We start from the raw sequence: 57,671 nt of genomic DNA on the forward strand, positions 1-57,671 counted from the left end.
TTATTACTGCCGGGCTGCCGGGCTAAGGCAACGAACTCTTTTTTCAGGCTCATGGCGTCTCTCGTGTTCCAGGGCATGATGGCTTTCCGGCGAAGTTGGCTCGCCGAAAAGTGTCCACCATGTCCCCGTACACCCGTCAACCATGTGTCCGGTCCATACAAAAAGCGGCAAAGTAACCAAAACGCTCTGCCCCGCCTGTCGGCGCCTCGCTTAGGCTCGGCGTGCCCTCACTCCGGCATTGCTCCGCGGGCCGCCGCGACGGCCCGTCCCTGGCCCGTCGCGGCTAAACCGGCGTCCTGCCGGTTTACCCGCTCCTCAATACCTACGTTCGGCCTCGGGCTGAATGGGGCAGTCAGATCAAGATCAACAGCAGATCAAGAACACAGCGGCCTACCGGCCGGCTTGAGTGTTAGAAGCAAGAGCCAGATCCAGAGCGAAAGCAGAACTGCTTTTATGTGGGAGCGGGCTTGCTCGCGAAAAACCTGAGGGCGCCGCGTTGAATCAGGATGCCAACGTCATCGTTAACGACCTTCGCGAGCAAGCCCCCACATTTTGACCGTGCCCGCTTTAGCTTTTGCTGTTGCTCTACAACACTCAAGCCGGCCGGTAGGCCGCTGTGCTGTTGCTTTTGGTCTTGATTTTGATCTTAGGCGCCCCGTTAAACCACGCTGGCCGAACGCAGGTAGTACGGGGCAGGGACGTCCCGTCGCGGCGGCCCGCTTCGTGCTACCGGAGCGAGGTGCCGAGTGGTGGGGCAAGAGCCTTTTGGTTACTTTTGGCTGGGCCGGCATTCCGGCTCCTTTCAAAAGTGACCGGCCGTAAGGGCGGAACCCATATCAAAAACACCCGAAAAAACGGATATACACCCACCCCCAGCATCCCCCTAGAATGCACCTCCTCCACCTCAGGCATTCGGGGCACACATGCACATCTCATCGGGCCGCTGGGTCTACGGTTTATCCCTGGCCCTGCTGACCGCGTTTCTCTGGGGCATCCTGCCGATCAAACTCAAGCAGGTCTTGCAGGTGATGGACCCAATTACCGTCACCTGGTTTCGCCTGGTCGTCTCCGGCAGTTGCCTGTTCGTCTACCTCGCCGCAGTCAGGCGCCTGCCCAGCTGGCAACAACTGGGCCCCCGAGGCGGCTGGCTGGTGGCAATCGCCGTGTGCGGCCTGATGGGCAACTACGTGCTCTACCTGGTCGGCCTGAACCTGCTAAGCCCCGGCACCGCGCAACTGGTGGTGCAGATGGGCCCGATCTTCCTGATGATCGCCAGTGTCTTCGTGTTCAAGGAACGCTTCAGCCTGGGCCAGGGCATGGGCCTGCTGGTGCTGATCGCCGGCTTCGGCCTGTTCTTCAACCAGCGCCTGACCGAACTCCTGACCTCCATGGGCACCTACACCGCCGGCGTACTGACGATTCTCCTGGCCACCACCATCTGGACCTTCTACGCCCTGGGCCAGAAGCAGTTATTGACCGTATGGAATTCGCTGCAGGTAATGATGGTGATCTACCTGTGCTGCGCCCTATTGCTCACACCGTGGGCGCACCCGATGCAAGCGCTGCAACTGAGCCCGCTGCAAGGCTGGCTGCTTCTGGCCTGCTGCTTCAACACCCTGATTGCCTACGGCGCATTCGCCGAAGCCCTGGCCCACTGGGAAGCCTCGCGCGTCAGCGCCACGCTGGCAATGACGCCATTGGTGACCTTTGTCGCAGTGGCGGTGGCCGCGTGGATGTGGCCCGACTACGTGCACGCCGAAGACATCAACGCCCTCGGCTACGGCGGGGCCGTGTTGGTGGTCTTGGGTTCCGCAACCGTGGCGTTGGCCCCATCGTTGTTCGCCGGGCTCAGGGCGCGGCGTGCGCGGTTGGATGCTGTTCAATAAGGCGCCGGGTCAATCCATCGAAGTCGCCGTTGAAATAGTGCCTGCCATTGCTTTCGGTCGTTGATATCCACGATGGAAATAACGGCTGGCTACACAGGCCATGGATATTTTCGGTGGTGTGGAAACAGGTGACGGGTAACCGCCCCTTCAGTTGGTCAAGCGCCGGGAATGGATCGTGATGGGTGACCGGCTGGCGCACATGGCGATAAGCCTGGGTGATCCGGTTGAGCCAACCCACGGTCATGTAGTTTTCCAGTTCAACCTCGAAAAACACATCCTGGGTAGGTTCCAGCAAGGTCAGTTGCGAGATACGCGCACGGTTTTCGGGCCTGAGCTGGTTGATGAGGGAGGGCAGCACATTGGCACCCAAGGAAAAGCCGATCAGCCAGACTCGGGGTGTGTTCCATTCCTTGCGGTAAACCGTGATCAGGTCGTCCAGTTGGGCGGCCGAGTCGGCCACAGGCTGCTCACGCCAGAAGTAGGCCAGGGTGCTGATACCCAGTACGCTGTAGCCACGCTGATTAAGGTTGCGGCTGACGTTCTGTTCCAGTGGGGCCCAGCCGCCATCCCCTGAATAGAAGATCACGAACTCGTCCATGGAGGCGGTGGCTGAGGGGGGCGGCAGAATGATCGGGAAGGGTTGCAATGCAGGGCTGTCAGCCGGATATCGCAACGCAAGCCCGATAAGGCAGGCCGCCAGCAGCAGGAAGTAGAAGAACAGGTAGCCGCGTTTCATGGATGTGTCGCCAGCACCGAGGTTTATTCATTAAACCTCGGGTTGGCAGGCCCATGTAACTGTGACAATTGACAGTAGACATGGGCCACAGAACACCTGTCGACTAACCTTTAGTGACCCGCTTCAAGCATGTTTTCCGGACGCACCCACTGGTCGAATTCTTCGTCCGTGAGGTAACCCAGCTTGAGCGCCGCTTCCCGTAGCGTCAGCCCTTCGGCATAGGCCTTCTTGGCAATCTCTGCCGACTTGTCGTAGCCGATGTGCGGGTTCAGCGCGGTCACCAGCATCAAGCCACGCTCAAGGTGTGCAGCCATTTGCTCGGCGTCGGGTTCAAGCCCTGCGATGCAATGCTCCTGGAAGTTGCGGCAACCATCGGCCAGCAGTCGGATCGACTCCAGCAGGTTGTGGATGATCACCGGCTTGTACACGTTCAACTGCAAATGCCCCTGGCTTGCCGCGAAACCGATGGTCACGTCGTTGCCCAGCACCTGGCAGGCCAGCATCGACAGGGCTTCGCATTGGGTCGGGTTGACCTTGCCAGGCATGATCGAGCTGCCCGGCTCATTCGCCGGCAGCTTGACCTCGGCCAGCCCGGCGCGGGGGCCGGAGCCCAGCAGGCGCAGGTCGTTGGCGATTTTCATCAGGGCCACGGCGAGGGTTTTCAGCGCGCCGTGCAAGGTGGTCAACGGCTCATGGCCGGACAGTGCGGCGAATTTGTTCGGCGCGGTCACAAACGGCAGGCCCGACAGCGCCGCCAACTCCGAGGCAATCGCCTCGCCAAAGCCGTGGGGCGAATTGAGCCCGGTGCCCACGGCGGTGCCGCCCTGGGCCAGTTCGCACACGGCGGGCAGGGCGCTGCGGATCGCGCGTTCGGCGTAATCCAGTTGCGCTATAAACGCTGACACTTCCTGGCCGAAGGTGATCGGCGTGGCGTCCATCATGTGGGTGCGGCCGGTTTTCACCAGCTTCATGTGCCGCGCCGACAATTCCGCCAGGCCTCCGGACAGTTCACGGACCGCCGGCAACAGCTTCTCGCTCACGGCCTGCACGGCGGCGATGCTCATGGCCGTGGGGAAGCAGTCGTTGGAACTTTGGGAGCGGTTCACGTGATCGTTGGGGTGCACCGGGCTCTTGCCACCACGGGGCTTGCCCGACAGTTCGTTGGCGCGGCCGGCGATCACTTCGTTGGCGTTCATGTTGCTCTGGGTGCCGCTGCCGGTCTGCCAGACAACGAGGGGAAATTGGTCGTCGTGTTCGCCTGCGAGCACTTCGTCGGCGGCCTGCTCGATCAGCCGGGCGATGTCGGCGGGCAGGTCGCCATTGCGGTCGTTGACCCGGGCCGCGGCCTTCTTGATCAGGGCCAGGGCGTGCAACACGGCGAGGGGCATGCGCTGGTCGCCAATGGCGAAGTTCACCAGCGAGCGTTGGGTCTGCGCACCCCAGTAAGCGTCATCCGGGACTTGCACTTCTCCCAGGCTGTCGGTTTCGATACGGCTCATCGGGCACACTCCTTCAGGTTCGTTTGCGCAGTTTAGGCCGTGATCGTCCGGTGGGGTTCCCTTAAAAGACTTTTCATCGGATTCAGCCCCGCAAAACCAGGCCCCATAAGGCGTGGGGTTGAGCCGCGGCGTTTTTTAGGCGCAGAATGGGCGCCCTTGGGGTCTTACCTCGCCTGCTAGAAAAGGAAACTCGATGACTCGTCTTCGTGCCATCTGTACCGCGGTTGCTCTGGTATGTGCCAGCGGCCAGGTTTTTGCCGATACCGCCAGCCACAACGCCAGTGCCGAAGCCTTCCTTACCCTGGCCCATGCCGACAAGCTGGGTACCCCGGTGTACATGCAAGTGCAGCAAATGTTCGCCCAGCGTTTCGAACAAACCAAGGCGCCTGCTTCCAAGCAAACCGTTCTGGACACCTACCAGGCCAAGGCCAACACCGCCCTGGACCAGGCCATTGGCTGGAACAAGCTCAAGCCGGACATGATCAAGCTCTACACCGACAACTTCAGCGAATCCGAGCTCAAGGACCTGGTTGCGTTCTACCAGTCGCCGCTGGGCAAGAAAGTCCTGGAAAAAATGCCTCAGCTGACCCAACAATCGGCCCAGATGACCCAGGCCAAGCTGGAAAGCGCGGTACCTGTGGTGAACAAGCTGCTTGAAGACATGACCAACGAGCTGACGCCAAAAGCCCCGGCCCCGGCCAAGAAGAAGTAAACAGGAATGACCATGCAACAGCGTATCGAATCGGCACTCGTCGCCCTGAGCCCGGAACACTTGAGCGTGCTGGATGAAAGCCATATGCACAGCCGTGGGTTGCAGACCCACTTCAAGGCCGTGCTGGTCAGCCAGCAGTTCGAGGGGCTCAATCGCGTCAAGCGCCACCAGAAGGTCTACGCCACGCTGGGTGACCTGATGAGCGAATTCCATGCGTTGGCGCTGCATACCTACACGCCTGAAGAATGGGCGAAAATCGACGCAGCCCCGGCCTCGCCGACCTGCGCCGGCGGTCACTAGCACTGTGGCACATTGGCTTGATGTGGCGAGGGAGCTTGCTCCCGCTGGGCTGCGCAGCAGCCCTGATGCCAATCACCGCGATTTTTCTGAAAGATTGCAACTGCCTTGTTGGGGCCGCTTCGCAGCCCAGCGGGAGCAAGCTCCCTCGCCACAGTAAAGAGGCGGTCCATAAACGTCGCCAATTTTGCTAGAATCCGCAACGCGCCGCTTAGCCGGCGCGTTTTTTTTGCATCCGGTTCACCCTTTACGAGGGTAGCCACCTGGAGAGAACACCCATGACTCAACTGATTGTCGTGGCGGCACTGTATAAGTTCGTCACCCTCGAAGATTACGTCGCCCTGCGCGAGCCCCTGCTGCAGGCGATGGTCGACAACGGCATCAAAGGCACCTTGCTGATCGCCGAAGAAGGCATCAACGGCACCGTTTCCGGTAGCCGCGAAGGCATTGATGGCTTGATGGCCTGGCTCAAGAACGACCCACGCATGGACGACATCGACCACAAAGAGTCGTACTGCGACGAGCAGCCGTTCTACCGCACCAAGGTCAAACTCAAGAAAGAGATCGTGACCCTGGGCGTCGAAGGCGTCGACCCGAACAAAAAAGTCGGCACCTACGTCAACCCGCAAGACTGGAATGCGCTGATCAGCGACCCTGAAGTGCTGCTGATCGATACCCGCAACGACTACGAAGTGTCGATTGGCACGTTTGAGGGGGCCATTGACCCAAAAACGACGAGCTTCCGCGAGTTTCCGGACTACATCAAAGCCAACTTCGACCCGGCCAAACACAAGAAAGTCGCCATGTTCTGCACCGGCGGCATTCGTTGCGAAAAAGCGTCGAGCTATATGCTCAGCGAAGGGTTCGACGAGGTGTATCACCTCAAGGGCGGCATCCTGAAGTACCTCGAAGAGGTGCCGCAGGAAGAAACCAAGTGGCAGGGCGACTGCTTTGTGTTCGACAATCGCGTGACCGTGCGCCACGACTTGAGCGAAGGCGACTACGATCAATGTCATGCCTGCCGCACACCGGTCAGCGTAGAAGACCGTGCATCCGAACACTACGTGGCTGGCATCAGTTGCCCGCATTGCTGGGATAAGCTTTCCGAGAAGACCCGTCGCAGCGCGATCGACCGGCAGAAGCAGATTGAACTGGCCAAGGCCCGCAATATGCCGCACCCGATTGGCTACAACTACAAGCAAACCCCATCCTCCGAGGCCTGAGCCATGTCCGCGCGCCTGCTCTATGTAATGGATCCGATGTGTTCCTGGTGCTGGGGTTTCGCCCCGGTGGCCAAGGCGTTGGTTGAGCAGGCCCAGGCCGCAGGCGTGGAGCTGCACCTGGTGGTGGGCGGCTTGCGCACCGGCAGTGGCGCGGCGCTGGAGCCGACCACCCGACGCTACATTCTTGAGCATTGGCAGGCCGTCACCGACGCCACTGGCCAGACGTTCAAGCTGGACGGTGCGTTGCCTGACGGTTTTGTGTACGACACCGAGCCGGCTTGCCGCGCTGTGGTCACGGCCCGCAGCCTGGCGCCGGATTGTGCGTGGAAACTGCTGGGCCTGATCCAGCAGGCGTTCTACGTCGAAGGTCGCGACGTGACCCGCGCCGACGTACTGGTGGAATTGGCCGAGACGGCCGGTGTGCCGCGTATCGAGTTTTCCGAAGCCTTTGACCGGGCCGACCAGCATGCGGCCACCGCGGCGGATTTTACCTGGGTTCAGGATTTGGGCATTGCCGGTTTCCCGACCCTGCTGGCTGAGCGCAATGGCCAGTTGGCGCTGCTGACCAACGGCTATCAGCCGCTGTCCGAGTTGTCGCCGCTGCTGAGTCGCTGGCTGGAGCGAGCTGCCTGTGCATGATCAGCCCGATCCCATCGAACAACCCAAGCGCGTCGACCGGCTGACCTGGGCGGAAGTCCGCCGCCTGGCCTTGCATCACAAGAAATCCCTGTGGATCGCCAATGGCGTCGCCGTGCTGGCGACCCTGTGCAGCGTGCCGATTCCGTTGCTGTTGCCGTTGCTGGTGGACGAAGTGCTGCTGGGCCATGGCGACGCGGCACTGAAAGTGATGAACCACGCGCTGCCCTTGGGTTGGCAGAAAGCTGCGGGTTATATCGGCCTGATGCTGATGGTGACCTTGCTCCTGCGTTGCGGCGCCCTGGTGTTCAACGTGCTGCAGGCGCGGTTGTTTGCGCGTCTGGCCAAGGACATTGTCTATCGCATTCGCGTGCGGCTGATCGAGCGCCTCAAGCGCATTTCCCTCAGCGAATACGAAAGCCTGGGCAGCGGCACGGTGACCACGCATTTGGTCACTGACTTGGACACGGTGGACAAATTTGTCGGCGAAACCCTCAGCCGTTTCCTGGTGGCGATGCTGACCCTGGTGGGCACTTCGGGCATCCTGATGTGGATGCACTGGAAGCTGGCGCTGTTGATCCTGCTGTTCAACCCGCTGGTGATCTACGCCACGGTGCAATTGGGCAAGCGGGTCAAGCACCTGAAGAAGCTGGAAAACGACAGTACGTCGCGGTTTACCCAGGCCCTCACCGAAACCCTCGATGCGATCCAGGAAGTGCGCGCCGGCAACCGCCAGGGCTTTTTCCTCGGCCGCCTGGGCCAGCGTGCCCAGGAAGTGCGGGACTTTGCGGTCAATTCCCAGTGGAAAAGCGACGCCTCCAGCCGCGCCAGTGGCTTGCTGTTCCAGTTCGGTATCGACATCTTCCGCGCGGCGGCGATGCTGACGGTGCTGTTTTCCGACCTGTCCATCGGCCAGATGCTCGCGGTGTTCAGTTACCTGTGGTTCATGATCAGCCCGGTGGAACAACTGCTGAATCTGCAATATGCCTATTACGCGGCGGGCGGGGCGCTGACGCGGATCAACGAACTGCTGGCCCGCGCCGACGAGCCGCAATACGCGGGTGGCGCCGATCCGTTTACCGGGCGTGAGACCGTTGGCATCGAGGTTCGCGGCCTGAACTTCGGCTACGGCGAAGAGTTGGTGCTCGACCAACTGAACCTGAACATTGCCCCGGGTGAAAAAGTCGCGATTGTCGGCGCCAGCGGCGGCGGCAAAAGTACCCTGGTGCAGCTGTTGCTGGGGCTGTATACGCCGCAGGCCGGCAGCATCCGTTTTGGTGGTTTGACCCAGCAGGAAATCGGCCTGGAGACGATTCGCGAGAATGTCTCCGTGGTGCTGCAACACCCGGCGCTGTTCAACGACACGGTGCGCGCCAACCTGACCATGGGGCGTGAACGCAGTGACCAGGCGTGCTGGCAGGCGCTGGAAATTGCCCAGCTGGATGCGACCGTCAAGGCACTGCCATTGGGCCTGGACAGCGTGGTCGGGCGCTCCGGCGTACGCTTCTCCGGTGGCCAACGTCAGCGCCTGGCCATTGCACGGATGGTGCTGGCGGAGCCAAAAGTGGTAATACTCGACGAAGCCACCTCGGCCCTGGATGCGGCGACCGAATACAACCTGCATCAGGCGCTGGCGCGGTTTCTCAGTGGCCGTACCACCTTGATCATCGCCCACAGGCTGTCGGCAGTGAAACAGGCGGATCGGGTATTAGTGTTCGATGGCGGGCATATTGCCGAAGATGGCGACCATCAGCAGCTGATTGCCGACGGTGGCCTGTACGCCAAACTTTACGGACACTTGCAACAAGTGCGGTGATTTAGCCTACGCTGAGCTAGCAGGAGCGGTTTTCACTCGCGTGCGTATTTTAGTTGTGCATGTGCAAGGGACCTCATGAAGCAAAAGCAGACTCTCGGAACCCCTCGGTTATTGGGCATTGTGTGGCCTTTTATCGCCGTTGTACTGTTCCAGGCATTGTTAGGCTGCGTCAGTCTCTACGTGCTCTCAGCGGTGCGCGGCTACGTGGCGGGCGAAAGCCTGTGGTCCAAGGGCCAGAAAGACGCGATCTTTTACCTCACGCTGTACGCCGATAACCGCGACGAAGCCACCTTCCTCAAATACCAGAACGCGATTGCCGTACCTCAGGGCGGGCATGAGCTGCGGGTGGCTCTGGACCGCTCGACCCCGGACCTGACCGCGGCACGCCTGGGCATCCTCAAGGGCGGCAACCACCGTGACGACGTTTCCAGCCTGATCTGGCTGTATCTCAACTTTCGCCATTTCAGTTACCTGGAAAAGGCCATCGAACTGTGGACGGTGGGCGATGGCTACCTGGTGCAACTCGACGACCTGGCTCAGGAGATGCACGGGGCGATCCTGGCCAATCAGGTCAGCAGCGCCGACGTGCACGCCTGGAAGGAGCGGATTTTTGCCATCAATGACGGCGTGACCCCGGCCGCTAAAGCCTTCAGCGATGCCTTGGGTGAAGGCTCGCGGATGATTCTGCGCCTGCTGCTGGTGACCAACCTGGCCACGGCATTGGGCTTGATCGTGCTGGCGCTGTTGCGCACGCACAAGCTGCTGGCCCAGCGGCACGCGTTTGCCGACGCCTTGCAGTTGGAGAAGGAAAGGGCGCAGATCACCCTGGAGTCGATTGGCGACGGAGTGATCACCACCGACGTCGATGGCGCCATTGCGTATATGAACCCGGCTGCCGAAGCCCTGACCCACTGGAAAGCCGCCCAGGCCCAGGGGCTGCCGCTGGCGGCGCTGTTCAACCTGCTGGACGAAAACGCCCAGGCCGACGGTTTTACCCTGATCGAACGCATACTGGCCGGCCAGCTCGGCGGGGGCAGCGAGCATTCAAAGCTGATCCAGCGCCTGGATGGCACCACTGTGTCCGTCACCCTGGTGGGCGCGCCGATCCGCAGTGCCGGCAAAGTCAGCGGTGCGGTGCTGGTGCTGCACGACATGACCCAGGAACGCCAGTACATCGCCAACCTGTCCTGGCAGGCAACCCACGACGCCTTGACTGGCCTTGCCAACCGGCGCGAGTTTGAGTTCCGCCTGGAGCAGGTGCTGCATAACGTCGGGCGCCAGCAAGCTGGGCGCCATGCCTTGATGTTCCTCGACCTGGACCAGTTCAAACTGGTCAACGACACCTGCGGGCACGCCGCGGGGGATGAGCTGTTGCGGCATATCTGTGCGCTGTTGCAGTCGGACCTGCGTGAAGGCGACACCCTGGCCCGGCTGGGCGGCGACGAGTTCGGCATCCTGCTGGAAAATTGCCCGGCGCCGGTGGCGGAAAAAATCGCCGAAAGCCTGCGCCATACCGTGCAAAGCCTGCATTTTGTGTGGAAGGGCCGGCCGTTTGTCACCACCGTGAGCATTGGCCTGGTACACATCACCCAAGCCCCGACCACCCTGGAAACCTCGCTGAGGGCCGCCGACATGGCGTGCTACATGGCCAAGGAGAAGGGTCGCAACCGGGTTCAGGTGTATCACGCCGATGACTCGGAGTTGTCCCTGCGTTTTGGTGAGATGGCCTGGGTGCAGCGCCTGCATATGGCGCTGGAAGAGAACCGTTTTTGCCTGTACGCCCAGGAAATCGCGCCCCTGGGGCACACCGAGCACGGCGATGGGCACATCGAAATCCTGCTGCGCCTGCACGACGAGGCGGGGCGGATCATTTTGCCGGACAGTTTTATCCCGGCCGCCGAACGTTACGGGTTGATGACATCCCTGGACCGCTGGGTGGTGGAGAACGTATTCAAGATCGTCTCCAGCTGCATGCGCGAGCGCCCGGGCCGGCCCATGGCCATGTGTGCGATCAATCTTTCAGGCATTACCATCGGCGATGAAGACTTTCTCGGGTTCCTGCGTGAGCAATTCAGCGCTTATGGCATCCCGCCAGAAATGATTTGTTTTGAAATTACAGAAACCAGCGCTATCGCGAATTTGGGCAGTGCAATTCGTTTTATCAACGAGCTCAAAGAGTTAGGGTGCCATTTCTCGCTGGATGACTTCTGTGCCGGGATGTCCTCGTTCGCTTATCTTAAACATTTACCTGTAGACTTCTTGAAGATCGATGGAAGTTTCGTAAAGGATATGCTGGACGACCCGATTAACCGCGCTATGGTCGAAGTGATCAATCACATCGGTCATGTCATGGGTAAGCGCACAATTGCCGAATTTGTCGAGACACCCCAGATCGAACAAGCCTTGCTTGAGATCGGGGTCGACTACGCTCAGGGATACCTGATCGAGCGACCGCAGTTGTTTACCTTTGATAGTTTGCAGTGTCGACCTGTGCGACCGCAGCCTCTGTTATTCAAGGCGCCTGGCACGTTCCGATGAAACATTTGCTGGTCTGTACATATCACACATCAAAAGGAGCCCGACAGTGATCGACACATTCAACAGAACCGGCCCGCTTATGGAAGCCTCGAGTTACCCCGCCTGGGCGCAACAGCTGATCCAGGACTGTAGCGAGAGCAAGCGCCGCGTTGTCGAACACGAACTGTACCAGCGCATGCGCGATAACAAGCTCAGCGCCAAGACCATGCGCCACTACCTGATTGGTGGCTGGCCAGTGGTTGAACAGTTTGCCTTGTACATGGCACAGAACCTCACCAAGACCAAATTTGCCCGCCATCCTGGGGAGGACATGGCGCGCCGCTGGCTGATGCGCAATATTCGGGTGGAACTCAACCACGCCGATTATTGGGTGCATTGGTCCCGTGCCCATGGCGTCAGCCTGGAAGAGTTGCAGGCACAGGAAGTTCCGCCGGAGCTGCATGCACTGAGCCATTGGTGCTGGCACACCAGCTCGGCCGATTCGCTGATTGTCGCGATTGCCGCTACCAACTACGCCATCGAAGGGGCCACTGGGGAGTGGTCTGCCGTGGTGTGTTCCACGGGCGTGTATGCCGCGGCTTTCCCTGAGGAAGACCGCAAGCGCGCCATGAAGTGGCTGAAGATGCATGCCCAGTACGATGACGCTCACCCGTGGGAAGCGCTGGAAATCATCTGCACCCTGGCCGGCATGAACCCGATCAAGGAACTGCAGGTAGAGCTGCGTCAGGCGGTGTGCAAGAGCTACGACTACATGTACCTGTTCCTGGAACGCTGCATGCAGTTGGAAAAGTCGGTGACCACCACCCGCAAACAACCGGAACGGGTTGCCAGCGAGGCGTAAACGGTGTGATGGCGGGGCTACTGTGAAGTAAAGCGGTTACCCCGCCATTGCCAGGCGATTGCGGCCTTCGCGCTTAGCCACATACAAGGCGTTGTCCGCCCGTCGCAACACGCTCTCGGCGGACTCTCCCGCCAACAAGGTCGAGCAACCCAGGCTCACCGTCAATTCGATACGTTCATCATCCGCCCAATAATCCTGGGCCTGTGCCGCCTGGCGCAGGCGCTCACCGACCATCGACGCCGCATCCCGGCCGGTGTTGGACAGCAGGATCAAAAACTCTTCCCCGCCAAACCGAAACACCATGTCCACATTGCGCAGCTGGCCCTTGATCGAGGCGGCCACCGCTTTGAGCACCTTGTCGCCCGTGGCGTGGCCGTGGCTGTCGTTGATGTGTTTGAAGTGGTCGATGTCCAGCATCAACAAGGACAGCGGCTGCAGGTGCCGGCGGGCCATGTCGATTTCCCGTTGCAGGGTCTGGTCCATGGCGACGCGGTTACCGGTTTCGGTCAGCGGGTCGCGCAGGGCGCTGCGGGTCGCGGCGCGGTAGAGCAGAGCGTTGCGCATCGGGTAGAGCAGGGTGGCCAGCAGGGATTCCAGGTTGGCCAACTCATCTTCGAGAAAGCGTTGATTGCGCCGGAACACCAGCTCGCCGAGGTGCTCGCCGTCGTGGCTGAGGGCATAGCTCACCGAATGATGACCACGGTGGCCATATTCCAGGCGCAGGTCGCTGGCTTCGTGACGGTATTGCAGGGCGTCCAGCGGCACCAGGCGTTGGATCTCGCGGAAGAACAACGCAAGGATGTGCTCCGGCTCCAGGCTGGTTTGCAAGTGCATGCCCAGTTGCTGGCGAAGTTGGGCGACAGTGGCGGGGCGTCGCGGGAGTAAAGAAGGCTGACCAAAGCCCAGGCGTTGCAATTTGGCGCTGTCGAAGTCAATTGCGTTGGTCTGGGTCGGTGTTTTCATAAGCGAATGAGCCTCTAAGCACAAAACTGTCTTACAGGCTGGGTGAGAGCGTCTTACTGTTCCTTCAGTTCCGTAGGACTAACGTACAGTCTAGCCCCGTTTGCCGGAGGGTATAACTGCCGCACGTCTTATAGCCGGGGCCGCGTTGCCGATGGCCCCGGCGTGGGGCTTATTGTTTTTGCGGATCAAACTGCTTGTCGCGGATAAACAGCGCCGGGATCACCCCGCAGATAAAGTACGCGCCGCCCATCACCAAAAATCCTACGCCGATCGAGCCATGGGACGCCAGGAACCCAATGGCTGCCGGTGCCACCGCTGCGCCAATTCGGCCAATATTGTAGGCCCCGCCCACTGCCGAACCGCGAAACTTCGCTTCGAAGCTTTCAGTCATGTAGGTCGCGTTCACGCCGTAGGGAATGCCGTACAGGAAGCCGAACACAATCAGCATCCACAGGATGTTGTCGGGGCTCTGGAACAGCACGATCACCGGCAGGAAAATCGCCGTGCCCAGTGCACCGACTGCGAACACCAGGCGCCGGCCGAGGCGGTCTGCCGCGAGCCCTGCGAGGATCTTGCCGAAAATCATCGCCGCGTAGGTGCCGACCATGTAGCTGGTCATCGACTTGAAGTTCATCCCCAATTCGCCTTCCAGGTACGACGGCATCCAGTTGTTCACGCCGTAGTAGCCGAACTGCAGGAAGCCTGCGGTCAGCGCCCAGAGGATGAACATGCGGCTGGCTTTCGGGTCGCTGAAGATCAGCTTGAACATGCCGTCGGGCTTCTTCGCCGAGACGCGCTTGATGCCCTCGGCCTTTGCCCGGGCGCGCTCGGCCTGGGCCTTGACCCAGGCTTGCGGCTCCGGCACCAGGCGCTGCATCAGCACGGCGAGGATCACCGGGATGATCGCCACGTAGAACAACCAGCGCCAGCCGTGGTTGGGCAGGATCCAGCCGGCGAGCAAGGTGGCGACGATGTAACCCACCGACCACCCGGCCTGCAGGGTGCCGAGCACGGTGGTGCGGTAGCGGGTCGGCACGTACTCGGCCATCAGGGTGTTGCACGCGACATACAGCGCGCCCAAGCCGAGGGAGGCGAAAAAGCGTGTTCCGGCGAACTGCCAATAGCTGTGGGTCATGCCCAGAACTGCGGTGCCGGCGGAGAACAGCACGATGCTCCAGACCACGGTTTTCACCCGGCCAAAACGGTCACAGGCCCAGCCGCCGTAAATCCCACCGATGGCCATCCCGGCCAGGGTGAAACTGCCCAGGCTGCCGGCTTCGACGCTGGTCAGGCCGAACTCGGCCTTGAGGCTGCTGAGGCTGTAGGACAGCAGCATCAGGTCTGCGCCATCGATCAGCAGGCCGAGGAAGCAGAAGATGAAAACGATGATCCACAGGTTGTTTTTCGCGGGCGACAACGCGCCCGCCGAAGCGGCGACTTCCATAGCGATACCTTGTTGTAGTTGTTAGGGCACAAGTTATGGGTGTTGCGGTAATGCGGTTGGAACACGATCAAAATGTGGGAGCGGGCTTGCTCGCGAATGCGGTGTATCAGCCACTGGATGCATCGACTGACGCACCGCTTTCGCGAGCAAGCCCGCCCCCACATGTGATCTGTGTGGTTCTCAGGTTTAGCGCTTGGCCTCACGAATCATGTTGCGGGCGATCACCAACTGCTGGATCTGCGTGGTGCCTTCATACAGCCGGAACAAGCGCACATCGCGATAAAAGCGCTCGATGGCGTACTCGCTCACATACCCGGCACCACCATGAATCTGCACGCAACGGTCGGCCACGCGGCCACACATTTCGGTGGCGAACATCTTCGAGCAGGACGCTTCGGTGCCGATGTTCAGGCCTTCGTCACGCTTGCGCGCCGCGTCCACCACCATGCAGCGGGCGGCGTAGATCTCGGCCTTGCTGTCGGCGAGCATCGCCTGGATCAGCTGGAACTCGGCAATCGGCTGGCCGAACTGCTTGCGCTCCAGGGCGTAATTCAGGGCATCGTTGAGCATGCGCTCGGCAGCCCCGACGCTGACGGCAGCGATGTGCAGGCGACCCTTGTCGAGCACCTTCATCGCCGTCTTGAACCCCACGCCTTCAACACCACCGATCAACTGGTCGGCCGGCACTCGCACGTTGTCGAAAATCACGTCGCAGGTGTGGGCGCCTTTCTGGCCCATCTTGTGGTCGCGCTTGCCCAGGGACAGTCCCGGCGTATTGCGCTCGACGATAAACGCACTGATGCCGCCCGAGCCCTTGATGTCCGGGTTGGTGCGCGCCATCACCGTGTAAATCCCGGCGTGAGGGGCGTTGGTGATAAAGCGCTTGGTGCCGTTGATGACGTAGTGATCACCGTCGCGCACCGCCGTGGTTTTCAACGAGGCGGCGTCGGAGCCCGAGTCCGGTTCGGTCAGGCAGAACGAGCTGAGCAGTTCGCCGCTGGCCAGTTTGGGCAGGTAGTGCTGTTTCTGCGCCTCGGTGCCGTCCAGCAGAATGCCGATGGAGCCGATGCCGTTGTTGGTGCCGAAGTAGGAGCGGAATGCCGGCGAGGTGCGCCCCAGCTCAAAGGCCACGTTGACCTCTTCTTCCATGGTCAGCCCGAGGCCGCCGTAGGCTTCGGGCAGGGTCAGGCCGAACAGGCCCAACTCGCGGAACTGGCTGACGATATCCGCCGGCACGTCGTCGGTCTCGGCCAGCTCGTTTTCCCGTGGGATCAGCGCTTCGTTGACGAACTGCTGGAGGGTTTCCAGCAACAGGTGAAGCGTTTCGGGGTCTCGGATCATGTGCATTCCTCAGCGGCCCGTTCGGCAGGCCTGTTGAAAGTCAATCTGCCGAGGCCCTGCACCGATCTGTCTAGCGGGCGGCGGCCTCGATGTTGTTCACCATGTGCTTGAGACGGGGCCCGATGTCGTCCTCGAGTTTCTCCCGGGAAAGGTGAAAACTCGGTCCGCCACAGTTGAACGTCAGCAGCCCATGTTGTGCATGCAGCAGCGGTACGGCGATGGCGTTTACATCGCGGTGCCACTCACCGATCGACATGCAGTAGCCGAAGTCGGTGTAATCGCGGAAGGCGCGTTCCAGGCCCTTCCTGATTCCCGGCCAGTCCTCCAGATGACGCTGGCGGATATGGTCGAGGATAAATTCCCGCTCGTTTTCCGGCATCGCTGCCAGGCAGGCGCGGCCTGCGGAACTCAAGTGCAACGGCAACCGCGTACCGACCTGGCGGCGCATGGTCATGTTCGCTTCGCCCTGGACCACGTCCAGGTAAACCATGTCCAGGCGGTCCCGCGTGGCCATCGCCACGGCGGCCTGGGCGTACTTGGCCATCGTCTCCATCAGCGGGTGGGCCACGGCCCGCACCGACAGGTTGGAAAGCATCGCGTAACCGAACGCCATTACCCCTACATCCAACTGATACCGGCCCGACTGCGGCAGGTGCTTGAGGTAGCCCAAGCGGGTCAGCGTGTGGGTCATCCGCGTGATCGTCGGCTTTGGCAGCCCGGTCTTGCGCGCCAGCTCCTGGTTACCCAACACGCTTTCGCTGGGGGTGAAGCAGCGCAGCAATTCCAGGCCCCTCGCCAGGGCGGTGACGAACTGGCGGTCCTTGTCTTCCTCCTCGTCGGCATTCATTGGGTCGATCAGCAAGTGCTCGAACGCGTGGTTGCCGGCAGGTGCTTCGGGTGTGTTCGGGTCCCTGTTTCGACGGCGCATGTTAGTCCCCCTTTTTTTAGAAAATCAACAAAACAAAATTGTATTCCGCACAGCGAAACTAAGCAACTTGCCTGGTGATTGTATTTTTGTTTAATAAAACCCTTCTAAACAACGAGTTATAGCCAGATTTACGGGGTGGTCAGGTTTTTACGTTTACATCGCGACGGCTCGGTCCTTATGATTATCGCTAAATACGGAATGTTGTTTCGCATAGCGAAACTAGCGATATCCGAACTAACAAGAACATTGCAGCAGGAGAACATGTGGCCAGCCTTGACCAACCCGTGGTGCACCTCGACGTCCAGGACAATGGCGTCGCCGTGGTACGCATCCACCGTCCTGAAGTGAAAAACGCCTTGAACGCCCAGGTTCGCGAAGAGCTGGCGGAGCATTTTCGTGCCCTGGCCAAACGTCGTGATGTGCGCGCCATCGTGCTCACCGGCGGCGATCAGTTCTTCGTGGCCGGTGCCGACATCAAGGAGTTCGCCAGCGCCAGCCCGATCGAGATGTACCGCCGGCACACCGAGTATTTGTGGGAAGCCATCAGCCGCTGCCCGAAGCCGGTGATCGCCGCAGTGAATGGTTTTGCCTTAGGCGGCGGCTGTGAGTTGGCCATGCATTGCGACCTGATCGTCGCCGGTGAGTCGGCGCGGTTCGCCCAGCCCGAGGTCAAGCTGGGCCTGATGCCGGGCGCCGGAGGCACCCAGCGCCTGGTGCGCGCCGTGGGTAAGTTCCAGGCCATGCGCATCGCGTTGACCGGCTGCATGGTCAAGGCGCCGGAAGCCCTGGCCATGGGCATGCTCAGCGAAGTGGTGGCAGACGATCAAACCATCCCCCGCGCCCTGGAACTGGCTGCGCACATTGCTGCATTGCCGCCGCTGGCGGTGGAACAGATCAAGGAAGTGATGCTTGCCGGTGCCGACCTGCCGCTGGAAAGCGCGCTGGTATTGGAGCGCAAGGCCTTCCAACTGCTGTTTGATTCGGCAGACCAGAAGGAGGGCGCCGCGGCGTTCTTCGAAAAACGCACCGCGAACTACCTGGGGGAATGAACATGACTGATTCAATCAAGATCATGGGCCTGGTTGGCACCGGCGTGATGGGCGCCGGGATTGCACAGATTGCCGCGCAGGCGGGTGTGTTGGTGCGCTTGTTCGACGCGCGTGACGGTGCGGCGCAAAGCGCTCGGGATAACCTTGGCGCCACGCTTTCGAAGCTGGCCGCCAAGGGCAAGATCACCCACGCGGCGATGGACACAACGCTTGCGAACCTGCAAGTGGCCGCCACGGTTGAGGCGTTGCGCGATTGCGATTTGGTGGTGGAAGCCATCGTCGAAAACCTCGATGCCAAGCGCGGCCTGTTGCAGCAACTCGAAGGCGTTGTCAGCGCGGGCTGCATCCTCGCCACCAACACCTCATCGCTGTCGGTCACGGCCATTGCCACCGGCTGCCAACACCCTGGGCGGGTGGCGGGGCTGCACTTCTTCAACCCGGTGCCGTTGATGCGCGTCGTCGAAGTGATCGATGGCCTGGCCACCGCGCCGAAGGTCGGCAATGACCTGCTGGCCTTCGTCGCTCGCACCGGCCATCGCGGCGTGCGCGCCAAGGACACCCCGGGTTTTATCGTCAACCACGCCGGCCGCGCGTATGGCACCGAAGCCTTGAAGATGCTCGATGAAGGCATTGCCGAGCGCGGCGATATCGACCGTATCCTGCGTGAAGGCGCAGGCTTTCGCATGGGCCCGCTGGAACTGCTCGACCTCACCGGGCTCGACGTTTCCCACCCGGTGATGGAGTCGATCTACGACCAGTTCTATCAAGAAGCGCGCTACAAGCCGTCGCCGCTGACCCGGCAGATGCTGGTGGGCGGGCGCCTGGGCCGCAAGAGCGGGCAGGGCTTCTACCGTTATGAAAATGGCCAGGTGGTCGACGGTCCGCAACCGCAGCCAGTACCTTCAGTGAAGGCACTGCCGCCGGTGTGGATCGCCACCGAAAACGCCGAAGACTACGAGCGCCTCAGCGCCTTGGTGATCGAATTGGGCGCGCACCTTGAAAGCGCGGCGCAGCCTTCGCCTGACGCGTTGTGCCTGCTGGCGCCTTACGGCCTCGACGCCACGTCGGCCAGCGAGCGCTTCCACACCGACCCGGCGCACACCTTGTGCATCGATCTGCTGACCGACCTGTCGCGCCATCGCACCTTGATGCAAAACCCGCTGACCTCCAGCGCCATGCGCGACGCCGCCCACGCGCTGCTCGCCCGTGACGGTGTGGGCGTGACGGTGATCAGCGACAGCGTCGGCTTCGTCGCCCAGCGTACTTTGGCGATGGTGGTCAACCTGGCCTGCGACATCGCCCAGCAACGCATCGCCAGTGTTAGCGATATCGACCAGGCGGTGCAACTTGGCCTGGGTTATCCACAAGGGCCGCTCGCCTGGGGCGATGCCCTTGGGCCACGGCGCATCCTCACGATTTTGCAGCGTATGAGCGAACTCACCCACGACCCGCGTTATCGCCCCAGCCCCTGGCTGCGGCGGCGTGCCGTGCTGGGGATTTCCCTGCGTCATGAAGAGCCGGCAGTCGGCTGATTTCGATTCATCACAGGACAAGAATAATGGGTGCATTGACAGGTTTGCGGGTGCTGGATTTAAGCCGGGTATTGGCCGGGCCCTGGTGTGGCCAGGTGTTGGCTGACTTGGGCGCGGAAGTGATCAAGATCGAACGGCCGCAAAGCGGTGACGATACCCGCGGCTGGGGCCCGCCGTGGATGAAGACAGACACCGGCGAGTCGTCCGGGCAGGCGTCTTATTACCAGTCCACTAATCGCGGCAAGTTATCCGTGGCCATCGACCTTGCCAGCAGCGAAGGGCAGGAACTGGTGCGGGCCCTGGCGGCCAGTTCCGATGTGCTGATCGAAAACTACAAGGCCGGCTCCCTGGCCCGTTATGGCCTGGATTACGCGACCCTGGCCGAGATCAATCCTCGGCTGGTGTACTGCTCCATCACCGGCTTCGGCCAGACCGGCCCGCGTGCCGAAGAGCCCGGCTACGACTTCATCATCCAGGGCATCGGCGGCCTGATGAGCATCACCGGCGAGCGTGACGACCTGCCCGGCGGCAGCCCGCAAAAAGTCGGCGTGGCGTTCTCCGACCTGATGACCGGCCTGTATTCCACCGTCGCCATCCAGGCCGCATTGCTCAGCCGCGAACGCACCGGCGTCGGCCAACACATCGACATGGCACTGCTGGACGTACAAGTGGCAACCTTGGCCAACCAGAGCATGAACTACCTGGCCTCGGGCAAGGTACCCGAGCGTTACGGCAACGCCCACGCCAACATCGTGCCGTACCAGGTATTCCGCGCGGCAGACCGCGACTTCATTATTGCCTGCGGCAACGACAGCCAGTTTGTTGCGCTGTGCAGCAGCATTGGCCTGCCGCACCTGCCGGACGATCCACGCTTTCGGCGCAATGCCGATCGGGTCGCGCATCGGGCCGAGATTGTCGAGCTGTTGTCGGCGCACTTTCTGGGGCGCACGGCGGACGAGTGGGTGGCGAGTATTCACGCATCGAAGGTGCCGGTGGGCGCGATCAACAGCATCGCGCAATCGCTGGAAGAGCCTCAGGTGATTGCCCGTGGGTTGATGGTGAAGATCCCGCACCCAAAGAATCCGGAGTTCGCCATGGTCGGCAGCCCGATCAAGATGTCGGGCACACCGGTGGAGTATGTAAGGCCGGCGCCGATGTTGGGGCAGCATACCGATGAGGTGTTGGGTGAGCGTCTGGGCTTGTCGGCTGAGCAGTTGGCTCAGTTGAAGGGCAGGGGTGTGGTCGAGCAGTTGAATGAGGAATGACCGGGAAACATTAAATGCTTGACTTCTCCTTTTCAATCAGTAACATACGGCGCATTCCGCGATAGCTCAGTTGGTAGAGCAAATGACTGTTAATCATTGGGTCCCTGGTTCGAGTCCAGGTCGTGGAGCCAGACGTTAGAAAAAGCCTGCAGAGATGCAGGCTTTTTTTTGCCTGGGATTTGCCCCGGCAATCCTGGCGCATAGCGTGATTTGCAAAGAGACCGCTCACTTATCAATTCGACGAGCGTGGGGGCTCACGATGCTCGCAGGTGCGGCTCAACGCAGTGCTGTCGTGTGCCTCCTCGCGGATACGGCGCACGTTATTGTTAAGTACCTTGTAAAAAAAACGGTGGTACAGCCAGCCCTTCAAACCGTTCAGGTTGGTCTTGTGCTCGGTATAGAACTCGTCGGGCGAGGCCCACACCCCAAGTTCCCGCGCAATGCCTTCGCGCTGGATAAAGGTGTCCCGTCCCGTCCATTGCACTGCCGGCTTGGCCAGGCAAGGGGTTGCTATCGCATAGCCGAGAAAGGCGTGTTGGCAATTGCTGAACTTGTTTTGCACCGCACGCAGGTATTGCTCGTCCAGAATCACACCTTCAAGCACAACCCAGCGTTCGTGCAGGCGGACTTCGACCCAGGTGTGAAGAATTTCCTTCGGCGACATGAAGTAGACAAAGGGTGTCATTGCCCCTTTTTGCAGGCGCTTGTCGATAGTGAAACCACGCAGCCGGCAGGGAATGGCCAGCGCACGCAGCAATCCCATCAACAGCGTCGACTTGGTGTTGCAGTGGCCCAAGCCTTCTTCAAGGATAGCGGACATCGGCAGGCTGTCGGCGCCGGCGTTGTAGCCGAAAAGGATCTCATCGCGACAGAATTCGTAGACGGCTCTCGCAGCCTGTTCCTGCGGCAGTTGGCGCCAGCCGCGCGCGTCGATGAGCTGAGTGATGTTGCCCGCGTCGAAGTCGAGTATCGATGTGCGTCTTAGATAATCCTGATCCTGCTGCTTGCTTATGGCCAAAACCTCCGTGATTTTGTGCAGCCTGAACCCTATAGCTACATCAAGGTCAAGGCTATATGAGCAGAAGCAAGCAAGTTCTGACGAGCTACCCTGGATCATAAAGCTCTAAGCGGGCAGCAACCCCGCCTGCCGATAGCTCTCGATCAACCCATCATAAAGCGCGATATCCGAGCGGCTCCGCGCCATCAACTGGGCGCCGGCTACTGCCGCGAAAATCGCCCGGCCCCGGTTGTCACTGTCTGCGGGTTTGACCACTTTCCCAGCAACCAGAACCTTGCTCAGCCACGCCACATTGATATCGGCAAAGGCCTGCACTTCGGTCTTCACGGGCTCCGGCAAGTCAGCATATTCGGCAGCCATGAAGCTGCACAGGCACAGGCGGTTATCGTTCTCCAGGGACCTGCGAAACACGTTGGGATACGCGTGCAGGCACTGCAGCGGGTCCGCCGTTTCGGCCAGCATGGCGTCCAGGTCAGCGGCGGTGTCTTCCCAATAGCGGCGGGCGACGGCGGCGCCGAGGTCGCCTTTGGTCGGGAAGTGATAGTGGATGCTCGAACTCTTGATACCGACCACTTGTGCCAGGTCACGAAAATTCAGACCGCTGTAGCCATGCGACTGTGCGGCGTTCCTGGCGGCGGCCAGAATCGATTCCCGATGGTTTGAGCTCACTTCACTGCCTCGCTGTATCAATGGCTGCGCATGTTAAGCGAAAAATAGCGCTTGACCGTTAAATTTTAAACCTCTAGCTTTTGTCTATCAACTGATAGATAGGTAGATTTGACATGAGCACTCACTTCAAGATTTACGATTGGCACACCGGCCCCTATCCGGCGCGAGTACGTATCGCGTTGGCTGAGAAAAACCTGCAGGCGCGCGCCGAGTTTGTCTCGGTAGACCTGTGGAAAGGCGAGCACAAGACGGCTGATTTTCTCGCCAAAAACTATTCGGGCACGCTGCCAGTGATTGAACTGGACGACGGCACCTTCATTGGCGAATGCACGGCCATTACCGAGTACCTGGACGCGCTGGATGGCAATCCCGTACTGACGGGCAGAACCCCGAAGGAAAAGGGCGTGATTCACATGATGAGCAAGCGCGCGGAGCTTGAGTTGCTCGACGCGATCAGTGTGTATTTCCACCATGCCACGCCCGGGCTCGGGCCGGATGTCGAGCTGTATCAAAACGCCGAGTGGGGCTTTCGTCAGCGCGATAAGGCGCTTAGGGGCATGCACTATTTCAACGAGGTTCTAAAACACCAGCCATTCGTTGCGGGGGAGGTGTTTTCCATGGCCGATATCACCGTTATTGGGGGGTTGATCTTTGCCCAGTTGGTGGAGTTGGCCGTGCCCGCCGAGTGCGAAGCGCTGCTGGCGTGGTACGCCAGGATGCAGGAGCGTTCGAGCGTGAAGAACCGGGTGACGATGTCTGAGCCGGCTGTTCTCCTTTCGTAACGGCCCGCACCAGCGTCCCCCTGTATCGCTTGTCAGATTGGGTAGCGCACCCGGTTGCCTGCTTTTTTTATCGCACAAAGAACGTCAAAGTTGGGCACCCTATGCGCTATCCATTGCTATTTTTCGACAGGATTCGAACATGTCAAAACCTCCCGAAACCACTCCCGATCCTTACCAATGGCTTGAAGATGTCGACAGCACGCGGTCAATGGACTGGGTACAGGCACAGAACCTCAAGACCGAAGACCGCCTGGCCAGATCCGACAGCTTCAAGCACATCAAAGCCGAAGTGCTGGAGATTCTGGACTCGGACAGCAATATCCCCCACGTCGACAAGGTCGGCGCCTACTACTACAACTTCTGGATGGACGCCGCTCACCCACGGGGCCTGTGGCGCCGCACCACGCTGGCGGAGTACCGCAAGGCGCAGCCCGCCTGGGAAACGTTGCTGGACCTTGATGCATTGAACGCCGCCGAGGGCGAAAACTGGGTGTGGCACGGTGCTAACTACCTGCGCCCGGACTACCAGCGCTGCTTGCTGGAGTTGTCGCGCGGCGGGGCGGATGCGGGTGTCATCCGCGAGTTTGATCTGGCGAGTAAAACCTGGGTCGAAGACGGCTTCCAGTTGCCAGAGTCCAAGGGCGGCCTGGGCTGGATTGACCGTGACAACGTCTATGTCTTCACCGATTTTGGCGAAGGGACGATGACCCATTCCGGTTACCCGCGCATCGTCAAACAGTGGCAGCGCGGTACGCCGTTGAGCGCCGCCAGCGTTGTCTACGAAGGCACGCTGGATGACATGTACATCGCGGCGATGCACGACGACACGCCCGGCTATGAGCGTGACTTCGTCAGCCGCACGCTGGCGTTCTACAACAATGAGCTATACCTGCGTGGCAACGACGGCCAGTTAAGCAAAATCGACGCGCCGAACTCGGCTGAAAAGTCGGTGCATAAAGACTGGCTGCTGTTGCAACTGCGCGATGACTGGGGGCTGGGCGAGGGGTTTGTGTCCGGCTCGTTGCTGGCGATCAAGTTTGATCGCTTCATGGCGGGCCAGCGTGATTTCGAGGTGCTGTTCACCCCCACAAACAGCACCTCGCTGACCGGTTTTACCTGGACCCTGAATCACCTGGTGCTGAACGTACTCGATCACGTGAAGAACCGCCTCAGTGTGCTGACCCCCGGCGCGAATGGATGGCAGCGCAGCGAATTCACCGGTGCGCCAGACATGGGCACGGTGGATGCCGACGCGGTGGACAGCGACGACAGTGATGCGGTCTGGCTGGTGAGCACTGACTACCTGACGCCGACCACCTTATCGCTGGCCGAGATAGGTCATGCGCCCGAGGCGCTGAAAACCTTGCCGGCGTTCTTCGATTCAAGCCGGTACGTTGTCGAGCAGCACTTCGCGCTTTCCAGGGACGGCACCCGTGTGCCGTATTTCGTGGTGTATGGGAAGGATTTGCCGCGCGATGGAGCGGCACCCACCTTGCTCTCTGGCTACGGCGGTTTCGAGGCTTCCCTGACGCCGCACTACTCCGGTGAAGTAGGCCGCGCCTGGCTCTCGAAGGGCGGCGTGTACGTGGTTGCCAACATTCGCGGCGGGGGTGAATACGGTCCTCGCTGGCATCAGGCGGCACTCAAGCAAAACCGTCCGCGCGCCTATGAAGATTTTGCCGCCGTGGCCCGAGACCTGATCGACCGTGGGATCACTTCACCCCGGCACCTGGGCGCGCAGGGTGGCAGTAACGGCGGCTTGTTGGTCGGCAATATGCTGACCCAATACCCGGAACTGTTCGGGGCAATCGTTTCCCAAGTGCCATTACTCGATATGCAGCGCTACCACCACTTGCTGGCCGGGGCGTCGTGGATGGGGGAATACGGCAACCCGGACTTGCCTGAAGAGTGGGCGTACATCCAGACGTTTTCGCCGTACCACCTGTTTGATCCGGCGAAGGCCTACCCACCGGTATTTTTCCTGACCTCGACCCGCGATGACCGCGTGCATCCAGCCCACGCCCGCAAGCTGGCGGCGAAGATGATCGAGGCCGGCAAGGACGTGACGTATTACGAGAATATCGAGGGTGGGCACGGCGGGGCGGCGGACAATGCACAGGCTGCACACAGGAAGGCTCTGGTTTACAGCTTTTTGTGGGAACGGTTGAGCCCTAGCCGGGATTGACCGATGCCAGCCTCAATTGTCGGTACGCCTCCACCAACTGGTCGAGGGTAAACGCAAGATTCCTCCCACTGGGATTCGGCAAGACCCACACTGCCGAATCCCCCAATTTCTGCGGCTGCAACCCCCACGCAATCTCCCGCTGCCCGGTCAACGCGCCATACGCCGCCTTCCCCAGAAACGCCACAAACCGTGGTGCATAGCACGTGATCTTGCTTTCAAAACGCGCTGCCGCCGCCCTGAATTCATCCGCTGACAACTGATCCGCCCGCGCCGTCGGCCGCTCCACCACCGTGGTCAGTCCGCACTGGTACTGCAAGATCGTCCGGTCGTTTTCCGGCTGTACTTCATGGGGCGTAAACCCGGCCAGGTGCAGCGTGCGCCAGAACCGGTTGCTCCTGCCCATAAAGTGATGCCCGGTGGCGGCGGCCTTCAGCCCCGGGTTGATGCCGCAAAAAAACACGGCGAGGTCTTCGGCCAGAATGTCTTCGAGTTTTTCGGTCATGCTGCGCCTCCGGGACAAAGGGGACTGATCTATTTAAAACTCTGGCCCCTAGCTTAAATAGACCTGTCGGCTTTATCCGAGAATTGTCACATCCGGCTGAACGTGCGTTTGGCCGCTCTTTTGTAGGCGCTGGCTTGCCAGCGAAAAACCTGAGGGCGCCGCGTTCATTCAGGATGCCAACGTCATCGTTAACGACCTTCGCGAGCAAGCTCGCTCCTACAGTAGTGAGCCGCGGTAAGAGCTGAACCATAAGCGGCCATAACCGAAGAAACGGATATGCCCCCAATCAACCACCCTTGCCCAACAACGCCCGCGCAAACTCGTCAGACGCAATAAAGTCCATGGACCTGCGCAGCTCGCAGGCCGCCTCAGCACCAAACACCTCATCAAACCGCACCGCCATCTGTTTGGACACCACCCGCGCCTCTTCAAATTTGCGTTGCCCCGCGTCCGTCAACAGCACCCGCCGGCTACGCCGATCCAACTCGTCCACCTGCAACACCACCAGCCCGTCGCGCACCAGCGGCTTGAGCGTATGACCCAGCGCCGACAAATCCATCACCAACGACTGCGCCAAGTCACGCATCTTCGGCGCATCGCCATTGGCAATGTGATTCAACAGCGAATACTGGGTAGCTTTCAAACCAAACGGCACAAACGCTTCGTCATAGATTTGCGCCATACGGCGGGACGCGCGCCGCACGGCTCCGTTGGAGCAGGTGCTGGGGCTATTCTGGGTGGGCGGTGCGCATTTCACGGGCGGGTTACTCGCTACAGCTAAAGGGTTAACCGAACGTTAATCCGGCAAGATGAATATTGACACATGCTGCAACAAATTAGTTGCGTATGCCTCTAAATTCTATATCGTGGCATATGCCTCTATTTTGACCGGATGTCAGCGCAGTTGGCCCGGATTACAGACGGGCGGGGCAGGAGGAAAGCACTGTTCAGTGCCTCCTTCAGTGTTCAACTTCCTGTCTGGATCACACCTATGCTCAGCCTTGTGCGCATCGCATTGCGGCGCCCCTATACCTTTCTGGTATTGGCTATTTTCATCATGATTGTGGGCCCGCTTGCGGCCTGGCGTACCCCGACCGACATCTTCCCCGAAATTCGCATCCCCGTGATTGCCGTGATCTGGCAGTACACCGGCTTGCCACCGGACCAGATGGCCGGCCGTATCACCTCGCCGTTCGAGCGGGTGCTGACCACCACGGTCAACGACATCCGCCATATCGAGGCGCAGTCGTTGAACGGCTTCGGCATCGTCAAGGTGTACTTCCAGCCGGGGGTCAATATCAGTACGGCCAACGCACAAGTGACCTCGGTATCCCAGGCCATCCTGCGCCAACTGCCGCCCGGCACCACACCGCCGCTGGTGCTCAACTACAGCGCCTCGACGGTGCCGATCGTGCAGTTGGCATTGTCCGGCAAAGGGCTCACCGAACAGAAACTCGGTGACCTGGGCCTGAACACCGTGCGCCTGATGCTGACCACGGTGCCCGGTGCCGCGCTGCCGTACCCGTTTGGCGGCAAGACCCGCCAGGTGCAGATCGACCTCGACTCGGCGCGGATGCAGGCGCGCGGCCTTTCGGCGCAAGACGTGGCCACGGCCCTGGCCATCCAGAACCTGATTACCCCGGTGGGCACGCAAAAGATCGGCAGCTACGAATTCAACCTGCAACTGAACAACTCGCCGACGGATTTCCACGACCTGGAAAACCTGCCCATCAAGACCGCCGACGGCACCACCGTGTTGATTCGTGACGTGGCCACCGTGCGTGACGGCAACCCGCCGCAGACCAACATCGTGCACGTCAACGGCAACCGTTCCGTGCTGCTGCCGGTGCTCAAGACCGGTTCGGCGTCGACCCTTGGGGTGATCGCCGGCATCAAGGACAAACTGGCCGATAACAAAGGCGCCTTGCCGCCCAACCTGAATATCGACCTGATCGGCGACCAGTCGCTGTTCGTGCGCTCGGCCATCAGCGGCGTGGCCCGTGAAGGGGTGATTGCGGCGGCGCTGACCAGCCTGATGATCCTGTTGTTCCTCGGCAGTTGGCGCTCCACGGTGATCATCGCCACCTCGATCCCGTTGGCGATTCTGTCGTCGATTGCAACCCTGTCGGCGCTTGGCGAAACCCTCAACATCATGACCCTCGGCGGCCTGGCGCTGGCCGTGGGGATTCTGGTGGACGACGCCACGGTGACCATCGAAAACATCAACTGGCACCTGGAACAGGGCAAGCCGGTGGAGACGGCGATCCTCGACGGTGCGGCGCAGATCGTCACCCCGGCGTTCGTGTCCTTGCTGTGTATCTGCATCGTGTTCGTGCCGATGTTTTTCCTGGAGGGCGTGGCGCGCTTCCTGTTTGTGCCGATGGCTGAAGCGGTGATCTTCGCGATGATCGCCTCGTTCATTCTCTCGCGAACCCTGGTGCCGACCCTCGCCAATTACCTGCTCAAGCCTCACGAACATCATGAGGACGGCACACCTGTTGTCGCACCCTCGAGCAACCCGCTGGTGAAATTCCAGCGCGGGTTCGAGCGCCAGTTCGAAGCGTTTCGCGGGGTTTACCACGGGGCGCTGGAGAGTGCGTTGCATCACCGCCGTATCGTGGTGATAGCGCTGTTGGCGTTTGTCGCCGTGTCGTTTGCGCTGGTGCCGTTTTTGGGCCGCAACTTCTTCCCCGAGGTCGACTCCGGGCAGATCCTGCTGCATGTGCGGGCGCCGATCGGTACGCGGGTCGAGAGCAACGCGCGGTTGGTCTCGCAGATCGAGAACACCCTGCACAAAGTAATCGACCCGCAGGAATTGGCGGCCATCGTCGACAACATCGGCCTGGCCATCAGCGGGATCAACGTGGCCTATAACAACACCGGCACCGTCGGTTCCCAGGACAGTGATATCCAGATTAGCCTGAAAGAAGGCCATCGCCCCACCGCCGAATACATGCGCGAACTGCGTGAGCGACTGCCCCGTGAATTCCCGAATGCCGTGTTCTCGTTCCCGGCGTCGGACATCGTCGGGCAGATCCTCAACTTCGGTTCTTCTGCGCCGGTGGATGTGCAAATTGCCGGGAATAACCTGCCGGCCAACTTCACCTATGCCAGCACATTGCTGCGGGAAATTCGTCGGGTGCCGGGTGTGGTGGATGCGCGTATCCAGCAGTCGCGGCAACTGCCCACCTTCAAGATCGACGTGGACCGCACGCAAGCACAGTTGGTGGGCCTGAACGAGCGCGATGTGACCAACAGCCTGGTGGTTAACCTCGCCGGTTCCAGCCAGGTGGCGCCGACCTTTTGGCTCAACCCGGCCAACGGCGTGTCTTACCCGATCGTGATGCAAACCCCGCAATACGGCCTCGACACCTTGGCCGCGCTGCATAACCTGCCGTTGAGCGGCAGCGCGGGTGCAGCGTCAGACCAGACCCTCGGCGGCCTGGCGTCCATCGAACGCAGCCACGCCAACTCGGTGGTGACTCAGTCGGATATCCAGCCGGTGGTCGAGGTATTGACCGCGATCCAGGGCCGCGACCTCGGCGCAGTCGCCGCTGATATCCAGAAGATCATCGCCGCCCACGCCAGCGAGGTGCCCACCGGTTCCAAGGTGCTGTTGCAGGGCCAGGTGCAAACCATGAACGCGGCCTTCAGTGGTTTGCTGTTTGGCCTGCTCGGCGCCGTGGTGCTGATCTACCTGCTGATCGTGGTCAACTTCCAGTCCTGGGCTGACCCGTTCGTGATCATCACCGCCTTGCCGGCGGCGCTCGCGGGCATTGTGTGGATGCTGTTTGTCACCCACACGCCGCTGTCGGTACCGGCGCTCACCGGGGCGATCATGTGCATGGGCGTGGCCACCGCCAACGCCATCCTGGTGGTGAGCTTCTGCCGCGAGCGCCTGGCGGTGCACGGTGATGCGGTGCAGGCGGCGCTGGAAGCCGGCTTTACCCGCCTGCGGCCGGTATTGATGACCGCGATTTCGATGATCATCGGCATGGCGCCGATGGCCCTGAGCCTGGGGGAGGGCGGCGAACAGAACGCCCCGCTGGGCCGCGCGGTTATCGGCGGGCTGGCCTTCGCCACCATTGCCACGTTGTTTCTGGTTCCGCTGATTTTCAGTCTTGTGCACGGGCGGCGTCAGCACGCCACGCTTGCGACCACCGCCACTCAAGGGGTTTGACATGTCCACTTCCGTTTCCAATCCGGGTTCACCCCGCCGTAAATCCCGTGGTCTGCTCTGGCTGGTGTTGGGGCTGGTGGTGCTGGTCGCCGTGGTGGTGTTCGGCATCGGTGTGCGCGCCAGCGAATCGCGCGACCTGAAAACCTGGACCGACGCCCAGGCCTTGCCCAGCGTGACACTGATCACCCCGAGCGTGCAGCCCCAGGGCCCGGTGTTGAACCTGCCGGGGCGCCTTGAGGCGTACTCGCGGGCGTCGATCTTTGCCCGGGTCAATGGCTACCTCAAGACCTGGAATGTCGACATTGGCGACCACGTAAAAGCCGGGCAACTGCTGGCCGAAATCGACACGCCGGAACTCGATCAGCAACTGCTGCAAGCGAAGGCTGTACTGGCTTCGGCCCAGGCCGATGAGTCGCTGGCACACACCACGGCCAAGCGCTGGCAGGCGATGCTCTCCTCGGATTCGGTGTCGCGCCAGGACGTGGATGAACGCACCGGCGACCTGACGGCCAAGCAGGCCAAAGTGGTCGCGGCCAAGGCCAATGTCGACCAGTTGGTTGCCACCAAGGGCTTCCAGCGTTTGACTGCGCCGTTCGCCGGCGTGGTGACCGCGCGTTCCACTGATGTGGGTGCGTTGATCAGTGCCGGTGGTGCGTCGGGCAAAGAGTTGTTCGCAGTCTCCGATGTGAGCCGTCTGCGGGTGTATGTGCAGGTGCCGCAGTCGTCTGCGCCGCAAATTAAGGTCGGCACTGTGGCGCGCCTCAGCGTGCCGGAATACCGCGGCGAAGCCTTCACCGCCAAAGTGATCGCCACCGCCGACGCGGTGAACGCGGCCTCCGGCAGCACCCTGGTGCAACTGCTGGTGGACAACCCCGGCAGCCGCCTGTTGCCGGGTGGTTACACCAGCGTGCAATTCACCTTGCCGGTGCAAACCGACGTGCTGCGCTTGCCCGCCAGCGCGCTGGTATTCGATGACAAGGGCATGCGCGTGGCGACCCTCGATGCGAACAATCATGTGCACTTCAAGACCGTGACCATCGCCCGGGACTTCGGCGACAGCGTGGAAATCGGCAGCGGCCTCGCCGCCACCGACCGGGTGATCGACACCCCGCCCGACGGCCTTTCCGACGACGATGCCGTGCAACTGGCCGCCAATACCCCAGAGGCCAAACCCCATGGCTAAGCGTACTTGCCTGGTATTGGCCGCGACCCTCGGCCTTGGCGCCTGCCACCTTGCGCCGCCGCTGGACGTGCCGGATGTGCCCGTGGCCGCGCAGTTCCATACCCAAGGGCCGTGGACCGTCGGCACGCCGAATGACCAGTCGAGCCGCGACGGTTGGTGGCACATCTACAAGGACCCGCAACTGGATGCGATGGAGCAGCAGTTGCTGCAAAACAACCCGGACTTGAGCGCGGCACTGGCCCATTATTCCCAGGCCCAGGCGTTCGTGGTCCAGGCGCAGTCGGGGCTGTTTCCGAAGGTCTCGGGGGTGGGCAATGCCCAGCGCATTCGCCAGTCGGACACGCGCCCGCTGCGCTCGGCCAGCCCGCCGAATGTCTATGATTCCGGCACCCTGGGCGTGGAAGTGGACTATGAAGTCGACCTCTGGGGCCGGGTGCGCGACACCGTTGCCGCCGGTACCCGCGACGCCCAGGCAGCCAAGGCCGACCTGGCCTCGGTACGCCTGAGCTTGCAGGCGCAACTGGCCGACAGCTACATCCGCCTGCGTGGCATCGACCGGCAAGACCAGTTGCTGCAACAGACCAGTGACGCCTACGCCAAGGCCTTGAGCCTCACCGAAGGCCTGCACGGCGGCGGCATCGTCTCCGGCCTCGACGTAGCGCGGGCGCGTACCCAACTGTCGACGGTCAAGTCGCAACTGAGCCAGAACCGGGTGCAGCGTGCAGTGCTCGAACATTCGATGGCGGCGATGCTGGGTGAGTCCGCATCGACCTACGCGATTGCCCCAAGCGTTGCGGATATCGCCTTGCCCAGCGTACCCACCGGTGTACCGTCTACGCTGTTGCAGCGCCGGCCGGACATTGCCGCCGCTGAACGCCGGATCGCCTCCGCCAATGCACGCATAGGCGTAGCGAAAGCCGCCTGGTTCCCGGCCCTCACCCTGAGTGCCCAAGGCGGTTTCCAGAGTGACGAGTTTGCGCATTTGCTGAGCGCACCCAACATTTTCTGGGCGATTGGTCCATCACTGGTCGGGACGATTTTCGACGGCGGCGCGCGCCAGGCCGGGGTCGACAGCGCCAAGGCGGCCACCGATGAAGCCGCGGCCAAGTATCGTGGTGTAGTGTTGACCGCGTTCGAGCAGGTGGAGAACAACCTGTCGATCATCGCAGGGCTCGACACCGCCCTGGTGGACCAGCGCGATGCGGCGGCTGCCGCGCAGTACGCCGAGGACTTGTCCCTGGCGCGGTATCGCCAGGGCGGCGCGGCGTACCTGGATGTGGTGGCGGCGCAAGTAGCGTCGTTGCAGGCACAACGAACTGTGCTGGATCTACAGACTCAACAGTTAAGCGCCAACGTAGGGCTGATCAAGGCATTGGGTGGCGGCTGGAACGCGACCCAATTGTCTCAGAAGAACTTGTAGGAGCGAGCTTGCTCGCGAAGGTCGTTAACGATAACGCGTGCATCCTGAGCGAACACGGCGGTCTCGAGTTTTTCGCGAGCAAGCTCGCTCCTACAGTAAGTTAGTGGCAGTGAACATTGAACCCAAGGAGTAGTGGCATGACTGATTACGTACCGCCAAAGGTCTGGACCTGGAAAACCCAAAACGGCGGCACCTTCGCCAGCATCAACCGGCCCATCGCCGGCGCGACCCACGACAAGGAATTGCCGGTAGGCCGTCATCCGCTGCAGCTGTATTCGTTGGCAACGCCCAACGGCCAGAAGGTCACGATCTTGCTGGAAGAGCTGTTGGCCCTGGGTCACACGGGTGCGGAATACGATGCGTGGCTGATCAAGATCGGCGACGGCGACCAGTTTGGCAGCGGCTTCGTGGGCGTCAATCCCAACTCGAAGATTCCGGCATTGCTGGACCGCAGCGGGCCCAAGCCGATTCGGGTGTTTGAGTCCGGGGCGATTTTGCAGTACCTCGCCGAGAAGTTCGGCGCGTTCCTGCCCACTGAGCCGGCGGCCCGTGCCGAGTGCCTGTCGTGGTTGTTCTGGCAGATGGGCAGCGCGCCTTATCTGGGCGGTGGTTTTGGGCATTTCTATGCCTATGCGCCGACCAAGATCGAATACGCCATCGACCGTTTTGCCATGGAAACCAAGCGCCAACTGGATGTGTTGGACAAGCAACTGGCTGAGCACGAATACATCGCGGGGGATGAGTACACCATCGCCGACATGGCTATCTGGCCGTGGTACGGCGGCCTGGTAAAAGGCCGCTTGTATGAGGGCGCAGAGTTTCTTTCGGTGCAGGATTACAAGCACGTGCTGCGTTGGGCCGATGCCATCGAAGCGCGGCCTGCGGTGCAGCGTGGGCGCCGGGTCAACCGCGTGTCGGGCGAGCCTTCAGAGCAACTGCGCGAGCGTCATGACGCGTCGGATTTTGACGTGCGCTCCTGACCACCTTCAAACCCGCCCCCGAAGCGTTGTTGCCCTACCAGCGATACGTCACCGAACTCACCAACTGTCGCTCATCGCCATACCGGCAAATCGCGAATTCGCAGTAGGTGTAGCGTTTGTTGGTGACGTTGTTGGCGTTGAGCGCAACCTCCCAGTGTGGGTCGATCTCGTAGCTGGCGCGGGCGTCGTACAGGGTGTAGGCGGGCATTTGCGACGGCACTCCCGAGGCTTGAGTCGTACCTTTGTAGCGCGCCCCGCCGCCGATGCGCAGTTGCGGCAAGCCCAATTCTGCCAGGCGGTAATCGGCCCAGAGTGCGGCCTGGTGGTAGGGCGTGTCTTCACTGCGCTGGCCGACTTCGCTGGCGATATTGCTTTTGGTGATGCGGGCGTCGATGTAGGCGTAAGAGCTGATCAGGCTGAGGTTAGGGGTGACTTCGGTCTTGGCCTCCAGCTCCAGGCCACGGGAGCGCACTTCGCCGGTTTGTACCGAATAGGTACTGTCGGTGGGGTCCTGGGTCAGCACGTTTTTCTGCACCAACTGATACACGGCGGCGCTCAGCAGGGTGGCGCTGCCTTCGGGTTGGTAGCGGATGCCGATTTCGTATTGCTTGCCTTCGGTGGGCACAAATGCTTGCCCGGCCTTGCTCACGCCCGCGACCGGGAAGAACGATTCGCTGTAGCTCAGGTAAGGCGCCAGGCCGTTGTCAGCCTTGTACACCAGCCCTGCGCGCCAGGTGGTGGCCTCGTCGCTCTGGCTGGTTTTAGCCGAGTTACGGAACAGTTCGGTGTCCTGGTCGGCCCAGTCGTGGCGGCCGCCCAGCACGGCAATCCAGTGTTCGTCGAACTTGATCTGGTCCTGGAAATACACGCCTTTTTGCAGGGTGTCGATCTGCGAGCCACGGTCGGTATTCGGTGCCCGGTTGACCACCACCGGCTGGTTGTTGATGTAGTTCGCCAGGTTCAACGACGGTGCATTGCCACGGAAGTTGTGAGAGTCGTAGCTGGTGTCATAGCCGTCGAAGCCCAGCAGGAACGTGTGCTGCCAATCGCCGAACTGCCATTTGCTTTCGATGTTGGTGTCGCTGGCCAGGCCACGTGAGCGCTCGACGCGGTCACTGTATTGGCGGCGCAGGATGCCGGTATTGCGTGCGGTGTTGATTGAGGTGATATCGGTATTCGATTGCAGGTAACGCCAGGTCACTTCCGACTGGTAATAGCGCAGTTTGTTGCTGATGCGGGTGTGCTCGTCGAAACGGTGCTCGAACTCGTAGCCCAGCGCCGACATCTCGCCGTTCATTTCGTCGTAGTTGGGGTCGCCGATAAAGTCATGGCGGCCGATCTGGAACTTGCCGTCGCCCACGCCCTTGACCAACTGGTAAGGCAGTGGCGCAGAGAAGCGTGTCTCGGTCTTCTGGTAGAACGACAACAGGGTCAGTGAGGTGTCGTCATCCGGGCGCCAGGTCAGGGCCGGGGCGACGTAGACCTTGTCGTTGTTGATATGGTCGGCGCTGGTGTCGCTCTTGCGGTCGAGCAGGGTCAGGCGGTAGCTCAAGGTCTCGCTCTCGCCCAGCGGGCCGGTGAAGTCGGCGGACAATTGCTTGCGATCGTTTTGCCCGGCCTGCACGTTCACTTCGTGATACGGCGTCTGGCTCGGGCGCTTGCTGACGGTGTTGATCAGCCCGCCTGGCGACAGTTGGCCGTAGAGCACCGAGGCCGCGCCGCGAATCACTTCGGCGCGTTCCAGGCCGTAGGGTTCCTGCACGCCGTCATAGGAGTTGTTTTGCAGGCGCAGGCCGTCACGCAACGAGCCACCGGTGGCCGACTCGACGTCGAAACCACGGATGCGGAAGCGGTCCGAAGTGCGGTTGAAACTGGTGGGCTGGCTGGTGAAACCGGGCGTCAGGTCGAGGGTCTGGGAAAGGGTTTCCGATTGGCGATCGCGGATCTCGTCGCTGGTGACCACTGAAAGCGATTGCGGCGTTTCGATGATCGGCGTGTCGGTCTTGGTGGCGCTCAGGTTGCGGGTGGCTACATAGCCTTTGACGTGTTCGGTGGAGGCTTCTTCGGTTAATCCGGTAACGGAAGTGGGCGCCAGTTCCAGTGAGCCCGTTGTGTTGCTCACCGGCGTCAGCACAAACCCGCTGGCACCTTGCACGGCCTGGAAACCGCTGCCTTGCAGTAGCTGGGCAAAGCCCTGGTTGACGGCGAATTCACCTTGCAGCCCGGCAGTGCTCAAGCCGGCAACGCTGCGCGCATCGAACAGCAACGCCACGCGCGCCTGTTGGGCGAACAGGTTCAAGGCCGGGCCCAGCGCACCGGGCGCAATGGCGTAGCGCTGCACCTCGCTCTGCGCCGCCACCGGCGCGCTGATGCCGAGGCTGAGCGGTGAAAACGTGGCCAGGTTAATCGCCAGGGCAAGGGGCACAAAAGAACGCTTGAGGTGGCGCGAAACGTTGAAGTCCGGTGGCATGGAAGATCTTCCTGAGATGAGGTGCTTTCTTCCTTGACGGGGCGATTGCAAAAAGCGGAACCCGGCGCGCGGATTTATTTTTCGCGCTCGATCTTCAACCACAGCGGGCTGAACGAGCGCACCCGCACCGGGAATGCGTCACTGATCAATTGCAGCGCACGCCTGGGCTCATCCAGCGGCAGCACGGCCGACACCCGCAAGTCGGCCAGTTGCTCGCGGTCGAACTGCAGGTGGCCGCCGTACTGGCGGGCGAGTTCATCGAGCACTTCCGGCAGCGGTCGGTCCTGGACCACCAACTGGTGGTATTGCCAGGCGTTGTTGGTCGCCCGGGTGTCGACATTGCCCAGCCGTGTGACGGCTTGCGGGGTGATGCGTGCCTGTTCACCAGCACTCACTTCGACGGCCGGATGCTGGCTGGCATCCTGGGCGGAGACCTTCGATTCGAGCATGGTCAGCAGCGTGCCGGGCGCCTCGCGCTTGACCGTGAAACGGGTGCCGAGGGCGCGCATTTGCCCGTCGTCGGTCACCACGATAAATGGCCGTGTGGCGTCGTGGGCCACCTGCACAAGGATTTCCCCGCGCAGCAGTTTCACCTGGCGTTGTTGCGGGTTGAAGGTCAGGTCCACGGCGCTGTTGCCGCTGAGGATTAACTGCGAGCCGTCGTCCAGGTCGATACGTTGCCACTGCGCCGGTGCAGTGTGCTGGTCCGCGAGCAAATAACTCGGCGGATAACTGCGCAGCAGCAACGCCAGGGGCAGGGCCAGCATCAATCCAAGCATGACTCTGCCGGCCGGATTGCGCCGGCGTTTCACCAGCGCCGCATCCAGCGCGGCATGCACCGGCGCGTGTTGCGGGCGCAGCGCCTGCAAGCGGCCGACGAAACCTTGCAGCCGTTCTATCGCAGCGCCATGGTGCGGGTCCTGGGCTTTCCACTGTTCGAACTGTTGGCGCTCGCGCTCGCTGAGGTTGCCGTCATGCAGGCGCATCACCCAGCTGGCGGCTTGCTCGTCGAGGCTCTGTGGGGAGTCGAGCATGGGCTCAAGTATCCAGCGCGTGGTGGCAGTGCACCAGGGCGTTCATCAGGTGTTTGCGCACCATGCGCTCGGAAATCCCCAGGCGGCTGGCGATTTCACTTTGGCGCAGCCCTTCCAGAAAGTGCATCAGGAACGCCTGCCGGGCATTCAGCGCCAGGCCGTCGAGCACGAACGCAATCTGCTCCAGGGCTTCAAGGGTCAGCAGGATCTGTTCCGGCGATTGCTGGCAGCTTTCCAGCAGGTCGATGGTCAGCGCCAGTTCCCGCAGGTATGCGTCTTCGATCTGACGGCGGCGGGCGCGGTCGATGATCAGGTGCCGCGCTGTGGTGGTGAGGAACGCCCGGGGCTCGCGCATGCCGCCCAGGGCATCGCGGGACGCGAGGATGCGCACGAAGGTGTCATGGGACAGATCCGCCGCGTTTTGCGGGCAACCGAGCTTTTTCCGCAGCCAGCCGAACAGCCAGCCATGGTGCTCGGCGTAGAGCATATGGACGGCCTCGTTCAAGGGAAGGTCGCTGGCGGACATGGCGGGAGTGTCTGCGGATAAGAATTATTCGCAAGATTAGCGGTGTGCGTGGAATGAAAGCAAGCGCGGGGCGGGTGGCGCTCTATATTTATGCGGCCTGTGCTGATAAATAGAGCGGGTGAACCCTGAAGTCGATACCCGGTGTAATCAATCATGAAGCGCCATTTCGAAGATTTACAGCTGGGCAGCATCGAGCTGTTCTGCCTGGCCGCCGAGGCCAGCAGTTTTACCGCGGCCGCCCAGGTGGCAGGCGTGACCCCGGCGGCGGTGAGCCGCAGCATCTCGCGGCTGGAAGAGCGCCTGGGTTCGCGGCTGTTTGTGCGCACCACCCGCAGCATCCGCCTGACCGATGGCGGCCGGACGTTTTTCGAGCAATGCCGCCAGGCCCTGACGCAACTGGTGGAGGCCCAGCAGGAAATGATGGGCGCGCAATCGGTGCCGTCCGGGCTGTTGCGCATCAGTATCCCGACCACCTACGGCCATCACCGCATCCTGCCGCTGCTGCCGAAATTTCGGGCGCTGTACCCGCAAGTCACGGTGGATATCCACATCAGTAACCGCAACATCGATTTCGTCGCCGAAGGCTATGACCTGGCCATCCGCGTGCGTGCCCAGCCCGACTCGACGCTGATCGCGCGGTTGCTGGAAGACGCCAAGCTGGTCGTTGTCGCGGCGCCGTCGTACCTGCAACGCGCCGGCACGCCCCAGACCCTGGAGGATTTGCCGGCCCATGAGTGCATCCAGTACGAGTTGCCGAGCAACGGGCGGCGCATTTCCTGGTTGTTCCAGGCTGACGGCAAGGAGCGGGAGTTTGCCGGGGAGGCCGGGTATAGCTGCTCGGACGATGTGCTGGGCGGTGTGACTCTGGCCAAGCATGGCGCCGGGTTGTTCCAGACCTACAAATTCATCGTCGAGCAAGAGCTGGCCAACGGCAGCCTGGTGGAGGTGTTGCAGCCTTATAGCGGACGTTCGCGGCCGTTTACCTTGCTGTATCCCCACGGTCGCTATGTGCCGCATCGGGTGCGTGCGTTTGTCGATTTTCTGCTGGAACATCGCGCCGAGTGGGCGGCGCTGTAGCGGCGGTTAAATCCCAGGTCAGCATCAGTTGGCCGATCGCGCCGTCGATAGCGTTGGCATCGACGCCATCGCGGGCGAGGATCGACACGCCCTGCAGGAAACTGTCATAGACCGTGGCCATGACGCGGGCGTTGGTCTCGGCGGGTAATTGGCCGGCGCGAATGCCGCGTTCGACGCAATGCACGATGCCCGCCCGGGTGCGTTCGCGGGAATGGGTCAGCGCATGGGTCACTTGCGCGTTCTCGGGGGAGGGCGCGCTCATCACGCCCAAGGCCACCATGCAGCCTTTGGGATGCCCGTCCTCACACTGCATGCACGCCGATTGGCGCAGCGCGGTCTCGATGGCCTGGCGTGGCGGTAGGCTGTCATCCCACAGGCATTCGGTGACCTGGGCGAACGTCGCCAGATAACGCTGCACACATTCCTGGAACAGCGCGTCCTTGGAGCCGAACGCGGCGTAGAAACTCGGCGCGGAGATGCCGCCGCCCAATCCGGCTTTCAACTGGCTCAGGGACGTGGCGTCGTAACCGTGCTGCCAGAACAGGTGCGTGGCCTGTTCCACGGCCTGGTCGCGGTCGAAGGTGCGGGGTCGGCCCATCTGCGCCATGTGAAAATCCTCTCGGGTGATGAGATAAATACTAGTCGATACATAAGTCGTTGACAACGCTGTGTGGTGCGCTCAACATTTATATCGATCGGTATTTAAGTCGATATCCCTTGCTCAAGGAGTTTCCTGTGACCCCCTCAATCAGCTTATCGGCAGACGCCGTTCCCGACCGCTTGCCCATCGGCGCCTTGCTCGCCCTGGCCATGACCGGTTTTATCTGCATCGTCACCGAAACCCTGCCAGCGGGTTTGTTGCCGCTGATCAGCGAGGGCCTGGCGATTTCACCGTCCATGGCCGGGCAAATGGTGACCGCCTACGCGCTGGGCTCGGTGTTGGCGGTGATCCCGCTGACCATCGCCACCCGTGGCTGGCGTCGGCGCAATGTGTTGCTGCTGACCATCGTCGGTTTTCTGCTGTTCAATTCGATCACGGCGCTGTCGTCACACTACGGGCTGACGCTGCTGGCACGGTTCCTCGCGGGGATGGCAGCGGGGCTGGCGTGGAGTTTGTTGGCCGGGTATGCACGGCGCATGGTGGCTCCGCATCAGCAGGGCAAGGCGTTGGCGCTGGCGATGGTGGGAACGCCGATTGCACTGTCACTTGGGGTGCCGCTGGGCACCTGGCTGGGTGGGCTGGTGGGCTGGCGCACGACGTTTGGCATCATGTCGGCGCTGACCCTGGTGTTGATTGTCTGGGTGCTGGTGAAGGTGCCGGAATACCCCGGCCAGTCGGCGCATCAGCGCATGCCGCTGCGTAAGGTGCTGACCACGCCGGGTGTGCGGCCGGTGTTGGCGGTGGTAATTGCCTGGATGCTCGCCCACAACATTCTCTACACGTATATCGCACCGTTTGTGGCCCCGGCGGGGTTGGTGGACCGGGTGGACCTGGTGCTGTTGGTGTTTGGTGTGGCGGCGCTGGTGGGGATTTGGGTGACGGCAAAGCTGGTAGATGGGGCGTTGCGCAAGACGGTGTTGGTGAGCCTGGCGGGCTTTGCGGCAACGTGTCTGGTGTTCGGTTTTCTGGCGCAGGTGCCAGAGGTGATTTACCTCGGCGTGGCGGTGTGGGGGCTGAGTTTTGGCGGCGCTGCGACGTTGCTGCAAACGGCGTTGGCGGACGCGGCCGGGGACGGGGCGGATGTGGCGCTGTCGCTGAATGTGGTGGCGTGGAACAGCGCGATTGCCGGGAGTGGCGTGGTGGGTGGGGTGTTGCTCGATACCTGGGGTGTGGCTTCTTTCCCGTGGGCGATGTTGGTGTTGCTGGCGGTGGGTTTTGCCATTACGTGGGCCGCTCGCAACCATGGCTTCAAACCGGGGCACAGAGCGCACGGTAAGCCCGCTGTCAGCGGGCATTGAGCCAAGGCGGCATCACTGTCGCGCCGCCGCTGGCAGCGGCTTGTTCAGTTGCCTTTAACGAGCATGTACTTGCTGAAATTATTGATGTGATCATCAAGATTGTCCTCAAGCATCATCCGGTACTGATCACAGAAATACTTCAGCATCGCCTCACGCGCCTGGGCCATCTCTTCGCCGGATTTAAAGCTGCGTGCGCTGACCCAGGCATTAAAACGTGTGGTGCCGAACATCATCGAGGCGCTGACTTTGCCCAGGTCGGCGAACTCCCGGAACTGCTCGTTTGACAGCTCGATGTGCGCGTCCGCGCGATCGTAGAAGCCGTTGTCTGTGGTGTCTGGCATTGCGGTTACCTTCCTGTTCGTTTGTGCGGCGAAGGTACCGCCACGCTCCACGGGAAGGCAACCACGTTGGCCGCTTCAGGCCTTATTTATTGCGCGTCACCCGCCACACGGTGTTGGCCAGGTCATCCGCAATGATCAGCGCACCACGCGGATCAACAGTCACACCCACCGGCCGGCCGCGAGTCTTGCCGTCGGTTCCACGAAAGCCCGTGGCGAAGTCCAGCGGTTCACCCGCAGGCCGCCCGTTGCTGAACGGCACGAAGATCACCTTGTAGCCCACCGGATTATCGCGGTTCCAACTGCCGTGCTCGCCCACGAACACACCGTCGGCGTACTTCTCACCCATTGCAGGGATGGAAAAGTCGACGCCCAGCGCCGCGACGTGGGAGCCCAGGCTGTAATCCGGCTTGATCGCGGCAGCGACCTTGGCCGGGTTTTGCGGTTGGGCGCGGGTGTCGACGTTCTGGCCCCAGTAGCTGTACGGCCAGCCGTAAAACTCACCTTCGCGCACCGAGGTCAGGTAATCCGGTACCAGGTCCGGGCCCAATTCATCCCGCTCGTTGACCACCGCCCACACTTGCCCGGAGCCCGGCTGAATCGTCAGTGCGGTGGGGTTGCGCAGGCCGGTTGCGTAAGGCTTGTGGGCGCCGGTGGCGGCGTCGATCTGCCAGACCATCGCCCGGTCTATCTCGACCTCCATGCCGCGCTCGGTGATGTTGCTGTTGGAACCGATGCCGACATACAGCGAGCGGCCATCGGGGCTTATCGCCAGGGATTTGGTCCAGTGGTGATTGATCGCGGCAGGCAGGTCGGTAACGGTGGTGGGCGGGCCGCCGGCTTTGGTCTGGCCATCGGCGTAGTCGAAGCGCACCAGCGCATCCTGGTTGGCCACGTACAACTTGCCATCGGCAAACGCCAAACCGTACGGCGCGTTTAGGTTCTCGGCGAACACGGTTTTCAGCTCGTAGGTGCCGTCACCGTCGGCATCGCGCAGCAAGGTCAAGCGGTTGCCGCCCTTGACCTTGGTGTTGCCCTCGGCCTTGATCACGCTGGCGATCACGTCCTTGGGCTTGAGCTTCGCAGCGCTGCCGCCCCGGCCTTCGGCGACGAGGATGTCGCCGTTGGGCAGCACCAGGGTCTGGCGCGGAATCCGCAGGTCGGTGGCGATGGCGGTGATGCTGTAGCCCTCGGGCACCGTGGGTTTTTGCGCGCCCCAGGCCACCGGTTCGGCAATCTTCATGCTGGGTAGCAGGCCGCGTTGGGGTTCCGGCAGTTTGGGGTCGGGGCCGCGTGCCTGAGTGCTGTCGGCTTCGCCGCCGCAGGCGCTCAAGAGCATCGCCATGCTTAACACCGTCAGTGTGCTGGAATGCTTCATTGGTCACCTCCCGAACGCAGGTTGGTCAGCCCGACCCACGTGGTCACGCAGGCCAGCAGGGTCACGATGGCGGACAGCACCAGGCCCGAAGGCATCACGGCCCAGGCATCCTTCTCATGTTCAAAGGCGTTGACCAATCCCAGCGCCCAGGTGATCAGCAACAGCAGGAAGTACAGGGTAGGGCGCCCGGCCTTGCGGTCGGCGCGCAGCAGGTTGAACAGCGCAAACAATCCCGCCAGCCCGCAGAACACCAGGCCGCCGGCAATCAGCCAGGCGGCGAAGTTGCTCCACTGAATCTGGTAGGTCTGGTAGTAGGCAATGTCACTCAGCAGGGCGCCGAGAAACAGCGGGACGGTACCGGCAAGCAAGGTCGCGTGAAGCGGGCCAGGCGTGCTGCGGTAGGTGAGGGCGGGGGTGACGGTCACGGGCGGCTCCTTATCGTTGAGCGGCCCTGATGAGGCTCATCAGGGCCGCGCTGACTGCGCTTAAGGAAGGAACGCGCTGCTTGGACGTTAGTTCACCGTCTATTCGTTTCTAAATATGTTGCGTCAGTTGATGCGCGGATGCTGCTGCACCAGGTTCTGGCGTTTGGCTTCCAGCTCGGCGATTTGCGCGTCGATGTCTTCGATCTTCTGCTCGATATTGTCTTCATGCTCCTGCAGCAGCTCTTTTGCTTCCTCGATATCCGAAGCCGCCGGGGCCGCGCCGCGCAGGGGTTTGTTGGCGGTTTCTTTCATGGTGACGCCGGTGAACAGGCCCACCACGGCGAACACCATCAGGTAGTACGCAGGCATGTACAGGTTGTTGGTGGTTTCCACCAGCCAGGCCATGGCGGTCGGCGTCAGGCCGGCCACCAGGATCGAGATGTTAAAGGCGCTGGCCAACGCGCTGTAGCGGATGTGCGTGGGGAACATCGCCGGCAGGGTGGAAGCCATCACGCCGATAAAGAAGTTGAGCACCACCGCAATGATCAGCAGCCCCGAGAAAATCAGCCCCAGCTTGCCGCTGTTGATCAGCATGAACGCCGGAATGGCGAGGAGGAACAGTGCGATGCTGCCGAAGATGATGAAGGGTTTGCGCCCGATCTTGTCGCTGACAAAGCCAATCAGCGGCTGCACGAACAACATGCCGACCATGATCGCGATGATGATCAGCACGCCATGGTTTTCGCTGTAGTGCAGGTTGTGCGACAGGTAGCTCGGCATATAAGTGAGCAGCATGTAGTAAGTGACGTTGGTTACCACCACCACCCCGACGCAGGTCATCAGGCTGCGCCAATGCTTGGTGGCGACTTCCTTGAACGACACTTTCGGGCCGCCCGCCAAGCCTTCGCGATCGCCTTGTTCGAGTTGTTCCACATGCTGTTGGAAGGCAGGTGTCTCTTCCAGGGCATGCCGCAAGTACAGCCCGATCATGCCCAGCGGTAGCGCGAGGAAGAACGGCAGGCGCCAGCCCCAGGACTGGAACGCCTCCTCGCCGATCACCGCAGAAATCAGCACCACCACGCCCGCGCCGAGGACGAAGCCTGCGATGGAGCCGAAGTCCAGCCAACTGCCGAGAAAGCCGCGCTTGCGGTCCGGGGCGTATTCGGCGACGAAGATCGAGGCGCCCGTGTATTCGCCGCCCACCGAGAAGCCTTGGGCCATCTTGGCCAGCAGCAACAGGATCGGCGCCCAGATGCCGATCGAGTCATAGGAGGGGATCAGCCCGATGGCGAAGGTGCTGATGGACATGATCACGATGGTCGCCGCCAGGACCTTCTGCCGGCCGTATTTGTCGCCCAGCCTGCCGAAGAACAGGCCGCCCAACGGGCGGATCAGGAAGGGCACCGAGAAGGTCGCCAGGGCGGCGATCATCTGTACGCTGGGGGACGCCTCGGGGAAGAACACCTTGCCCAGCACATAGGCGACAAAGCCGTACACCCCGAAGTCGAACCATTCCATGGCGTTGCCCAGCGCAGCGGCGGTGATCGCCTTGCGCATCTTGGCGTCGTCAACAATGGTGATGTCATCCAATCCAATCGGATTGACGGTTTTCTTGCGTGATTTCATGGGATTACTCAACCGCTGGTCCATTTCGTTGCCACTGTTTTGGTGGCATGCGCTTATTGGGTCAGATACATGCGGACACTGAATAATTCACCATGGGCTGGTTTTTTTTGTTATCGGCGCAGGAACGATCAACTGATCGGGTCGCCACCCAGCGAATCACGCTGCATCGACTGCAGGTTTTTCTCGATGGTTTCGCAGAGGGCTTCCATCTGGATCTGGTGCTCACTGTCGCGAAACGGGCTTTGCAAATCGGTGCCGATGCGCTCGATTGCCAGCAACATAAAGCCCACCACTGTGGAGGCCAGCGGGGTGAACCAGCCCAGGGATTCCACCAGGCCCACCGGCACGATCAGGCAGAACAGCGAAATGAACAGCCGCGGGAAATACACGTAAGGGTAGGGCAGCGGCGTATTGGCGATGCGCTCCATGCCGCCCTGGCTGTTGGACAAGTCCACCAGCGTCGACTCCAGCCGCGCCAGGCGAATGCTGTCCAGGCGCCCCGCCTTGTATTCCTGGGCCAGCAAGGCCGCAGAACCGTTGAGGATATCGTTGGCAAAGTTGTTGGTGGTGGTGCTGCGGGTGAACTCTGCGGCGGGCAGAAACGCGCGGATCTCCTCCGGGCACGGCTGGCCGCGCAGGTGCGCCGCCAGGCAGTTCACATAGGCCACGTGGCGGCGCACCAAGGTCGCCTTCATCGGGTTGACCTCGTTTTGCGGGTCATCCAGCAACGTCAGCACTTGCCGCGCAAAGCTGCGGGAATTATTGACCATCGCGCCCCACAGCGTGCGTGCTTCCCACCAGCGGTTGTAGGCGCTGCTGTTGCGGAAACTGATCAGCACCACCAGCGCGGAGCCGAGCAGTGTCAGGGGCATCAGCGGCAGGTTGATCTTGCTGTTGAGGAACAGCATGAAGTCCACGGTGACGGCGATGTCCCACAGCAGCAGCCAGAACAGTGCCCAGCCCACATAGCCCATGGTCTTGATGATCAGGCGGTATTTTTTGATGATGGCAGCTTTCAAACGGAAACCTCGCGGCGAGCAGTAAGCATCAATGCCTTAGCTCGGACGGTGTTTACCGGGTAAAGGTTCGCCGGGGTGCTGCGGCTTCAGGCCTGAAGCGACAGGATGAAGCGGTTTTCGCTGTGGGGCTTGCCGTCCGGAGCAGCCTGTTCAGGCACGAATCCGCAGCGCCCCAGCACTTTTTGCGAGCCCACATTCTTCGGGTATACGTACGCCACCAGTTGCGTGAGTGCCCAACGCGCTTGTGCCTCCTGGATCAGATGCTTGAGCGCCAGTGTTGCCAGGCCTTGCCCGCAGGCACGCTCGCCCACGCGATAACCGACTTCGGCACACCCCTTCGGTGAGTCGATATTTTTCAGATTGGCGCGACCGACGATTTCGCCGCTGGCGTCTTCGATCACAAACGGGTGCCAGGCGCCGAGGGCGAAGTCGGACAGGTAGGCCTGGATATGTTCGGCAACGCCCTGCACGGAGTAAAACGAAGGGGCGCGCGCCTCAATATGGGATTCGAACCACTCACGGTTAAGGGTTTCGAAGGCCAGCAACGCTTCAGTGTCCGTACTTCTCAGCTCGCGAACCTTAAATGACGTCATCGATCACCTCTTCCTGGCAATTGTGCGGTGAGCAAGCATACCCCATCAGTTATCCTGAACAGACGAGCCGATTCGTGGCAAAAAGGAACTGCAGTTGAACGAACACACATTGTCCATGCGCCTGGAACGCGTGGCGGCCCATATACCTGCCGGTGCACGACTGGCGGATATCGGTTCCGATCACGGCTACCTGCCGGTGGCGTTGATGCGGCGCGGCGCCATCGCGGCGGCGGTGGCGGGTGAGGTGGCGCTGACGCCGTTTCGCGCAGCCGAGCGTACGGTGCGCGAGAACGACCTGGCGCAATCCATCACCGTGCGTCTGGCCAGTGGTTTGGCGGCGATCGAGCCGGGAGACGGGATCACCGCGATCAGTATCTGCGGCATGGGCGGCGAGACCATCCGCGACATCCTCGACAGCGATAAGGCGCGCCTCAGCGGTCAGGAGCGCCTGGTGCTGCAACCTAACGGCGGCGAGCAGCCCTTGCGCCAATGGTTGATGGAAAACGGCTACCGCATTGTTTGTGAGGAGCTGCTGCGAGAGAACCGCTTCTTCTATGAAATCATTGTTGCCGAGCGCGCCGCGCCGATGGATTACACCGAAGAGGAGCTGTACTTCGGCCCGCTGCAAATGCAGGCCCGCAGCCCGGAATTCCTGCTCAAGTGGCAGCGCATCCTGCGCCACAAACAGCAGACCCTGAGCGACTTTGCCCAGGCACGGCAGGCGGTGCCCGAGGGCAAGGTGCAAGAGGTCGCCCAGCAGGCCCGGTGGATTACCGAGCTGTTGGCGTGAGGGTCAGCCCGCGATTGTATTCAGCTCTGCCAGCACCTCATCCGAAAGCTCCAGTTCGCCCACCGCCATGTTTTCACGCAAATGGGTGACCGACGAAGTGCCAGGAATCAGCAGGATATTGGGTGAACGACGCAGCAGCCACGCCAGCGCCAATTGCATCGGAGTTACGCCAAGCCGCTGTGCAACGTTCGACAACACCGCCGACTGCACCGGCGAGAATCCGCCCAGCGGGAAGAACGGCACATAGGCAATGCCCTCCTGAGCCAGCTCATCGATCATCGCGTTATCGTGCTGGTGGGCGATGTTGTACAGGTTCTGGACACACACGAAGCGCACGATTTTTCGCGCCTCGGCCACCTGCGTGGGCGTGACGTTGCTGATGCCGATATGGCGTATCAGCCCCTGTTGTTGCAGCTCGGCAATGGCGCTCACGGGCTCTTCGATCGAGCCTTCGGCAGTGCCCATCACGCCGTGCATGGCCCGCACATTGACCACCTCCAGCACGTCCAGACCCAGGTTGCGCAGGTTGTCATGCACCGCCTGCGTCAGCTCGGCCTTCGACGACGCGTTGAACCAACCGCCATCGCTGCCACGGCGGGCGCCCACCTTGGTGACGATCGTGAGGTCGTCTTTATAGGGATGCAGCGCCTCACGGATAATTTGATTGGTGATATGCGGCCCGTAGAAATCGCTGGTGTCGATATGGTTCACGCCGGATGCGACGGCCTCACGCAGCACGGCCAGCGCCGCATCACGGTCTTTGGGCGGGCCAAATACGCCAGGGCCGGCCAGTTGCATGGCGCCGTAACCGATGCGGTTGACGGTGCGATCGCCGAGGGTGAATGTGCTGTGGTTCATGGCTGTGGCTCTTGCTTGACGGGAAGAAGCCTATAATATGAAGGATCCTTCAGGTTTAGAATTCGCATTCCATGAGCACGCTCAAAGCGTCACTAAAGCCAAGAAAATCAGCGGTTCAGGCCCGATCGGCGGCGACGGTCGAGGCGCTGCACACGGCGGCCCTTCAGGTTTTAACCGCTCAGGGGTTGGTGCGGTGCACGACCACCCGCGTGGCCGAGCGTGCGGGCATGTCGGTGGGCAGTCTCTATCAGTACTATCCGAACCGCGATGCACTGCTCGCTGCGGTCCTGGAAAAGCATCTGGTGCACGTGGCCGAGACCGTCGAGCGGGCCTGCGATCAATACCAGGGCACCACGGTCGCTGAAATGGCATCGGGGTTTGTCACGGCTTTTCTGGCCGTGAAGCTGATGGACCCGACCGCGTCCAAAGCCCTCTATGCCATCGCAGGTGAGCGGGGCGGTGCGGAGCTTGTCGCGCGTATCAACCAGCGAGTGGTGGCCGCCATTGCCGCGATGTTGGCAACGGCATCAGATGCCCATTTTGCAGACCCATTCCTGACCGCAGCCATCTCGCTCAGTGCCGTGGTGGGCCCGGTACGGACCCTACTCGAAGGCAATGCATCAGCGGCCTTTGAAGCCGGCCTGGAAGAGCAGGTGACTCGGCTGCTGCGGGCTTATCTTCAAACCGATCAATCACTTGCGTAAACCGTGCGCAGGATATTTTGCAGCGCGGCCCCGCACTAAAGTGACATCCTTGGGTCAATAAACCCCGCGATCAAACCTCGCGCCTCCACGTTCTCCCCACCCTCCCATTTGAAGATTTAACCCATGTACCTACGCAAAATTGCAGTTGGGCTGTCGGCCCTTGTTTTGCTCTCCACCGGGGCAGAAGCCCGTGGTGTGCCGGACCTCTATTCAAGCAAACAGAAGCAGGCCTCGTTTGACAGCTGCGCCGATCTGTTCCCGGCCGCGCAACCGATCAACACGGCCACGGTGCCAGCCACCATGAAACCCCTGGCGCTGTGCTCCGATAATTTTGCGGTGCTGTACTCGCAAACCAGCAAGACCCCGCTGGTGGTGGTCGAACGCCTGAACGCCGGCCAGTTGCAGGACGCCAAGGGCGAGGAACGCACCAACCAGTTCTACGCTGACCCGCGCATTCCCAAGGGCGGCCGTGCCGAGTTGAGCGACTACCGTGGCCAGCACCCGGCCGTGGACCGTGGCCATCAATCCCCGGCCGCCGATGCAACGAGCACCAACGCCATGGCCCAATCGTTCGCGCTGTCGAACATGGTGCCGCAAGACCCGACCAACAACCGCAAGATCTGGAGCAAGGTCGAGGCGGACGTGCGCAAGTTTGCCAAGCGCGCCGACGGCAATGTATTCGTGTTCACCGGCCCGCTGTTTGACCCGGGCTACAGCACTATCGGCGACAACAAAGTGTGGGTGCCGACCCGTCTGTTCAAGCTGGTTTATGACGTATCGTCCAAGCGCGCCTGGGCCTACGTATTGCCCAACGCTGAAACCCGCATCCAGAAGCCGATGGACTACGCGACGTTCGTGAAGACCACCGGGCTCAAGTTGCTGGGGAATTTTCCGGTGACCGGTTCGGTGGGACGCACTTGATGGCTTGAACCTGGCGGCGTCACTTGCCTTTTTTCAACGTCTTCAACCGCAACGTTGCTCGCTGCACAGCGGCCATCTTCTCTGGCCGCTTCATCTTTTTCCATTTGCGAATATCGTCCTTGGTGCGTCCACAGCTGACGCACAGCTCACCACTGAGCTGGCAGGTTGAGACACACGGGTTCTCGATATCTTTAGCCAAGGCTTTACCCCTTTACGGCATATAGTTTAGCCAGGCGCAGGCGCCAATCACCGCCATGCTGCAGGTGGCATTCTTCCTCGGAGTCGAACCGAACGTAGCGGTCCGAAGCGGGGCGATCACCGCCGGCATCTTCCAGGGCCGTAGCCGTCAGTTCACGCATGCGCAAGTCCAGCCCGCTTGAAAGGGCCTGCTCCTTGTTCGCCCGGGTATCAAAGACCCAAATAACCTGAATACTTTTTGCGAAGGCTGCGTAATCGACTTCGTGGGTCAGCCAGTCGAAGCCGGTGATTTCGGCCTTGGCGATCTCACAGGCTTCGGTCAGGGTCGCAACGAGGCGGCGTTCGATGCGTGCGCTGTCGCGTTTGGTTGAAGACATGGGGATTCCTTGATGGGCGAGGTGGGGATGATACGCGAGAGATCAACTGTGGGAGCTGCCGAGCTTTAGCGAGGCTGCGATGGCGGACTGTCAGGCGACATATTTATTGCCTGACAGGACCTCTTCGCAGCCTCGCTAAAGCTCGACAGCTCCCACCCTGGATTTGTGTTGCCCATCAGATATTTTTGGGCCGATCCAGCTTGCGCGTCATGGTGTACACCGCCACTCCGGCAGCCAGGATGCCCGAGGCCGCGCCGACCGCCAGCGCCCAGCGCGGGCCCAGGTGGTCGGCCACCCAACCCACAATCGGCGCACCAATCGGTGTGCCGCCAAGGGCCACGCCCACCCGCAGGGCGATCACCCGGCCGCGCATGGCGGGCTCGGTGGTGAGTTGCATCAGGCTGTTGGTGGTGTTGCTGAAGGTCAGTGCGCCCACGCCGATGATCACCAGCGCCCCGGCGAACAGCCAATAGTTCGGGGCAATCGCCGCCAGCGTGCAACCCACCCCGAACACCAGCGCGCCATACAGCAGCGACTTGAACTGCGGCCGCTCGCGACCGGCCGCGAGCAGTGCCCCTGCGACGGTGCCGATGGCCAGGGTCGATGTCAGCAGGCCATAGCCACGGGCATCGGCGTGGAACACGGTGACGGCCATGGTCGAGATGAAAATCGGGAAATTCATGCCGAAGGTGCCGATCAGAAACAGCATGATCAGGATCGCCATCAGGTCCGGCCGCGCCCACACATAGCGCAAGCCCTCGGTCAGGCTGCCCTTGGTGCGCAGTGCCCGCAGGCTGGTGTGCAGGCCGGAAACCCGCAGCAGAAACAGCGAGGCCAGCACCGCGAAAAAGCTCGCGCCATTGAGCAGGAAGGCCCAGCCGGTGCCCACCGACGCGATGGTCAGGCCGGCCACCGCCGGGCCAATCATGCGGGCCATGTTGAACGAGGTGGAATTGAGCCCGATGGCGTTGGACAGGTCCGCTTCGCCCACCAGGTCTGCCACGAAAATCTGCCGCACCGGCGCGTCGAACGCCGAGGCGCAGCCGGATAAAAACGCGAACACATACACATGCCACAGCTGGACAATGCCGGTGAGGGTAAACACCCCCAACGTCAGCGCCAGCACGCCCATCACACCCTGGGTGACGATCAGCAGCTTGCGCTTGTCGTAGTGATCGGCCGCGAAACCGGTCCAGGGCAGCAGCAGTAATTGCGGCCCGAACTGCAACGCCATGACGATGCCGACGGCCGAGGCGTTGTGCGGGGTGAGCTGGGTCAGCACCAGCCAGTCCTGGGCCGTGCGTTGCATCCACGTGCCGATATTCGACACCAGGGCGCCGGCGGCCCAGATGCGGTAGTTGACGCTGCGCAGCGAGCGGAAAATGCCCATCGAACTCACACCGTCCTTGAGGTATTGCCACCGTTGAAGCGCCCAAAATGCTGCGCCAGGAAAACACTCAGCGCCAAGGCCCCGAGCCCGAAGGCGACCACATCCGCGGTGCTTTTGAGGTCGAAATCCCCAACCCGGCAGACCAGCACGTAGCCGATCACCAGATTGAGAAAACCCCAGAGCACGTTCAGCGTCGAGGAAGACCGCCCTTGCCCGCGCGGCTTGGCAAACGGGGTCTGGAAGGCCTGGCCCATCACGCCGCTGACGCAATGCGGCACCGCGTTGGCGAGAAACACACCGCCGAAGAAATAAGACACCAGCTCATGCCATTGCATCGTCACGCACCCCTTGTTTCAAGCAAACCGATGGTGTGTTGCAGCGCGGTATTCGGATCCAGCGAGGTGACGGCCATGCTATGTCCTCGAACGGGTAGGGGGGACTCAAAAATCAGCGAGACGCTCCAGCAGCAACCAATCGTCCTTGGCTGCCCGGCTGGCGATGAGGTATTTACGAAAACCGGGTGTCTGCTCGATTCTAACTGCAATGCCATTCACTGTAGGAGCGAGCTTGCTCGCGAAAAACCTGAGCACAACGCGTTTCACCTGAAAGCGCGCGTTATCGTTGAGACTTTTCGCGAGCGAGCTCGCTCCTACAGTGAACCAGTTTTGTATCTCGCCCGTCAGCTTGCTGGGGTGTGGGGAGTTACCTGGGAGCCCACGCCGGCCCAGTGGTTTCAGGAAATGGCGGATTGGGCGCAGGCCAATTCGTATTCTGCTGCGCACTCCGCAGGTGAACATGCTTCACATCTGTTTCGATGCAGACCGTGCGGCCCTGCTGAACGCGCGCGATGAGATTGCCCGAGCACACGGGTATTGGCTGTTCACCCACCTGGAACCCACAGAGGTGCCGGGCTGGTGCAAGACCGAGAGCTATGTGGGGGACCGATTGTTGGGCGTGGAGAACGACCGGGTTCTGCAGCTGTTCACGGACTTGATGAGGCGAGCGACTCAAGACGACTGATGCCAGCGCTTCCATCAAAGTTGGCCTCGCCAATCAAAATATCCTCGAAGAACGCCCCGATCGGTTGTGTGGGATGGCACAACTGTATCTCCAGGACCCAGACCATCTCGCTCGGTACGATCTCGACTTCAGCCAACTTGTCCTGCCCGAACAGGGCATGCGGGAAGTCGGCGATGCGGTGCCCTGCCAGGTTGCGCTCAAGGCGCCAGCCTTTGGAAAGGGCACTTCGCTCAGCGAAGTCATAGAGCTCGCGCCCGGTCAGCCCACGGTGCCAGGCGTTGCGGGTTTCGTCGAACACTTCATGCAGTGCTTTCACGCAGGCGTCATACAGCCGGTGCTCGCCGAATACGAAGGTGTCGCCATAATCGCCCTCATAGCCATCCCACACCGGGCCAAGGTCGACCACGGCGATATCGGTGGCACGTAGCTTGCGCAGCAGGTCGACGCCTTGGCGCGGTGTACGGATGGTGTCGTCGCCAAAACGTATATAGGTCGGGTGCCAGGTGTGAGACGCGCCCATGGCCTGCAATGTTTGACTGGCCATGTCGAGGGCTTGCGCGGTGGTCATGCCTACTTTCAATTGGTCGGCGATGGCGGCCAGGGCTCTTACCGTTTGCTCGCGGGCAGCGAGCATGCCGTCCAGTGAGTAGCGCGGGCCGACTTTTTCCAGCACCGGGTGCAGCATGTTGAGTGACGCAGCCTGCGTCAATGCACCGCTGGGAACGAAGGCTTCGGCGACAAAACGATGAGCCTGCGCGCCCACTGCCAGGCAGGTTTCGCGCACTTGGTTGATCATCGCGCTATTGCCGCAAGCGTAGACTTGGCTATCGGCCCAGTTATGGGGCTGTGCCAGCGCGACCTGTTGCAGGCGGGCGTCTGCCGACAGGACCCGGTGCCAGTGAAAGCGTGGATGTATCTGGCTGGCCCTGTCGAGAAACTCAGCGTCGTAGAAGTCCGCCGGCGATGAGTTACCCCAGTACAGGGTAACCTCGGCATGGCGGGCCAGGGCCGTTAGCAATAAGGGCTTGATGCCGGCATAACCGGTCCCGGTCGCGAACAGCACAACAGGGCGCTCATCGTCGTGTTGCCAGGTGCAGGCGCCCACGGGGCCTTCGAGTTGCACCGCATCACCCACGTGCAGGGTTGGCAGGATGCGTTCGGAAAACAGGCCACCGCTGACCTGGCGAATATGAAACACCAACTGGCCTTGATCCTGTGCGGGCAGGTTGGCGACGGAGAAACAGCGGCTGTCGCCATCGTCGAGGCGAAACCTGACGTACTGGCCGGGCCGAACGTCGAGTGGCTGAGCTGTCAGCAACACCAACTCGACGATATCGGCGCTCAGCGCGCGTTTGCCGATCACCCGTGCGGTGACGTCCAGCGCTGGCGTGTCCAGTGACCAGCCGGGAATTTCCAGGCGCATGTCGCTACAGGCATGGCTCTGGCACAGCAACATCTCGTCAGCCGCGAGCGGATAGGAGGGTGCTGGGGTGTCTTGCGTGCGCAACTTTTCTCGGTACTGGCCTGACACCACCTTGACCTTGCACGACCCGCAGGCGCCGCGCCGGCAGGAAAAGGGTACGGCAAGACCGCTGGCCAGCATGGCGTCGAGCAGCAATTGATCGGCGGCTTCGAAGGATTTGCCCGAGGGCAACAATTCAACGACATGGCGGTTGTGCATAAACACCTCGGGGCAATTGAGGTTCGATTGTTGCGTTAGACTAGGACCAGAAGAACCTCCAGTTTTGGATAATTCATATGGTCCAGCTTCGCAAATGGCGCCCTCTGCTCAAACTCGATGGGGCGCAGCCGCAGGCGTCGTACAGAAAGATCACCGAGGGCTTGGTGAGCGCGATTGTCGAGGGCCGCCTGCGCCCCGGAACGCTGTTGCCCGGCACGCGGGAAATGGCGCAACTGCTGGACGTCAATAGCAAGACGGTGATCCTGGCCTACGAGGAGGCGGTGACCAAAGGCTGGCTGGTCAGCATTCAACGTCGCGGCACCTTCGTCAGTACGCAACTGGCGACAGGCACGAATGCTGCCCCCAGTGCACCGAAGTCGTTTGCCCCGGCGTTGCGGGAGGCGCCTGCGGTTGCCTATTTCACCCCGGGCGAGCAAGCGACAGCGCTGCAGCATCGGCCGGGCGCGCTGTTTTTCGATAATGGCGCCTGTGACCATCGTTTGCTGCCGCAAGCCGTGCTGCATCGCTACTACCGCAATGCCTTGCGCAACAGCTTTACCACCAACACCGTGCGCCATGGCAGCGAGGGCAGCGGCCACTACCTGCGCAACGCACTGGCCGAAATGCTGCGCCATAATCGCGGCCTGAATGTCGATGCGCAGCAGATATGCCTGACCCAAGGCGTGCAGATGTCGCTGTACCTGACTGCCAGCGTGCTGCTCAAACCCGGTGATGTCGTGCTGGTCGAACGTCTGAGTTACCCACCTGCCTGGGAGATTTTCCGCCAACTGGGCGCACAACTGGTCACCGTGGACCTGGACGACGAAGGTTGCCGGGTCGATCAGCTCGCTGAGCTGTGCCGCCTGCACAACGTGCGGATGATGTATGTCACGCCCCATCACCAGTTTCCTACCACCGTCAGCCTGCGTGCCGGACGTCGGCAGCAACTCCTGGAATTGGCCCGGCTGCATGATTTCTGCATCATCGAGGAAGATTACGACCACGAGTATCACTTTGCCGGACGGCCCTATTTGCCCCTGGCCAGCGACAGCGCGCAGCGCCATGTGATCTACATCGGCTCGCTGTCCAAGTCCCTGGGCAGCACCTTCCGTTGCAGCTACATCGTTGCACCGTCGAATCTCATCGAAGTGCTCGAGCGTACGGCGGCGGTGAGCCTGGGGCAGGGCGATGCCGTGATGCAGCGGATGCTCGCGGACCTGATCAACGATGGCGAGCTGAAGAAGCACCTGCGCCGGGTTTCCAAAGAGTACCGTCGGCGTCGGGAAACCCTGCTTGGTTGCCTGCTGGAGGCTTTTGGCGAGCAGATATCCGTGCAGGAACCGGAGGGCGGGCTGGCGCTGTGGGTAAGGTTTACCGACTCAATCGACGTCGATCAACTGACGGAAAAAGCGCTGGAGCTGGACCTGGTGGTGCGCGGTGGTCGGCTGTTTTCACCGTTTGATCACCCCGAGAATGCCCTGCGTTTGGGGTTTGCGTCGCTCAACCAGGAGGAAATCCGCACCGCCACGCAGCGCTTGGCTCAGGCGGCGCAGGCGGTTGGGGATTTTCGCGTCGAGGATTGCCTGACACAAGAAGCTTTGCTGTGACATCTCACGCCGATTTTCCACTATCGGACTACAGCGATGGTTTTATTCCGGGCAGAAAAGCTCACCAAGCGAGTGGCAAATCGAAAGCAATCGGGAGTGCTATCAGCCAACTAACCCATTCTCATAGAGATGTCCTGACCACCAATGGACAATCAACTCGCTGAGTTCCCGATAGCTCAAGGGTCTCGATCAGGTGCCGGGCAGCCTTACGACCTATCTCGTAGTAAGGCAGTTGCACCGTGGTCAGCGGCGGGATGAACAGCTCGGCGATACCGATCATGTTGTCGTAGCCGAGCACGGCGACATCGCCGGGAATTTTCAGGCCACGGCCCAACAATAACTGATAGGCACAAAAGGCAATGCGGTCGTTGCCACAGATCAGAATGTCGAATTGGGGACGACCATCAATGATGTGCCGGTCGAGAATGGCTGCGGTTTCACCATAGGCGTCATGTTCAGAAAGGTCGTATTGCAGGAGCGCGTCAGGCGCCAGTCCGAATGCCTGACAGGCGCGCTGCATACCTTTTTGTCGCAGGTGCCAGGCCAGACTCTGTTTTGGCAGATTGATAAGCAGAGGGCGCCTATAGCCGTGGTTCAGTGCGTGGTGTACCGCCCGATACTGCCCCATTTCGTCGTCTGGTACATAACTGACCAGGTGACTGTCATCCGACAGGCAATTGGCGAGTACCAGGGGTTTACTCTTCAATCGCTCAGGAATGCACACCTGGCGTAACCCCATGGCGCTGAAGATCAGCCCGTCGGGACGGTGCGATAGCATCAGGTCGATATTCTGGTCGGTGGGCGGGTTGCTTAGCAGGTTGAGGACAAAGACATTCCAGCCAGCTTGCTGCGCGGTCTGTTCGATGGACAGCAGCAACTCGACGGCGAACGGTGTTGTGGCGGTGTCCAGCGCGAACACACCGATGGTTCTACTCTGGAGGTTGTCGCCGCGAATCTTTCGCGCCGACATGCTCGGCACGAATTGCAATTCGTCAATGGCTCGACGCACCCGTTGATAGGTTTCGGGGCTCAATTTTTCCGGATTGCTGAGCGCTCGAGAAACCGTCATCAGGGACACGCCGGCCAGCTGTGCAACGTCTTTCACTGAAGTCATGCGAGGCGAAACCAGTCAGATTGACGAAGAATCATGACACATGACACGTGGTTTGCGCTTCTCTCGACTCGAATGACGCTGCTCATAACCATCCCGAGGCGAGAGACCATGCCCTGGGAATCGAGACACGTCCGCCACTCCCGCTTGCAAGAAGCTTCACACCCAAACTACCGGGCTGTGGGTAGAGGCGACTGCTGAGGCTGAAGCGCCCGTGTTCCTCGAACACCTCAATGGACGAGCGATCGAGGAACACACGCAGTGCCAGTAACTCTTGTGTCGGGTCTATCGACACGCTGCGCTGACCGGTGACTTGCGCACCCGAGCGGCTGCGGTCAAGCACCAGGCGTTGCAACACCGCATCGTAGTAGAGCAGGGTTTGTTCATGGCCATCGTCGCTACAGCGCAAGGCGATTCCCAAGTGCCCATCGGTGCAGCCGAGCAAATCCAGATGCACATGGATTTCCAGCCTGTCGCCATTCACTTCCGGCACCCCTCGGGTTCCCGACTCATCCCACCAGGGCGTACCCGGCAACGGCGCCTCGCGCAGAGCGGTGAGCTCCCGTGCCGGGAACACGCAAAGGCGATCTGCACACAGTTCAAGTTCGCGTGGCAAGCCGAGCATGCCGCACCAATGATGGGCCTGGCTTGGCATCGGGCTTTCCCACATGTCGAGCCACGCCCACATGAGGCGCCGACCATCGGGGGCCAATAGCGTTTGCGCTGCATAGAAGTCGTGGCCATTATCCAGCTCGATAAAAGGCCCTCCAGTGAAGTGCCAGTCGTTGTCGAGTCGGCCCACTCGGTAACCAGTCTGGTACTTGTTGAGCCGTTCGTAACCTTCGGATTGCATACCTTGTGGGGAGTACAGCAGCACATCGTGTCCGTTTAGCTGAAACAGATCCGGGCACTCCCACATATAGCCATCGCCCTCGCTGCCACCT

Annotated in this window: 52 protein-coding genes and 1 tRNA gene (1 of these 53 running past the window's edge); 24 read left to right on the top strand and 29 right to left on the bottom strand. The window is 61.3% G+C overall.

The genetic code is table 11. The features are described from left to right. Positions 1–923: 923 nt before the first annotated feature. Positions 924–1,886: a DMT family transporter gene (locus CEC48_RS17960; protein WP_088424950.1), complete on the top strand. Its 963-nt coding sequence runs from the start codon at positions 924–926 to the stop codon at positions 1,884–1,886. Here CEC48_RS17960 and CEC48_RS17965 read toward each other — a convergent pair. After that, positions 1,849–2,622, bottom strand: a complete 774-nt coding sequence (locus tag CEC48_RS17965) for an AcvB/VirJ family lysyl-phosphatidylglycerol hydrolase (protein ID WP_088424951.1) — start codon at positions 2,620–2,622, stop codon at positions 1,849–1,851. The genes CEC48_RS17960 and CEC48_RS17965 overlap by 38 nt on opposite strands. Before the next feature lie 110 nt (positions 2,623–2,732). Beyond that, entirely contained in the window at positions 2,733–4,121 is a 1,389-nt protein-coding gene (locus CEC48_RS17970) for a class II fumarate hydratase (RefSeq protein ID WP_088424952.1), read from the bottom strand. A gap of 193 nt (positions 4,122–4,314) precedes the next feature. Between CEC48_RS17970 and CEC48_RS17975 the strand changes: the two genes are divergently transcribed. The 7 genes from CEC48_RS17975 (at position 4,315) to CEC48_RS18005 (ending at position 12,184) form a co-directional block, all read left to right on the top strand. Next, on the top strand, positions 4,315–4,833 hold the full coding sequence (locus tag CEC48_RS17975) for a DUF2059 domain-containing protein (RefSeq protein ID WP_003216742.1): 519 nt from the start codon (positions 4,315–4,317) through the stop codon (positions 4,831–4,833). 6 nt (positions 4,834–4,839) lie between these two features. Further along, positions 4,840–5,133 (top strand): BolA family transcriptional regulator, encoded by a 294-nt coding sequence (locus tag CEC48_RS17980; protein WP_003216739.1) that lies wholly within the window; start codon positions 4,840–4,842, stop codon positions 5,131–5,133. Between the two features lie 275 nt (positions 5,134–5,408). Beyond that, entirely contained in the window at positions 5,409–6,353 is a 945-nt protein-coding gene (locus tag CEC48_RS17985) for a rhodanese-related sulfurtransferase (RefSeq protein ID WP_088424953.1), read from the top strand. Between the two features lie 3 nt (positions 6,354–6,356). Next, positions 6,357–6,992 carry a DsbA family protein gene (locus CEC48_RS17990; protein ID WP_088424954.1) on the top strand — a complete coding sequence of 212 codons (636 nt, stop codon included), beginning with the start codon at positions 6,357–6,359 and terminating at the stop codon, positions 6,990–6,992. Then, complete coding sequence (locus CEC48_RS17995; RefSeq protein WP_088424955.1) at positions 6,985–8,805, top strand: ABC transporter ATP-binding protein; 1,821 nt, start codon at positions 6,985–6,987, stop codon at positions 8,803–8,805. The genes CEC48_RS17990 and CEC48_RS17995 overlap by 8 nt, the downstream gene beginning before the upstream one ends. A gap of 75 nt (positions 8,806–8,880) precedes the next feature. Then, positions 8,881–11,343, top strand: a complete 2,463-nt coding sequence (locus CEC48_RS18000; RefSeq protein WP_088424956.1) for an EAL domain-containing protein — start codon at positions 8,881–8,883, stop codon at positions 11,341–11,343. Positions 11,344–11,422: 79 nt separating this feature from the next. After that, complete coding sequence (locus CEC48_RS18005; protein ID WP_371917771.1) at positions 11,423–12,184, top strand: TenA family transcriptional regulator; 762 nt, start codon at positions 11,423–11,425, stop codon at positions 12,182–12,184. Between the two features lie 36 nt (positions 12,185–12,220). Here the strand turns inward: CEC48_RS18005 and CEC48_RS18010 are convergent, their stop codons facing one another. The 4 genes from CEC48_RS18010 to CEC48_RS18025 all read right to left on the bottom strand — a co-directional run bounded on the left by CEC48_RS18010 (position 12,221) and on the right by CEC48_RS18025 (position 16,860). Further along, positions 12,221–13,147 carry a GGDEF domain-containing protein gene (locus tag CEC48_RS18010; protein ID WP_088424958.1) on the bottom strand — a complete coding sequence of 309 codons (927 nt, stop codon included), beginning with the start codon at positions 13,145–13,147 and terminating at the stop codon, positions 12,221–12,223. 169 nt (positions 13,148–13,316) lie between these two features. Further along, positions 13,317–14,591: an MFS transporter gene (locus tag CEC48_RS18015; protein ID WP_088424959.1), complete on the bottom strand. Its 1,275-nt coding sequence runs from the start codon at positions 14,589–14,591 to the stop codon at positions 13,317–13,319. 186 nt (positions 14,592–14,777) lie between these two features. Beyond that, a complete protein-coding gene (locus CEC48_RS18020; RefSeq protein ID WP_088424960.1) occupies positions 14,778–15,932 on the bottom strand; it encodes an acyl-CoA dehydrogenase family protein in 1,155 nt (384 codons plus the stop codon). Between the two features lie 70 nt (positions 15,933–16,002). Further along, positions 16,003–16,860, bottom strand: coding sequence for an IclR family transcriptional regulator (locus CEC48_RS18025; protein ID WP_088424961.1), 858 nt, complete (start codon positions 16,858–16,860; stop codon positions 16,003–16,005). 263 nt (positions 16,861–17,123) lie between these two features. On the opposite strand from CEC48_RS18025, the gene CEC48_RS18030 reads away from it, so the two are divergent. From CEC48_RS18030 to CEC48_RS18045, 4 genes are all read left to right on the top strand, one after another. Then, on the top strand, positions 17,124–17,909 hold the full coding sequence (locus CEC48_RS18030) for an enoyl-CoA hydratase (protein WP_088424962.1): 786 nt from the start codon (positions 17,124–17,126) through the stop codon (positions 17,907–17,909). A gap of 2 nt (positions 17,910–17,911) precedes the next feature. Further along, positions 17,912–19,441, top strand: a complete 1,530-nt coding sequence (locus tag CEC48_RS18035; protein WP_088424963.1) for a 3-hydroxyacyl-CoA dehydrogenase — start codon at positions 17,912–17,914, stop codon at positions 19,439–19,441. Between the two features lie 26 nt (positions 19,442–19,467). Continuing rightward, positions 19,468–20,706, top strand: a complete 1,239-nt coding sequence (locus CEC48_RS18040; RefSeq protein ID WP_088424964.1) for a CaiB/BaiF CoA-transferase family protein — start codon at positions 19,468–19,470, stop codon at positions 20,704–20,706. Positions 20,707–20,761: 55 nt separating this feature from the next. After that, positions 20,762–20,837, top strand: a tRNA-Asn gene (locus CEC48_RS18045). A gap of 101 nt (positions 20,838–20,938) precedes the next feature. Here the strand turns inward: CEC48_RS18045 and CEC48_RS18050 are convergent. Together CEC48_RS18050 and CEC48_RS18055 are read right to left on the bottom strand one after the other, a co-directional pair. Continuing rightward, the gene (locus tag CEC48_RS18050) at positions 20,939–21,724 is read right to left on the bottom strand and encodes a transglutaminase family protein (protein ID WP_256579730.1); all 786 of its coding nucleotides are present in this window, start codon (positions 21,722–21,724) and stop codon (positions 20,939–20,941) included. Between the two features lie 105 nt (positions 21,725–21,829). Further along, positions 21,830–22,393: a TetR/AcrR family transcriptional regulator gene (locus CEC48_RS18055; RefSeq protein WP_088424966.1), complete on the bottom strand. Its 564-nt coding sequence runs from the start codon at positions 22,391–22,393 to the stop codon at positions 21,830–21,832. 113 nt (positions 22,394–22,506) lie between these two features. On the opposite strand from CEC48_RS18055, the gene CEC48_RS18060 reads away from it, so the two are divergent. Both CEC48_RS18060 and CEC48_RS18065 read left to right on the top strand, forming a co-directional pair. Next, positions 22,507–23,175 carry a glutathione S-transferase gene (locus tag CEC48_RS18060; RefSeq protein ID WP_088424967.1) on the top strand — a complete coding sequence of 223 codons (669 nt, stop codon included), beginning with the start codon at positions 22,507–22,509 and terminating at the stop codon, positions 23,173–23,175. Positions 23,176–23,314: 139 nt separating this feature from the next. After that, entirely contained in the window at positions 23,315–25,360 is a 2,046-nt protein-coding gene (locus CEC48_RS18065; RefSeq protein WP_088424968.1) for a prolyl oligopeptidase family protein, read from the top strand. Here CEC48_RS18065 and mug read toward each other — a convergent pair. Then, positions 25,347–25,862, bottom strand: a complete 516-nt coding sequence (gene mug / locus CEC48_RS18070; RefSeq protein WP_088424969.1) for a G/U mismatch-specific DNA glycosylase — start codon at positions 25,860–25,862, stop codon at positions 25,347–25,349. The two genes, CEC48_RS18065 and mug, sit on opposite strands and share 14 nt — an antisense overlap. Positions 25,863–26,148: 286 nt before the next feature. Continuing rightward, positions 26,149–26,544, bottom strand: coding sequence for a MarR family winged helix-turn-helix transcriptional regulator (locus CEC48_RS18075; RefSeq protein ID WP_088424970.1), 396 nt, complete (start codon positions 26,542–26,544; stop codon positions 26,149–26,151). A 309-nt stretch (positions 26,545–26,853) separates the two neighbouring features. On the opposite strand from CEC48_RS18075, the gene CEC48_RS18080 reads away from it, so the two are divergent. From CEC48_RS18080 to yghU, 4 genes are all read left to right on the top strand, one after another. After that, positions 26,854–30,042, top strand: a complete 3,189-nt coding sequence (locus CEC48_RS18080; RefSeq protein WP_088424971.1) for an efflux RND transporter permease subunit — start codon at positions 26,854–26,856, stop codon at positions 30,040–30,042. A 1-nt stretch (position 30,043) separates the two neighbouring features. Next, entirely contained in the window at positions 30,044–31,225 is a 1,182-nt protein-coding gene (locus CEC48_RS18085) for an efflux RND transporter periplasmic adaptor subunit (RefSeq protein ID WP_088424972.1), read from the top strand. Next, complete coding sequence (locus CEC48_RS18090; RefSeq protein WP_088424973.1) at positions 31,218–32,645, top strand: efflux transporter outer membrane subunit; 1,428 nt, start codon at positions 31,218–31,220, stop codon at positions 32,643–32,645. The genes CEC48_RS18085 and CEC48_RS18090 overlap by 8 nt, the downstream gene beginning before the upstream one ends. A 137-nt stretch (positions 32,646–32,782) precedes the next feature. After that, the gene (yghU, locus tag CEC48_RS18095) at positions 32,783–33,625 is read left to right on the top strand and encodes a glutathione-dependent disulfide-bond oxidoreductase (protein WP_088424974.1); all 843 of its coding nucleotides are present in this window, start codon (positions 32,783–32,785) and stop codon (positions 33,623–33,625) included. A gap of 34 nt (positions 33,626–33,659) precedes the next feature. On the opposite strand, the gene CEC48_RS18100 is transcribed toward yghU, so the two are convergent. From CEC48_RS18100 to CEC48_RS18110, 3 genes are all read right to left on the bottom strand, one after another. After that, on the bottom strand, positions 33,660–36,095 hold the full coding sequence (locus CEC48_RS18100) for a TonB-dependent siderophore receptor (RefSeq protein ID WP_088424975.1): 2,436 nt from the start codon (positions 36,093–36,095) through the stop codon (positions 33,660–33,662). A 74-nt stretch (positions 36,096–36,169) separates the two neighbouring features. Further along, positions 36,170–37,129 (bottom strand): FecR family protein, encoded by a 960-nt coding sequence (locus tag CEC48_RS18105; RefSeq protein ID WP_088424976.1) that lies wholly within the window; start codon positions 37,127–37,129, stop codon positions 36,170–36,172. A gap of 4 nt (positions 37,130–37,133) precedes the next feature. Next, positions 37,134–37,655 (bottom strand): sigma-70 family RNA polymerase sigma factor, encoded by a 522-nt coding sequence (locus CEC48_RS18110; RefSeq protein WP_088424977.1) that lies wholly within the window; start codon positions 37,653–37,655, stop codon positions 37,134–37,136. Between the two features lie 153 nt (positions 37,656–37,808). Here CEC48_RS18110 and CEC48_RS18115 point away from each other — a divergent pair, with 153 nt between their 5' ends. After that, positions 37,809–38,732, top strand: a complete 924-nt coding sequence (locus tag CEC48_RS18115; protein WP_088424978.1) for a LysR family transcriptional regulator — start codon at positions 37,809–37,811, stop codon at positions 38,730–38,732. On the opposite strand, the gene CEC48_RS18120 is transcribed toward CEC48_RS18115, so the two are convergent. After that, on the bottom strand, positions 38,635–39,339 hold the full coding sequence (locus tag CEC48_RS18120) for a TetR/AcrR family transcriptional regulator (protein WP_088424979.1): 705 nt from the start codon (positions 39,337–39,339) through the stop codon (positions 38,635–38,637). The genes CEC48_RS18115 and CEC48_RS18120 overlap by 98 nt on opposite strands. 128 nt (positions 39,340–39,467) lie before the next feature. On the opposite strand from CEC48_RS18120, the gene CEC48_RS18125 reads away from it, so the two are divergent. After that, positions 39,468–40,691 (top strand): MFS transporter, encoded by a 1,224-nt coding sequence (locus CEC48_RS18125; protein ID WP_088424980.1) that lies wholly within the window; start codon positions 39,468–39,470, stop codon positions 40,689–40,691. 44 nt (positions 40,692–40,735) lie between these two features. On the opposite strand, the gene CEC48_RS18130 is transcribed toward CEC48_RS18125, so the two are convergent. From CEC48_RS18130 to CEC48_RS18155, 6 genes are all read right to left on the bottom strand, one after another. Continuing rightward, positions 40,736–41,032: a DUF3144 domain-containing protein gene (locus CEC48_RS18130; RefSeq protein WP_088424981.1), complete on the bottom strand. Its 297-nt coding sequence runs from the start codon at positions 41,030–41,032 to the stop codon at positions 40,736–40,738. Between the two features lie 82 nt (positions 41,033–41,114). Continuing rightward, on the bottom strand, positions 41,115–42,407 hold the full coding sequence (locus CEC48_RS18135; RefSeq protein ID WP_088424982.1) for a sorbosone dehydrogenase family protein: 1,293 nt from the start codon (positions 42,405–42,407) through the stop codon (positions 41,115–41,117). Next, complete coding sequence (locus CEC48_RS18140) at positions 42,404–42,832, bottom strand: DUF2231 domain-containing protein (protein WP_088424983.1); 429 nt, start codon at positions 42,830–42,832, stop codon at positions 42,404–42,406. Before CEC48_RS18140 ends, CEC48_RS18135 begins: the two co-directional genes overlap by 4 nt. A gap of 123 nt (positions 42,833–42,955) precedes the next feature. Continuing rightward, complete coding sequence (proP, locus tag CEC48_RS18145) at positions 42,956–44,458, bottom strand: glycine betaine/L-proline transporter ProP (protein WP_088424984.1); 1,503 nt, start codon at positions 44,456–44,458, stop codon at positions 42,956–42,958. A gap of 128 nt (positions 44,459–44,586) precedes the next feature. Then, the gene (locus CEC48_RS18150) at positions 44,587–45,477 is read right to left on the bottom strand and encodes a bestrophin family protein (RefSeq protein ID WP_088424985.1); all 891 of its coding nucleotides are present in this window, start codon (positions 45,475–45,477) and stop codon (positions 44,587–44,589) included. Between the two features lie 86 nt (positions 45,478–45,563). Continuing rightward, positions 45,564–46,070 carry a GNAT family N-acetyltransferase gene (locus CEC48_RS18155; RefSeq protein ID WP_088424986.1) on the bottom strand — a complete coding sequence of 169 codons (507 nt, stop codon included), beginning with the start codon at positions 46,068–46,070 and terminating at the stop codon, positions 45,564–45,566. 94 nt (positions 46,071–46,164) lie between these two features. On the opposite strand from CEC48_RS18155, the gene CEC48_RS18160 reads away from it, so the two are divergent. Continuing rightward, complete coding sequence (locus CEC48_RS18160) at positions 46,165–46,860, top strand: tRNA (adenine(22)-N(1))-methyltransferase TrmK (RefSeq protein WP_088424987.1); 696 nt, start codon at positions 46,165–46,167, stop codon at positions 46,858–46,860. A gap of 3 nt (positions 46,861–46,863) precedes the next feature. Here the strand turns inward: CEC48_RS18160 and CEC48_RS18165 are convergent, their stop codons facing one another. After that, entirely contained in the window at positions 46,864–47,718 is an 855-nt protein-coding gene (locus CEC48_RS18165; RefSeq protein ID WP_088424988.1) for an aldo/keto reductase family oxidoreductase, read from the bottom strand. Between the two features lie 71 nt (positions 47,719–47,789). Here CEC48_RS18165 and CEC48_RS18170 point away from each other — a divergent pair, with 71 nt between their 5' ends. Beyond that, positions 47,790–48,422: a TetR/AcrR family transcriptional regulator gene (locus CEC48_RS18170; RefSeq protein WP_256579731.1), complete on the top strand. Its 633-nt coding sequence runs from the start codon at positions 47,790–47,792 to the stop codon at positions 48,420–48,422. Between the two features lie 123 nt (positions 48,423–48,545). Continuing rightward, a complete protein-coding gene (locus tag CEC48_RS18175) occupies positions 48,546–49,343 on the top strand; it encodes a DNA/RNA non-specific endonuclease (protein WP_088424989.1) in 798 nt (265 codons plus the stop codon). Between the two features lie 19 nt (positions 49,344–49,362). Here CEC48_RS18175 and CEC48_RS18180 read toward each other — a convergent pair whose 3' ends face one another. The 6 genes from CEC48_RS18180 to CEC48_RS18205 form a co-directional block, all read right to left on the bottom strand. Next, the gene (locus tag CEC48_RS18180; protein WP_003207939.1) at positions 49,363–49,542 is read right to left on the bottom strand and encodes a DUF1289 domain-containing protein; all 180 of its coding nucleotides are present in this window, start codon (positions 49,540–49,542) and stop codon (positions 49,363–49,365) included. Between the two features lie 4 nt (positions 49,543–49,546). Continuing rightward, a complete protein-coding gene (locus CEC48_RS18185) occupies positions 49,547–49,918 on the bottom strand; it encodes a hypothetical protein (RefSeq protein ID WP_088424990.1) in 372 nt (123 codons plus the stop codon). A 175-nt stretch (positions 49,919–50,093) separates the two neighbouring features. Beyond that, on the bottom strand, positions 50,094–51,308 hold the full coding sequence (locus CEC48_RS18190; protein WP_088424991.1) for an MFS transporter: 1,215 nt from the start codon (positions 51,306–51,308) through the stop codon (positions 50,094–50,096). Positions 51,309–51,313: 5 nt separating this feature from the next. Then, entirely contained in the window at positions 51,314–51,643 is a 330-nt protein-coding gene (locus CEC48_RS18195) for a hypothetical protein (protein WP_088424992.1), read from the bottom strand. Positions 51,644–51,748: 105 nt separating this feature from the next. Then, complete coding sequence (locus CEC48_RS31880) at positions 51,749–52,105, bottom strand: hypothetical protein (RefSeq protein ID WP_256579732.1); 357 nt, start codon at positions 52,103–52,105, stop codon at positions 51,749–51,751. A gap of 185 nt (positions 52,106–52,290) precedes the next feature. Then, positions 52,291–54,009: a M24 family metallopeptidase gene (locus CEC48_RS18205; RefSeq protein ID WP_088424993.1), complete on the bottom strand. Its 1,719-nt coding sequence runs from the start codon at positions 54,007–54,009 to the stop codon at positions 52,291–52,293. Between the two features lie 77 nt (positions 54,010–54,086). On the opposite strand from CEC48_RS18205, the gene CEC48_RS18210 reads away from it, so the two are divergent. Continuing rightward, complete coding sequence (locus tag CEC48_RS18210; protein ID WP_088424994.1) at positions 54,087–55,616, top strand: PLP-dependent aminotransferase family protein; 1,530 nt, start codon at positions 54,087–54,089, stop codon at positions 55,614–55,616. Positions 55,617–55,737: 121 nt separating this feature from the next. On the opposite strand, the gene CEC48_RS18215 is transcribed toward CEC48_RS18210, so the two are convergent. Together CEC48_RS18215 and CEC48_RS18220 are read right to left on the bottom strand one after the other, a co-directional pair. After that, on the bottom strand, positions 55,738–56,730 hold the full coding sequence (locus CEC48_RS18215) for a LacI family DNA-binding transcriptional regulator (RefSeq protein WP_088424995.1): 993 nt from the start codon (positions 56,728–56,730) through the stop codon (positions 55,738–55,740). Between the two features lie 82 nt (positions 56,731–56,812). Beyond that, positions 56,813–57,671, bottom strand: partial view of a sucrose-6-phosphate hydrolase gene (locus CEC48_RS18220; protein ID WP_088425016.1) — the 3' portion only. It continues 611 nt past the right edge of the window; only the last 859 of its 1,470 coding nucleotides appear in the window; its start codon lies off the right edge, out of view — the gene reads right to left on this strand; its stop codon occupies positions 56,813–56,815.

Origin of the sequence: Pseudomonas sp. K2I15 (assembly GCF_002204795.1) — a bacterium.
Taxonomy (GTDB): Bacteria; Pseudomonadota; Gammaproteobacteria; order Pseudomonadales; family Pseudomonadaceae; genus Aquipseudomonas.

Coding starts and splice junctions, on each gene's coding strand:
- CEC48_RS18100 (WP_088424975.1), bottom strand. CDS start 36,095: ATGCCACCGGACTTCAACGTTTCGCGCCACCTCAAGCGTTCTTTTGTG.
- CEC48_RS18075 (WP_088424970.1), bottom strand. CDS start 26,544: ATGGCGCAAATCTATGACGAAGCGTTTGTGCCGTTTGGTTTGAAAGCT.
- CEC48_RS17980 (WP_003216739.1), top strand. CDS start 4,840: ATGACCATGCAACAGCGTATCGAATCGGCACTCGTCGCCCTGAGCCCG.
- CEC48_RS17965 (WP_088424951.1), bottom strand. CDS start 2,622: ATGAAACGCGGCTACCTGTTCTTCTACTTCCTGCTGCTGGCGGCCTGC.
- CEC48_RS18120 (WP_088424979.1), bottom strand. CDS start 39,339: ATGGCGCAGATGGGCCGACCCCGCACCTTCGACCGCGACCAGGCCGTG.
- CEC48_RS18190 (WP_088424991.1), bottom strand. CDS start 51,308: ATGGGCATTTTCCGCTCGCTGCGCAGCGTCAACTACCGCATCTGGGCC.
- CEC48_RS18165 (WP_088424988.1), bottom strand. CDS start 47,718: ATGAACCACAGCACATTCACCCTCGGCGATCGCACCGTCAACCGCATC.
- CEC48_RS18000 (WP_088424956.1), top strand. CDS start 8,881: ATGAAGCAAAAGCAGACTCTCGGAACCCCTCGGTTATTGGGCATTGTG.
- CEC48_RS17975 (WP_003216742.1), top strand. CDS start 4,315: ATGACTCGTCTTCGTGCCATCTGTACCGCGGTTGCTCTGGTATGTGCC.
- CEC48_RS18035 (WP_088424963.1), top strand. CDS start 17,912: ATGACTGATTCAATCAAGATCATGGGCCTGGTTGGCACCGGCGTGATG.
- CEC48_RS17990 (WP_088424954.1), top strand. CDS start 6,357: ATGTCCGCGCGCCTGCTCTATGTAATGGATCCGATGTGTTCCTGGTGC.
- CEC48_RS18005 (WP_371917771.1), top strand. CDS start 11,423: ATGGAAGCCTCGAGTTACCCCGCCTGGGCGCAACAGCTGATCCAGGAC.
- CEC48_RS18185 (WP_088424990.1), bottom strand. CDS start 49,918: ATGTCTTCAACCAAACGCGACAGCGCACGCATCGAACGCCGCCTCGTT.
- CEC48_RS18155 (WP_088424986.1), bottom strand. CDS start 46,070: ATGACGTCATTTAAGGTTCGCGAGCTGAGAAGTACGGACACTGAAGCG.
- CEC48_RS18085 (WP_088424972.1), top strand. CDS start 30,044: ATGTCCACTTCCGTTTCCAATCCGGGTTCACCCCGCCGTAAATCCCGT.
- CEC48_RS18015 (WP_088424959.1), bottom strand. CDS start 14,591: ATGGAAGTCGCCGCTTCGGCGGGCGCGTTGTCGCCCGCGAAAAACAAC.
- CEC48_RS18040 (WP_088424964.1), top strand. CDS start 19,468: ATGGGTGCATTGACAGGTTTGCGGGTGCTGGATTTAAGCCGGGTATTG.
- CEC48_RS18010 (WP_088424958.1), bottom strand. CDS start 13,147: ATGAAAACACCGACCCAGACCAACGCAATTGACTTCGACAGCGCCAAA.
- CEC48_RS18205 (WP_088424993.1), bottom strand. CDS start 54,009: ATGCACAACCGCCATGTCGTTGAATTGTTGCCCTCGGGCAAATCCTTC.
- mug (WP_088424969.1), bottom strand. CDS start 25,862: ATGACCGAAAAACTCGAAGACATTCTGGCCGAAGACCTCGCCGTGTTT.
- CEC48_RS18215 (WP_088424995.1), bottom strand. CDS start 56,730: ATGACTTCAGTGAAAGACGTTGCACAGCTGGCCGGCGTGTCCCTGATG.
- CEC48_RS18210 (WP_088424994.1), top strand. CDS start 54,087: ATGGTCCAGCTTCGCAAATGGCGCCCTCTGCTCAAACTCGATGGGGCG.
- CEC48_RS18195 (WP_088424992.1), bottom strand. CDS start 51,643: ATGCAATGGCATGAGCTGGTGTCTTATTTCTTCGGCGGTGTGTTTCTC.
- CEC48_RS18170 (WP_256579731.1), top strand. CDS start 47,790: ATGAGCACGCTCAAAGCGTCACTAAAGCCAAGAAAATCAGCGGTTCAG.
- CEC48_RS18115 (WP_088424978.1), top strand. CDS start 37,809: ATGAAGCGCCATTTCGAAGATTTACAGCTGGGCAGCATCGAGCTGTTC.
- CEC48_RS18065 (WP_088424968.1), top strand. CDS start 23,315: ATGTCAAAACCTCCCGAAACCACTCCCGATCCTTACCAATGGCTTGAA.
- CEC48_RS18090 (WP_088424973.1), top strand. CDS start 31,218: ATGGCTAAGCGTACTTGCCTGGTATTGGCCGCGACCCTCGGCCTTGGC.
- proP (WP_088424984.1), bottom strand. CDS start 44,458: ATGAAATCACGCAAGAAAACCGTCAATCCGATTGGATTGGATGACATC.
- CEC48_RS18130 (WP_088424981.1), bottom strand. CDS start 41,032: ATGCCAGACACCACAGACAACGGCTTCTACGATCGCGCGGACGCGCAC.
- yghU (WP_088424974.1), top strand. CDS start 32,783: ATGACTGATTACGTACCGCCAAAGGTCTGGACCTGGAAAACCCAAAAC.
- CEC48_RS17970 (WP_088424952.1), bottom strand. CDS start 4,121: ATGAGCCGTATCGAAACCGACAGCCTGGGAGAAGTGCAAGTCCCGGAT.
- CEC48_RS18175 (WP_088424989.1), top strand. CDS start 48,546: ATGTACCTACGCAAAATTGCAGTTGGGCTGTCGGCCCTTGTTTTGCTC.
- CEC48_RS18135 (WP_088424982.1), bottom strand. CDS start 42,407: ATGAAGCATTCCAGCACACTGACGGTGTTAAGCATGGCGATGCTCTTG.
- CEC48_RS18105 (WP_088424976.1), bottom strand. CDS start 37,129: ATGCTCGACTCCCCACAGAGCCTCGACGAGCAAGCCGCCAGCTGGGTG.
- CEC48_RS18060 (WP_088424967.1), top strand. CDS start 22,507: ATGAGCACTCACTTCAAGATTTACGATTGGCACACCGGCCCCTATCCG.
- CEC48_RS31880 (WP_256579732.1), bottom strand. CDS start 52,105: ATGTTCACCTGCGGAGTGCGCAGCAGAATACGAATTGGCCTGCGCCCA.
- CEC48_RS18025 (WP_088424961.1), bottom strand. CDS start 16,860: ATGCGCCGTCGAAACAGGGACCCGAACACACCCGAAGCACCTGCCGGC.
- CEC48_RS17985 (WP_088424953.1), top strand. CDS start 5,409: ATGACTCAACTGATTGTCGTGGCGGCACTGTATAAGTTCGTCACCCTC.
- CEC48_RS18080 (WP_088424971.1), top strand. CDS start 26,854: ATGCTCAGCCTTGTGCGCATCGCATTGCGGCGCCCCTATACCTTTCTG.
- CEC48_RS18110 (WP_088424977.1), bottom strand. CDS start 37,655: ATGTCCGCCAGCGACCTTCCCTTGAACGAGGCCGTCCATATGCTCTAC.
- CEC48_RS18020 (WP_088424960.1), bottom strand. CDS start 15,932: ATGATCCGAGACCCCGAAACGCTTCACCTGTTGCTGGAAACCCTCCAG.
- CEC48_RS17960 (WP_088424950.1), top strand. CDS start 924: ATGCACATCTCATCGGGCCGCTGGGTCTACGGTTTATCCCTGGCCCTG.